The sequence below is a fragment of the Bacillus sp. UNC69MF genome (assembly GCF_000746035.1).
GTDB lineage: Bacteria > Bacillota > Bacilli > Bacillales > Bacillaceae > Bacillus > Bacillus velezensis.
Window position 1 is genome coordinate 281,909 of the sequence record NZ_JQKM01000004.1, and the last position, 57,671, is coordinate 339,579.

Genomic DNA, 57,671 nt, shown 5'->3' on the forward strand with positions numbered 1-57,671 from the left:
ACCGCTTTGAAAAAAATGTGGATTGGATTGCTGGCGGCGGCCGTTGTATTGTGCACAATACCGAAAATCAGCCTGGCCGATGCCGCAGTCGGAGATGTCATCGTCACACTGGGGGCGGATCTGTCAAACGAAAACCGTCAGAAAGTGCTTGACGAATTAAATGTCCCTGATAACGCGACAAAAGTGACGGTCACGAATAAAGAAGAACATGAATATCTGGGAAAATATATATCGAATGCCCAAATCGGCACAAGAGCCATCTCTTCATCATCCATCACGGTGGCAAAGAAAGGGGCCGGGCTTGACGTTAAGACCCATAATATCGATTCCATCACGGATGAAATGTACTTAAACGCCCTGATGACAGCAGGAGTGAAAGATGCGAAAGTATACGTGACGGCGCCGTTTGAGGTATCAGGCACCGCAGCATTAACGGGAATTATCAAGGCATATGAAGTCTCATCAGACAAAGCGATATCAGAAGATGTAAAACAGGTCGCCAACCAAGAGCTTGTCACCACTTCAAATCTCGGGGATAAAATCGGGGATAAAAACGCCTCCGCGCTCATCGCAAACATTAAAGATGATTTCGCGAAAAACGGTGTGCCCGATACAAAAGAAGGAATCGAGAAAAAGGTCGATGATGCGGCTTCAAACCTTAACATTACACTGACTGACGCTCAAAAAGACCAGCTCGTTTCATTGTTTAATAAAATGAAAAATGCCAAGATTGATTGGGGCCAAGTCGGCAGCCAGCTTGACAAGGCAAAAGACAAAATCACGAAGTTCATACAATCCGATGAAGGCAAAAGCTTTGTTCAAAAAGTCATTGATTTCTTCGCTTCGATTTGGAATGCGATCGTGTCTGTATTTACAGGAGACAGCGGATCAAGTTCTAACAGCTGAATGCAAAAAGAGACCGGACGCCATTGTTCCGGTCTCTTTTTTATTTATTGTTTGACCCCCGTCTTAAACGGCAGATCCAGTTTTACAATGTCTTCATAAGTTTCCCTTCTAATGACAAGATGCGCTTCGCCGTCTTCCACAAAAACGACGGCGGGACGCGGAATGCGGTTGTAGTTGTTAGCCATGCTGTATCCGTATGCTCCCGTGCAGAAAACGGCGAGAAGATCGCCTTCTTTCACTTCCGGAAGATCTATATCCCAAATGAGCATATCACCGCTTTCACAGCACTTACCCGCAATGGATACCGTTTTATCGTGGTGTTCTCCGATTCTGTTTGCCGATACGGCTTCATATTTCGCCTGATACAGGGCAGGACGGATATTATCGCTCATGCCCCCGTCAACCGCTGCATATTTACGGGTGCCGGGCACTTCTTTTTGCGAACCGATGGTATAAAGCGTCGTTCCGGCGTCTCCGACGAGCGAACGTCCCGGTTCAATCCAGATCTCCGGAATGTCAAAAGCGTGCAGCGCTGCGTTTTCTTTTACCGCTTCGATAATTTTTTCCACATAAACGGCGGGATGAAGGGGTTCATCCTCCTCCGTGTAGCGGATGCCAAAGCCGCCCCCTAAATTCAGCACTTCAGAGACAAAGCCGAATGATTCTCTCCATTCATTCAGTTTTGCGAAGATTTTTTCTGCGGCCAGCACAAAGCCCGCCGTATCAAAAATTTGCGATCCGATGTGGCAGTGAACGCCGAGAAGGCGGATATGGTCTGACTGTAATACTTGTTCAATCGCCTTTTCTATTTGCCCGTTATGCAGATCAAAACCGAATTTGGAATCTTCCTGTCCCGTTGTAATATAATCATGCGTATGCGCCTCTACCCCCGGAGTGATCCGCAGAAGCACATCCATTGTACGCCCTGATTTGCGGCACAGTTCCGCGAGTAAGGATATTTCATAAAAATTATCAACGACAATGCAGCCGATTTGATGATCGAGCGCCATTTTCAACTCTTCTTCGCTTTTGTTATTGCCGTGAAAGTGAATCCTGTCAGCCGGAAAACCAGCCGCAACCGCCGTAAACAGCTCTCCGCCGGATACAACGTCCAATGAGAGCCCCTCCTGCTCAGCGAGCTGTATCATCGCAACGGAAGAAAACGCCTTGCTCGCGTACGCGACCTGCGCCTTTAAATCCGCGTCAATGAATGCCTGTTTAAAGCTTTTAGCGCGCTCACGTATTAAAGCCACATCGTAAACATAAAGAGGCGTGCCGTAATGCTCCGCTAAATACAGCGCGTCCACACCTCCGATTTCCAAATGACCTAGTTTGTTTTGTCTGCTTGTGCCATGTAAGAACAATGCTCATTCCCTCTTTCTGATCCGCATATGGGTGAAAAGGACAGCTTCTTTTGAGCTGTCCTTATACAAGTCCCGTATAAGTTAAGACATACAATATCATAATCTTCTGTCGGTTTCAATGCGATTATGAACCGCTTGGCTGTCTTTGACGGTCTTTCGGGTGAACAATGCTCGGTCTGACTTTGGCTCCCGGCACTGTCGTCCGGACGAGCACCTGCCACAACGCCTTGCCGTTAAACGGTAAAAACGGCCATAAATACGGCGTGTGAAACGAGCGGATATTCGCCATTATGATCAGCAGCAATGTAAAACCTATCACAAAGCCTTTCACTTGGAAAATGGCCACGAGCACCATTAAGATGAGGCGTATCATTTTATTGGCGAGGCTGAGCTCATAGCTCGGCGTGGTAAATGATCCGATGGCGGCGATCGATACGTACAGAATCACTTCTGCTGAAAACAGCCCCACCGCTATGGCGATTTGACCGATCAGCACCGCCGCAATCAGACCCATGGCGGTGGATAAAGCGGTCGGCGTATGGATCGCGGCCATCCTGAGAAACTCAATCCCCAAATCGGCCAAAAAGATTTGCAGAATGATCGGGATGTGCGTATTTTTATTTAAACCGATAAAATCCAATCTTTCAGGCAGAAGAGACGGTTCGAGAACAAAGAGGAACCAAATCGGAAGCAGAACGGTTGAAGCAATAATACCGAAAAACCTGATCCATCTTAAAAATGTGCCCACTGAAGGCGCCTGCCTGTATTCTTCCGCATGCTGAACATGGTGAAATATCGTTGTCGGCGTTATGATCACGCTCGGTGACGTATCGACGACGATGATGACGTGCCCTTCTAAAATGTGATTGGCTGCTACATCCGGCCGCTCTGTGTATCTGACCATCGGAAACGGATTGTAACCCTGTTTGACGATGAATTCTTCCACCGTTTTATCAGCCATCGTCAATCCGTCAATGTCAATCGCATTCACTTCGTTTTCGACGATGCTGACAAGGTCCGGGTCCGCGATGTCTTCTATATACACAATCGCAAGATCGGTCTTAGAGCGCTCGCCGACTTTCGTAATTTTGACGCGGAGCCTTTCGTCCCTGATTCGTCTTCTGATCAATGCTGTATTAATGACGATATTTTCAATAAAACCGTCTCTTGCCCCGCGGACGACCTTTTCCGTATCCGGTTCTTCAGGTGTGCGTCCGGGATAACTTCTGACGTCAACGATAAAGGCGAAGCCCGCGTCTTCAACGATAACCGCCACAAGTCCGGAAAGCACTTGATCCGTTGCTTCGTCGAGCGTTTTGACTTTTTGAACCTGCTGATTGACAAGCCTGTTTTCAACAACGTCAATCGCTTCATCCGCATTCTCGTCATAATTATTGACGTCGACGAGCTGTTCCATTAAATGAATGATAAACAAAGTATCGGTTAATCCGTTGACAAAGTAAATCTGGACTTCCCGGTCTAATACTCGAACTTTGCGGACGCCGACATCATAGCTCGTTCCCATACCGACGCGGTCTTTAAAAAATTGTTCATTTTTTCTAGGATCCCGGTACACCTTGATCATGTTTTCCGGTTTTTCCGGCATGGCTTTCGCTCCTTTCTAAAATGAATTCGACCGCCTTCATCGTGATCGGCGAGCCTTTGGATATGTCATCTTTTCTTCCCATCTTACCTATGTCGCCGATGCCCACAATGAGGGGAACGTCCAATTTATCCAGACAATACACCGTATCTCCGTTCATTCTGTGCTCGTCCATTTCTCTCATTCCGGTTTTATCGACGCCAAACTCCGTCACTTCTCCATCACGGTCAATGGAGACATCGACTTTCGTCCATTCAGCCTGATGGGTTTTAGAAGCGACCGCAATCACCCCCAGCACTTCAATGTCCTGATGTGAGGCGACATATTTCAGCGCCGTTTCGCCCGGCCCTTCCCCTTGCAGGCCTGAATCGTCAAACATGACAAACACCGGGTCATTCGGCGCGGCTTTAATCAGCTGAACAAGTTCGGGGCCGCTTCTCGTTGACGGATTGCCTTTTGATTGGGAAATACACCGTCCGCCTGCTTTTTCCGCGGCATATTCAATTGTTTTGGCGGCGTATACGTCCCCGTCTGTCACAAGAATGACCTTCCGTTTCGTCATCAGGCATTATCCTTTCGGTTTAAAAATAACGGCTACAAGAAATGCGAATAAAATCGCTGAAGATATACCGGCGGAAGTAAGTTCAAAAATCCCCATGGCGATCCCGATAAATCCATGCTCGTGAGCTTGATGCATGGCGCCGTGCAATAAGCTGTGACCGAAGCTGACGATGGGAACCGTCGCGCCCGCGCCTGCGAATTCGATAAATTTGTCATAAATTCCGAACCCATCTAACAAGGCGCCGATAACGACAAAAGTTGTCATCACATGGGCGGGTGTCAGTTTAAAAATGTCAAGCAGCAGCTGACCGATAATGCAAATGATTCCCCCGCAAACAAAAGCCAACAGATATTCCATTTATGATGCACCTCCCGCCCGCTCAAATACCACACCGTGCGCGATGGTCGGAATGGTTTCCTTCTGCTGGATCATTGTCGGACTCAAAAGCGCTCCTGTCGCGACAACGAGTACCCTGTTTAGAGTCCCCGCTTTTAATTGATTAAAAATATGTGTGTACGTAACAAGCGCGGAGCAGGCGCAGCCGCTTCCGCCCGCAAACACCTGCTGGTCCGGCGTATAGATGAGAAGACCGCAGTCATCGTGTTTCGTTCCCACGGGATAGCCTTCTTCTTTGAGCAAATCTTTCACGATCGGCGAGCCGACGCCTGAAAGGTCTCCCGTTAAAATCAGATCATAATCATCCGCCGTACGGTTCAAGTCCTGCAGGTGCTGTTTGATTGTGTCGGCGGCAGCGGGCGCCATGGCGGATCCCATATCGAACGGATCTGTTATTCCGAGGTCGCTTACTTTTCCCACTGTTGCGCTTGTAATCTTGATATCAGAAGGGTTTTGGCTGATGATGACCGCCCCGCCCCCCGTGACCGTTGAAGTGGCGGTATCCGGTTTTTGCCCGCCATACTCCGTCGGATTGCGGAATTGCCGTTCTGCCGTCGCGTTATGGCTGCTCGTGGCTGCGATCGCCCGGTTCGCAAAACCGCCGTCAATGAGCGCGGATGCGACGGCAATCGTTTCCATTGATGTCGAACAGGCGCCGAACAGACAGAGGAACGGAATTTTCAGATGTCTGGCGACGTAGTTGGCGGTCACATTTTGATTTAAAAGATCCCCCGCGAGTAACAAATCAATATCGCTCTTTTTCAAATTCTGTTTTTGCAAAGCGGAGTTGATGGCATCTTCCATTAACTGACGTTCCGCCATTTCCCAGTTTTTCTGATTGCAATGCATTTCATCGTATGTCTTATCAAACAGCGAACCGAGCGGGCCGTCTTTTTCTTTCGGTCCGGCTGCCGTCCCCGCCGCATTTACAAATAACGGGTTTTCAAACACCCAGGTTTGCTTTCCGGTCAATTTCATTTTTTCTCCTCCTACGAAAACAGTTTTTCACAAGCAAACCGTATCAGGCCTACGATATAGGCTGCCACGACGCCGAATACAATGACGTTTCCCGCCAATTTAAACATGTTTGTCGCTACTCCGAGCACGAGTCCTTCACTTCTGTGTTCCAGAGCGGCGCTTGTCATACTGTTTGCAAAACCCGTCACCGGCACGGCTGAACCCGCTCCGGCAAACTGCCCGAGTCTGTCATAAATGCCGAATCCGGTCAAAAGGGCGGAAATTAAAATAAGAGTGGCGGCCGTCGGGTTGCCCGCTGTTTTTTCATTAAAATTAAAAAAGTGGATGTAAAAGTCTTGAAGAGCCTGCCCGATCAGACAGATCAAACCGCCGATCAGAAAGGCTTTGACGCAATTCCAAACATATGGCGGTTTCGGCTGATAGTCTTTCACTTTTGTTTTGTAATTTTCTTTTAAGTTTGTCATGTCGGTTCCTCCTTATGAATGATGGATAAAATACAGCCAATGAAATAAAGAGCCGGCTATTTTGCCGAACACAATGGCCATCAGCAATATGATGATTTTGCTGCCGAAGCCGATCCGTTTGGCAAGAATGGGAAGCACATTCAGCACTTCTGTAAGCGCGGCGGCCAGCATGCCGACAAACATGCCGGCCAAAAGCCCGACCGGAACGGCCAGCCATTCAGATAAAAAAAAATGATTCATATTTAAGGTTTCCCAGCCGCCGAACACAGCTCCTGAAATAACAGCTCCTTCGTAGGCCTGTACAAAGCGCATTGTTTTTGTCAGCTGCATAAGGCGGGGGATGATTCCCATAACGGTTAAAAAAGCCACAAAGCCCGCTCCCACGGTCAGCCCTCCGCCAAGCCCGACAAACATAACGAAAAGAATGCTAACGATCATGCAGATCTTTCATCGTCTCTTCATTTTCGTGCATTGCGACATAATGATCGAGATCAAGCTGATAATTAAACATCTCGACTTCCAGCGGGCTTGGCTCTTCATTCAGGCGTTTTTTGAAGATGTGATTAAAAAAGACGATCATACCGAGACCGAGGCCGATGCTGTATGGAATCTGAAGCAGATACGGATATTCATTCCGTTCGCCCGTTATGATTTCATATAAGGCGATATGAACTTCTCTCATACTGACATCTTCATGAAAATTCATAATGGCAAGACATGAACCGATAAAAAGCAGGAGCCAGACACCGACGAACAAAACGGCTGACAGCTGCTTTTTCTGGTAATGGATTTCCACTATCGTTTCAGCGCCGCCAACGGTCTGTACATCAAGAGCGGGAAAAGCGGTATGAATGGTTTTCAGCACTTTTATGATGTCCAGCACGACGATATTTTTGTCTTTTTTCGTGACCTTATACAGCGGCAGTGCCGACAGTTTTTTTTTCAGCTTTTGCTGTCCCGCGATCTGCGCGGCGTCGCCGATTGTGATGATATCTCCGGTATGAGCCTTCACGCGGTGGCGAAGTCTGAGAAATATTCGTCTTTCCATCTTGCATCACCATCTTTCGGGTGGTTATATATGTAGTATGCGGTTCACTTTTGTTCTCATTCATCAGCGGCAAAAGACCATAAATTACCACCGATGCACAAATAAAAAAAGCCGGCCCGTAAAAGGTCAGCTTTCCGTATGATCCATCTGCACTTTAATCTGCTTTAATATTTTTTTCTCCAGCCTCGATACCTGGACTTGGGAAATCCCGAGCCGTTCGGCTACTTCCGACTGTGTCTGATCTTTATAATATCTCAGATAGACAATGAGTTTTTCCCGTTCTTCCAAATCACTGATCGCTTCCTTGAGGGCGATTTTGTCAAACCACTTCTCTTCTGAATGATCGGCGATCTGATCAAGCAGGGTGATCGGGTCCCCGTCATTTTCATACACGGTCTCATGAATGGATGAAGGCGCCCGCACCGCTTCCTGCGCAAGCACCACATCCTCCGCATCAATTTCTAAATGGTCCGCGATTTCCTGGACGGTCGGCACTCTTCCGTATGTTTTTGACAGTTCATCTTTCGCCCGGCGTATTTTATTGCCGAGCTCTTTTAAAGATCTTGATACTTTGACGGTTCCGTCATCGCGGATGAAGCGCTGGATTTCTCCGATAATCATCGGCACGGCATAAGTTGAAAAACGGACATCATAGGACAAATCGAATTTATCAACGGATTTTAACAATCCGATACAGCCGATCTGAAACAGATCATCCGGCTCATAGCCTCTGTTTAAGAACCTTTGAACGACGGACCACACAAGACGCATGTTTTTTTCTATGAGGAGGTCTCTTGCCTGCTGGTCGCCCTCTTGGCTCTTTTTGATTAATTCTTTGACTTCATGGTCCTTGAGCTGCGCGTTTTTGCTGTTTTTCTTAACCTCCACATCCATAACAAATCTCCTTAATTACAAAGCGCTTTGCTTTTTGATAGGTGTTTTGTTAAGCGTATCGTCGTTCCCATCTCCGGCGAGGAATCAATCGTGACATCATCCATGAAGTTTTCCATAATGGTAAAGCCCATTCCGGAGCGTTCAAGCTCGGGTTTTGTCGTAAATAGCGGCTGGCGCGCTTCCTCAAGATCCGTGATCCCGAGGCCTTCGTCACGTATGGTCAGATAGACGACATGATCCTCCAGCGTAACGGAGATGTACACCTTTCCGTCGCAGTTTTCTTCATAGCCGTGGATGATCGCGTTTGTTACCGCTTCTGATACGACGGTCTTGATTTCCGTCAGCTCATCCATCGTCGGGTCGAGCTGTGCGATAAAAGAAGCAACTGTTACGCGCGCAAACGATTCGTTCTGACTGAGGGCTGAAAATTCAAGATGCATCTCGTTTTTCATGATGCCACCCCCAACGTTAAAAGCGCTTTTTGTTCTGATTGTTCGAACCTGATGATTTTAAACAGGCCGGACATGTCAAACAGACGTCTCACCGCGGGTGAAATCGCGCACACGACCATTTCTCCGCCGAGCTGTTTAATTTGTTTATAACGCCCTAAAATCACGCCGAGGCCGGAGCTGTCCATGAAGGTAAGATCTTCAAGGTTCAGCACGATGTGACGGATGCCGTCAGCCTCCAGCGATTCAGTAACCTTTTGTTTTAATGATTCTGCCGTATGATGGTCGAGTTCACCTGTTAATCGAATACAAAGCACGGATTCTTTGACATGAAAGTCAATTCCAAGGCTCATGCTCATTCCTCCTTGATATGATCGGATAATGAGTGTTTCGATTTTCGGGAAAGCAATTCCTTCACTATGACAAAACTAGTGCCCGTTCGCCACGATTATTTAAATTTAGTCCAATCTCCCATCGTCCGCTTCAGAAAAGTGAGAAAACCCGCTTTTTCCATGTCGTCTTTTGCCGTGACCGGGCTTTCAACGAGCACCTTTCCGTCTTTTTTCAGAACGAGGCTGCCGAGCACCTCTCCTTTTTTAACCGGAGCCGTTACATTGCCGTTGATTTTCACTTCTTTTTTTACTTTGTCCATGTTCTCTCCCTTTTTGGCCAGAAGAGAAATCGGCTCAGATGTGGTCAGCTTGATCAGTTTCTGTTTTCCTTTTTTTACTTTTACCGTTCCGACGATTTGATCCCGTTTGTACAGCGGGTGTGTTTTGAACTGGCTGAAGGCGTAATCAAGCATTTTGGTCACTTGGGCATTTCTTTCTTTCGGAGTGCTGGCTCCGAAAACAACAGCAATGACCCTCATATTTCCTTTTTTAGCGGTGGCGGTTAAACAATACTTCGCTTCGCCTGTAAAGCCCGTCTTCACGCCGTCTACGCCCGGATAAAATTTGATCAGCCGGTTTGTATTGACGAGCCAGAACTTTTTGTCTGTATTTTCTCTTAAATAATCCTCATACGTTCCCGTAAATTGAGTGATTTTATCATACTTCAATAATTCCTTCGCCATTTTCGCCATGTCATAAGCAGAGCTGTAATGGTCTTTTTCAGGCAGTCCCGTCGGGTTTTTGAAGGAGGTATCTTTCAATCCCAATTCTTTTGCTTTTTTGTTCATCCGGCTGACGAAATCCTCTTCTGAACCGGCAATATACTCCGCCATTGCGACGGATGCGTCATTTCCGGAAGCTATCGCAATTCCTTTGAGCATTTCTTTTACCGTCATTTCTTCTCCGGGTTCAAGGAAAATCTGTGATCCGCCCATGGACGCGGCATGTTCACTCGTCCTGACTTTATCGCTCATCTTTATTTTCCCTTTGTCAAGCGCTTCCATGATTAAAAGCATGGTCATAATTTTTGTCATGCTTGCCGGCGCCAGACGCTCCCGGCTGTTCTTGTTATAAAGAATGCTTCCCGTATCGCGTTCAATCAGCACGGCGCTTTTGGCTTCATGAGCGAGCTCCGATGTATGTTTTCCGTCCGGCTTTGCAAAAGCGGACGGTGCTGATGCCGTTAATAAAATGCCAATCAACAAAGTGGATATAAGACGTTTCATCTCCAAAGCCCTCCATTTCATAATCCTTTTTATTTTTTCCAAATCCGGTGGTTTTATACGCCTCATCTGGAAAATGTTTCGTGTTGAGGGCACAAAAAAACAGCTGCTTCCGAAGAAACAGCTGACTGATGCTGACTTATTTTTGAGATCGTGCGACTACGGCTTTTACAAGCTTCAAAAAGCCGCCTTTTACTTTTTCCGTCATTTCCATTACTTCTTCATGGGATAACGGCTGGTCAAGAATACCTGCCGCCGCGTTGGAAATGCATGAGATGCCGAGCACGCGCATCCCCGCGTGGTTGGCGACGATGACTTCCGGCACGGTCGACATGCCGACAGCGTCAGAACCCATCGTTCTTAAAAACCGAACCTCAGCAGGCGTTTCGTAAGACGGCCCCGTAACAGCTGTATACACCCCTTTTTGAACAGGAATGCCCAGCTCATCGGCCGTTTTTTCAGCCAAGCCTGACAGCTCTTTGTCATAGGCTTCTGACATGTCCGGGAATCTCGGTCCGAATTCAGCTTCGTTCGGCCCGATTAACGGGTTGGTGCCCGTAAAGTTGATGTGGTCTGTAATAATCATCAGATCGCCGGCGCGGAATTCAGTGTTGATACCGCCGGCTGCGTTCGTCACGACAAGAGATTCAACGCCGAGCGCCTTCATCACGCGGACGGGAAATGTGACCTGATCCATTGAGTAGCCTTCATAGTAATGAAAGCGGCCCTGCATCGCGATGACCTGCACGCCTTCAAGCGTTCCCATCACAAGCTGGCCGGCATGGCCTTCTACCGTTGAGACCGGAAAATCAGGGATCGTTTCATATGTAAGCTTGACAGCTCCTTCAATTTCATCGGCCAATACGCCGAGCCCTGACCCTAAAATCAGACCGATCTTTGGTGTTTCTTTCACGTGTTCTTTAATAAATGCAGCAGCACGTTCGATCTTTTGTTTCAAAAAAAGTCCCCCTACTGTAATCTTGATAAAAAGCTTTTTCCGTATTCCGGCTTTTCCGTTTTGAAATTATCCGCAATGGTTGCGCCGATATCGGCAAATGTATCCGCAAGCGGCAGCTGTTCAGTGTGTTTGTGCTTTTTGCTGTACACAAGAAGCGGCACATACTCCCTCGTGTGATCTGTGCCGTGATGGACAGGATCATTGCCGTGATCCGCAGTGATGATAAGCAGATCGTCTTCTTTCATTTTCTCAAACACTTCCGGAAGCCTCGCGTCGAATTCCTCGAGCGCTTTACCGTACCCTTCCGGATCGCGGCGGTGTCCGTACAGCGCGTCAAAATCAACGAGGTTGGCAAAGCTCAGACCCGTAAACTCTTCACCGAGCGTTTCAATCACTTTGTCCATGCCATCCATATTAGATACCGTGCGGCGGGAAGATGTAATGCCTTCTCCGTCATAAATATCAGAAATTTTGCCGATGGAAATGACGTCTAATCCGCTGTCTTTCATTCCGTTCATTACCGTGCGGCCGAACGGTTTGAGCGCATAATCATGACGGTTCGGCGTGCGTTTGAAGCTGCCCGGTTCTCCGACGAACGGTCTTGCGATAATCCGGCCGACCATGTATTTCGGATCAAGCGTCAGTTCTCTGGCCGTTTCACAGATGCTGTACAGCTCTTCCAGCGGAACGACATCTTCGTGAGCCGCAATCTGCAGTACGGAATCTGCTGATGTATAAACGATCAGCGCACCCGTTTCCATATGTTCTTTTCCGAGCTCGTCCAGAATCGCCGTGCCTGAAGCCGGCTTATTTCCGATGATTTTCCGTCCTGAACGCCGCTCAAGTTCCTGAAGAAGTTCATCCGGAAATCCTTCCGGGAACACTTTAAACGGTTTTTCAATGTAGAGGCCCATAATCTCCCAGTGCCCCGTCATCGTATCTTTCCCGTTTGACGCCTCCTGCATTTTTCCGTAGTACGCAAGAGGGTGCTCCGTTTTTTCCACGCCCTTAATGTCTCCGATCAGTCCGAGACCGAGCTGCGCCATATGGGGCATATGTAAGCCGTTCATGTGCTCTGCGATGTGTCCGAGCGTATTTGCGCCTATATCATTAAAATCGGCGGCGTCCGGCGCTTCACCGATTCCGACAGAATCCATTACAATCAAAAATACCCGGTTATATTTGTATTCAGACATCATAAAAACCTCCTTTTCTTCCATCTGTCCATTGTAGCTTACAGAGGTCAGACAACTCAAGTATAAACCGTTTACATTCTTGTTGACAATGCCGATTCAAATAATTAGAACCTTCTCTGTATTCCGCCAATCCGGCAAAAAAAGCCGCGGCCCCTCTGGCAGCGGCTCCTAAGCGCGCGGATGATACTGTTTGTACACGTCCTTCAGCCTTGTTTTCGTCACATGCGTATAAATTTGCGTCGTGGAAATATCGGCATGTCCGAGCATCTCCTGCACGGCGCGCAGATCCGCCCCGTTTTCGAGCAGGTGCGTTGCAAAGGAGTGCCGGAGCGTGTGCGGTGTCAGCTCTTTTTTAATCCCCGCTTCAAGTGCGATTTTTTTTAGGTTTTTCCAGAATCCCTGACGGCTGATCTGCCTGCCGTGATGATTCAGAAAAAGCGCTTCGGTTACATTTTTCTTTAATAATTTCCCTCTGGCTTTTTCAATGTATGCTTCTATCGCATGAGAAGCGGCTTCACCAATCGGCACAATCCGCTCTTTCCGCCCTTTCCCGAAGCAGCGGACAAATCCCATCGTCAAATGGACGTCGGATAATTTCAGCTCGATCATCTCGCTGACCCTGATGCCGGTCGCGTACAGCAGTTCAAGCATGGCTTTATCCCTGAGGCCGAACGGGCTGTCAAGCTTAGGCGTGTCCAATAACCGCTCAACTTCCTGAAGCGCCAATACTTTCGGAAGCGTCCGCTCTGTTTTTTGTGTTTCAATATGTACCGAAGGATCTTTATCCGCGGCTTTTTCCCTTAACAGAAATTGATGAAAAGACCGGATTGACGCCAAATGCCTCGCAGACGTCTTGCCGGATTTCCCGGAGTCCTTTATATGCTTTAAATATTGAATAATATGAAGACGGGTCACATCATTCCATGAAGTGATCTGAAGGGTTTCAGTTAAGAAGAGAGAATAACTTTTCAGATCACGCTCATAGGACATCATCGTATTTTGGGACAGCCCTCTTTCAACCCTCACATAATGGATGAAATCCTTAATTTGATCCTTCACTCTTGATCTACTCCCCGTTTTGGTAAAAAAAGATCAATCGGCCGAACCAGCCGTCTTTATCCTCTTGTTCCGTTTTGGCCACTTTGACGGCGGAGCCTTCCGGTTTATCGTACCGATGATAGTTTTCATACTCTGAATTCACCCATATCATAGCATAATAGAACAGCGCGGTAAAACCTGTGAACAGAATAAACACTTTGATCGTATCCGCGGCTGTTTTTATGAATCTGCCCATCTTTCGATCGACCCTTTCTTTTGGCGGCTGTTAGTACACCTTATGCCAATTTCAAAGGCTTTTATACATAAAAACAGCAAAAAACCCTTTCCTGGCAGAAAAGGTTCGTAGGCTTTTACTCTGTTTCATCCCCGCGGCAGCGGTGGCAGATTCCGTGAAAAGTCAATCTATGATCTTTAATTTTAAATTTCCAATCACGTTCAATCACTTCTTCAACGTCTTCAAGCAGATCTTCTTCAATTTCATCGACGGCTCCGCACTCCATGCACACCAAATGGTGATGAAAGTGAGCCGCGCCTTCTTTGCGAAGGTCGTAGCGGGATACGCCGTCCCCGAAGTTAATTTTATCAACGACTTTTAATTCTGTTAATAATTCTAATGTACGGTATACTGTAGCGAGACCAATTTCAGGAGATTTCTCTTTTACGAGGAGGTATACATCTTCTGCGCTTAAATGGTCTTCTTCGTTTTCAAGCAGCACTCTTACCGTTGCTTCCCGCTGTGGCGTAAGCTTGTAGCTTGACGAGTGCAGCTGCTTTTTAATTCGATCAATACGGTTTTCCATGTCTTTCCCTCCTACGCCGCATTCCATGACTCATTATAACAAAATACGCGCAGAGTTCCAACTATAATTATTATAAACTGATAAATAAAAGTATTATTTTGTGATAATCATTCTAAAATATGCGTGATGACAGCTTTTCCATAAACAGCGGAGACACGTACGCCTCGAGCAGCGAGGCGATGACCGAGAAGAAAACGATGAGAATCAGCACGAAGGCGTAGCGTCCGAACCATTGGATCGGTGCGTCATGAAGGCTGCGTTTGACAAACAGCTGCCGGATCAGTTTCAGTGAAAAAGCGATGGAGCATGTCCCCATGATAAGATACGCCGGAATGAGAACGATGTTTTGCGGCAGAACCGAAATAAATGACAGGAAAAACCCGTTCATCCCCATTTGATTCACTAAAAAACCGACCGTGAAGCCGACCACGATTCCTTTTAAGAACACCATAATGAAAATAACCGGAAGACCGATCACGGAAATACCGAGAATCCACATCAGCCCCAAATATTTCACATCATGAAAGACGGCCTGCCAAAACATTTCTGAAGCGCCGGCATGCTTTCCGTCAGACAGCTGTCCGAAAAACTTGCTTAAATAGTAATACAAATCTTCTTTCTGCGTGATGGTCATGCTGTTGACGATGATCGCCCCGAAAATGACCCCCATCAAAAACAAGACGAACACAAATATATAAAGTGACAGATGATCCTTTACATGGCGAAAAAACAGTTCTTTGTACGATTGTTTTCTCATACCGCTTTCCTCCCGCTAATCTATTGACTTGATTTAGTAGATTGTATGAAAGAAAAGAGAAAACATGACAGAGAAATCATAGAAAGGCGCGAGATTCGGGCATAAAAAAAGAACCCCCGTCATCACTCCGGTGATCATAGGGGTTCCTTTTTTTATGCTTTATTCTTTCAAGCCTGTCTTTTTTGGTTTTCGTTACTCTTTCATGGGTGCTGAAAGACGGCGCCGTCCCCCTTGACAGGACTGCGTCACGCATCCCGTTTCTTTTGAGATGCTCCCGCATTTTTTTCGTTTTGCTCTTCGCCATGTGCCAACCGCTCCTTTTTCCCTTTTCTTTATCATAACAAAAAAATTCAGATGTGTTCATGAATACGGCTCATGTTTCGACCGGTAAGCGCGCAGAGACGTTTTGGCAGATGAATAGCTCCCCATTGCGGCGTATCCGTAAAAAAACCCCATAAAAATCCCCGCATACACGTGTTCATGATGACCGAAAACGATAGACACAACATTTCCGGCAGCAAGGGCAATCGTGGGAACGAATATGCCCGGAACCCGGCAGAACACTTTGATCAGCTGTGTGACGCATAAGACGACCGGCACGCCGATCACAGCATCCCAAATATTTGTATGGATCAGCGGAAAATAATCCACATCGACACCTCTTTATTCCGTCTTTTGCTATCTGTTAGCCTGCCTAAGAATTCCGCTTCCTATTCATGATAAAAAAACAGCACCGGCACATGTCCGGTACTGTAAGAGTTGTTTATTTTCCTGCCGCAGCCCGTTCTACGGCTGCTGATACGGCTTGATGCACGTCCGCATCCAAAGGCTGAGGCACGAGATCGCCGTGTTTCGTGCAAGAGGCGATGGCTTCTGCGGCCGCCACAAGCATTTCATGGTCGATTTTCTTGCTTTTGGCGTTCAGCGCGCCGCGGAAAATCCCCGGGAAGCCGAGAACATTATTGACCGAACGGCCGTCAGCTGCATAAGCGGCTCCGGCTTGTAATGCCTCTTCCGGTTCAATCTCCGGTTTCGGATTAGATAAAGCCAGAATGACGTGTCCTTTTCTGACATCCTCTTTTTTAATGAGACCCGGAACTCCTGTGGTGCTGATCACAATGTCACACGTGTCCATTAATTCTTTGATGCTTCCAAGCGGCTGACCTCCGTACTGAGCGAGGCGGTTCATTGCGTCTTCTGACTTGTCCGTTCCGCAGACCGCTTTGACTCCGTATGCCATAAACATGCGGCAGATGGCGACGCCTGCCGCGCCGAGACCGATCTGACCGACCTTCGCTTCTTTTAAATCAAGACCGGCGCTTTTACAAGCGGAAATGGCGGCGGCGAGCGTGACGACCGCCGTGCCGTGCTGGTCATCGTGCATAACCGGAATGTCCAGTTCTTCTTTCAGGCGGTCTTCAATGTCAAAGCAGTGGGGCGAACCGATATCTTCAAGCAGAATTCCGCTGAACCCCGGGGAAATATGTTTTACCGTGCGAATGATTTCTTCCGGATCAGAGGTATCGAGCAAAATCGGAATTCCGCTGATACCCGCCAGCTGGTCAAAAAGCGCGGCTTTCCCTTCCATTACGGGCATTCCGGCGACAGAGCCGATATTGCCGAGGCCGAGAATCGCCGTTCCGTCGGTGACAATGGCGACAGAATTGCTGATTGTCGTATAGATGGACGCTTTTTCAGGCTCGTTTTCGATCAGTCTGCACACATCGGCGACACCCGGCGTATAAACACGCCCAAGCTCAGCCAGTGTCCGGATCGGCATTTTGCTTTTCATCTGAATTTTGCCGCCTTCATGAGCAGAGAGCACTTCATCTGAGACTGTATGAAGCCGGATGCCTTCACCGAGAGCTTCAATGGCTTGAATGATTTCCTGCAGCTGCTCTTCATTTTCGGCCTGCACCGTGATGTTGCGCATTGTGTAGTTCGGGCCGACTTTAACGGTTTCAACTTCCCCGATATCTCCGCCCATCACTCCGATGGCGGTTGCCACTTTTCCGAGATTTCCGGGAACAGTCGGCGTTTCAATCATTAACGTCCGAATCATATGCTTTGTAATCATGAAATGAACCTCCTAACCCAATTTTTGAGATTGCAAGGATTTTTCTTTCGTGTACCAAATGAATTTCCCCGTGTATCCGTACAATATTGCCAGTCCGATAGATACAAAACTGAGCCACATGAACGGCAGATAAGAAAATGTGGATACGCCGAGAATGCCGGCCATATAGATGCCGTTATCAGACCACGGCACCATCCCTGAAGTAAGCGTGCCGCCCACCTCTGCGTTCCGGGATAAAACTCTTCTGTCAAGTTTCAGTTTATCATAACTGTTCTCCATGATTTTCGGCGTCAGGATCAATGACACGTACATCGCACAGCCGAAAATGTTTCCTAAAAGGGCGACGATCAATGTCGAAAGCGTTACATTTCCCGGTGTGGTCAGCTTTTTCTCAAAAGTTGAGACAATCACTTTTAATACGCCGAGCTTCTCAAGAATTCCTCCAAAACCGAGACCGAACAGGATAACGACTAACGTATCCAGCATACCGGTAATGCCTCCGCGGTTTAACAGGCCGTTTAAAAATTCGACGTCCGTTTTAATAGAAAAACCATTATAAGCAGTCGCGATGGCACTGGCAAAATTCATTCCCTGAAAGACGGAAGCCCAGATTGCGCCAAGCAAAGCACCGATGATAATAACGGGCATAGACGGCTTTTTCAAAATCAGAAGGACAACGACGACAACAGCCGGAATGAGCATCCATATATGAATGTCAAACGTTTTCTGCAATGAAGATTTTAAAAATTCCACTTTGTCGAGATCAATATTTTTTCCGCCGTATATAAATCCCGTTACGGTAAACAGAATGGCCGTAATAATATAGGACGGAATTGACAGATACATCATCGCTCTGACGTGTGACAGCACATCCACCTTAGAAAGCGTGGAGGCAAGCACCGTACTGTCAGACAGCGGTGAAAGCTTGTCTCCGAAGTAAGCCCCGGACAAAACGGCTCCCGCTACGATCGGAAGCGGTATACCCATTCCCTCTCCGATGGCAATCATGGCGATCCCCGCGGTTCCCACGGTTCCCCACGACGTTCCGGTCGCAACGGACATAACGGAACAAATAACCAGTGTAGCCAGAAGGAAAATATGAGGATTAATAAACTCTAAACCATAATAAATTAACGTCGGCACAACGCCGCCGGCAATCCATGTCCCGATGAGCGCACCGACCGAAACGAGAATCAATACCGCTTCAAGACCGTTTGATATCCCGGTGACAATCGAAGCCTGCAAGTCTTTATATGAATATCCCAGCCTGACTCCGAGAATAATAGCGAAAAACCAGGATATTAATAGAGCTAGCTGGATCGGCAGGTCTAAAAACACTGTGAACGATAAGACAAGTGCTAAAAACCCGAATAATAAGATAATAATTTCCAATAAATTTGGCAATCTGACCTCTTTCACAAGAAAATCCCCCTAGAAGAAAAAAGCTAAAACGCTTTCATCAAATGATATAACAAATTATACTATACTGCCTCATCCCTTTGTATGGCAACCGCCTATTCACTAAAAAACGTGAAAAGGCGGCTGTTGTTGCTTTAAAATTTATTTTTCTAATAGATCTTTTCCGGCAATCCCCGGTTTTGTCATTTCATACGGATTCAAAATGATATCCAATTCTTCTTCTGTCAGTACATCATTTTGAAGGCAAAGATCTCTTACAGATTGCCCCGTCATGATTGCTTCACGGGCAATTCGCGCAGCCGCTTCATACCCGAGGTGCGGATTGACCGCTGTAATGACGCCGACGCTTTTTTCCACGTATTGCTTCAGACGTTTTTCGTTGGCTTCAATTCCCGCCAGACAATGGTCGGTAAATGAACGGAACCCGTTATTCATGATGCTGATGGATTGAAGCAGGTTAAATACGAGTACCGGCTCCATTACGTTAAGCTCCAGCTGGCCCGCTTCTGAAGCGAGGCAGATCGTATTGTCATTCCCGATGACCTGGAAGGCGATTTGGTTGATCAGCTCTGCCATTACAGGGTTGACTTTCCCAGGCATAATGGATGATCCCGGCTGACGGGCGGGCAATGAAATTTCCGCAAGTCCCGCGCGCGGACCTGAAGCCATTAAGCGCAGATCGTTGGCGATTTTCGACATGTTCATCATGCATACTTTCAACGCGGCTGAAACTTCCGTATACGCATCAGTGTTTTGTGTGGCGTCAACCAAATGGCCGGCGCCGACAAGCGGCAGTCCGCTGATGTCAGCCAGGTGCTTCACAACCTGTTCTATGTAGCGCGGATCGGCGTTAAGTCCCGTACCTACGGCCGTTGCCCCCATGTTTACTTCATACAGATGCTGGCGGGATTGTTTAATTCGCTTTATGTCACGCTCAAGCACGCGGCTGTATGCTTCAAATTCCTGTCCGAGACGGATCGGCACAGCGTCCTGAAGGTGTGTGCGCCCCATTTTAATGACAGAATCAAATTGTTTCGCTTTATCTTTAAAGACACTGAGCATATGCGCCATCGTATCAAGGAGCTTATCCAAAAGTTTCAAGGTTGAAATATGGATTGCCGTCGGGAACACGTCGTTCGTCGATTGTGACATGTTGACGTGTGTGTTCGGGCTGAGGTGAATGTATTCACCTTTTTTATGCCCCATGATTTCAAGAGCCCTGTTGCCGATTACTTCGTTGGCATTCATGTTCATGGACGTTCCGGCTCCCCCTTGGATCGGATCGACGATAAATTGGTCATGCCATTTTCCCTCAAGAATTTCATCTGCGGCCTGTACAATCGCATTTCCGATTCCTTCATACAGCCGTTTTACATCCATGTTGGCAAGCGCCGCCGCTTTTTTGACGATGGCGAGCGCATTAATCATTTCTTCGTGGATGCGGTAGCCGGTAATCGGAAAGTTTTCTTTCGCGCGCAGCGTTTGTATTCCGTAATACACATCAGCTTCAATTTGTTTTTCTCCGAGGAAATCTTTTTCCTGACGATATTCTTTTTGCGCGTTTGTCATGCTAAAACCCTACTTTCTCTTTGTGGTAGTCATGTTTTTACAGTACAACGTCGTCTGCGATCGGTGTCTCCATAATGTTTTTGACTTCAGCCAAGTTGTGAGACTGGCCGAGCGCCCACATTAATTTCGGCACGATGGCTTCCGTGTTCATATTTCTGGAGCGGATAATGAGATCTTGATTGACTCTTCGGCCGACTTCATAGACGCTCATGTCCTCTCCTTCTTCAAGACATTGTGTCGTAATGACGACGACAATGCCGCTTTCAATCATTTCATTGACTTTGGCGAGAATGTCTCTTCCTTCAAACGGCACGCCGCCGCTGCCGTAGCTTTCAATGACGATTCCTTTGTACATGCCCTTTAATGCGTCAAACATTTCCGGTTTCAGCCCCGGGTGTAGCTTGAGCAGGCACACGTCCGTGCAAAGTGAAGTATTGACCGTAAAAGCATCGTCTTTTGGCATGTGCACTTGTTTGTTGTATTCAATTCCGTTTTCGGTAATAAACGCGATATACGGATAGTTAATGCTCTCAAATGCATCATAGCTTTTCGTTCTTAATTTAATGGCGCGTGTGCCTTGAATGACTCTGCCGTCAAATACGACGTATACGCCGCCCACCCCTTCACATGCGAAGCGGATCGCGTCCGTGATATTTTTTTTGGCATCGGTTTTTTGAAATGTAATCGGGATTTGCGAACCCGTAATGACGATCGGTTTATCAGCATGCTGAAGCATATAAGACAGTGCCGCTGATGTATAGGCCATTGTGTCTGTTCCGTGCGTAATGACGAACCCGTCATATGCGTCATATTTTTCTTTGACAGCATTTGCGATTTCGGCCCAGTATTCAGGCTGCATATTTGTGCTGTCGATGTTCATTAACGAATGGGTTTCCATCGTGTAATCGTTATCAAGTTTTGATACGTAGGTTAACAATTCGTCTGCTTTCACCCCGGGTGCAAGCCCGTTTTCTCCTTCGACTGAGGCGATTGTTCCTCCGGTTGTTAACAGCAATAATTTTTTCATACCCTGCACCTCTTCATCCATTTCTCAAGATGTGTTAAGCATTCGCTTTTCGCATACTTTTAATCAAATTATAGACAGACGAATGAAATTAATCAAGTGATTATTATTCAATTCGCGTACACTTTTGCATATCGATATGATATAATTTGCTCAAGTGAAAAGGAGCGGTTTTGAATATGAATTTAGATCGTTTAACTGAACTGAGAAAAAAGAAAAATTGGTCTCTTCAATATACGGCTGACCGTCTCGGCATCGCCAAAAGCACGTACGCCGGGTATGAATCAGGATACCGGCGTCCGTCATTCGAGGCGCTGGGCACGCTTGCCGATCTGTTTGACACGACGTGCGACGATTTACTCGGGCGCACTGAAAAAAAGGCGGAGCCGTTTGCCCAGACCATCGAATTAACAAACGCCGCACAAGGCCGCGGCACACTGACCGTTGACGGACAGCCGCTGAATCAGGATGAAATCATCGAATTGATTGCGTTTGTCCGCACGAAAAAGAAGGTGCAGGAGGAGCTCCGTTAAAAACCGGCTTTTACGGCTTGATTCTGCCGTACGTCCCTCCGCCCCCGGCCTCAAGGACGAGCTGCCCGGTGCGCGCTTTATGAATGACAGCCGCTATTTTAGGCTGGACGACACGCGCCAATTCCTCTTCTTGCGCCTGATGAAGAATCGCCATCTCCGTCCCGAAGGCCCGCTTCAGTTTTTCTAACGTTTTCGGCCCGACCCCGGGAATGAACTGCAGCGGGATTTGATGAATATACGGCGGCCGCGGCATGCGGCTTTTTTTCGGTCCGCTCAGTTCCTCCAGCCGTTCACTGACCCCTTTTGTCATTGTTTCCCCCCCGCACTCCGGACATGCGGAAGCTCCTTTTTCAACCGGGCTGCCGCAGCGGTCGCAAGCCGTCCGGTAATACTTCCCGAGCTTCGGGTTCAGCCCGTAATTCGCCGTGATTTTTCTTCCGTCCTTCCCTTTTAAAGCCAGCGAAAATTCCGTGAAATTCGCTTCTTTAAGAAGCATTTCATTATATTCTCTGCCGATTTTTCCTAAGGAATGCGCATCAGAATTTGTTAAAAATGTATACGGATCAAGTTCTGTTACCCGCGAAGCCATGTCGGTGTCACAGCTTAATCCGAGTTCCGCCGCGTCAATGAGCGCCGGGTCGAAAACTTCTGTCAAAGAAGATATGACTCCTTTTCCGTACAGGCTTTTATGCGGGGTGAACATATGGGCGGGAATAAACAGCCCGCCCAATTCCTTTGTTTTCCTTTGAAGATTCAAACCGGTTTCATAAATGCGCTGGGAACTGAGATGGATATTTTTAAGCCTTTTTGCAAGCCACTCAGAAAACATCTTCATTTCGGCAAGAGACGGCATAAAGACGAGAACGTGAATCGGCCCGCGGCATGTGTGATCATAGATTTCAAGCTCACTGCCCAACAGAAGCGTCGTATTCCGATACCGGATGCCGCCTTCTTTCAGCTCACGGTATCTGCCTTCATCAATTCCGCGCTCGATTTCTTCTATGACTTCCGGGGAATGGCAGTCGATGATGCCCAATAGTTCAATTCCCTTCCCCTCACTGGCTTCTTCTAAAATCCGGTGCAGCGTCAACGTTTTGGCCCCGGTGATTTTGACCGGTTTTCCCGTATAGGTGCGGCCGATATGAATATGCAGATCCGCATAGATGGTTTTCATCATTTTTCCTTCAGCGCTTCTTTCAGCTGGAGATACTGAATCGCGTACGCCGTTTTTGCGTCATACACCCTGCGGGATTCAATCAGCTTCACGGCCTCTTCAAGCGTGACCTGCATGACTTCGACAAATTCATCCTCATCCAGCTCTCGTTTTTCTTCCAGCGGCGAAAGCCCTTCCGCAAGAAAGAGATGCACGATTTCATCAGCAAACCCGGGTGATGTATAAAAAGCGGTGATTTTCGTCAAGGTTTCCGCCGTATATCCCGTTTCTTCCTCGAGCTCTCTTAACGCCGTATGTTCCGGCTCTTCCCCCTTTTCAAGCTTCCCGGCCGGAATTTCAACGATTGTCCGTTCCAGCGGCTTTCTGAACTGGTTCACCAAAATGATTTTTCCTTCCTCGGTCACCGCAAGTACGGCCACTGCTCCCGGATGTTTGACGATTTCCCGCTTGCTTGTTTTTCCGTTCGGGAGCTCTACATCCTCTAAGTAAAGATCTATGACTTTCCCGTCATACAGCTTTTTTTTCGCAAGTGTTTTTTCTTCTAAATGTTTCATCATGTCATCTCCCGTTCTGTCTCTCTATTATGCCTCATATATTTTATCATACATGCATGAGAGGGAGGTGCTTTTCGATTGAAGGTGTACCGGAAGGATAAGAGTATCGTATTGGTCGGAAAGGCGTGGGAAGTGCGGGCTAAACTGAAAGAATACGGACGGACATTCCGCTATGTCGGAGATTGGATCACCGGGCCTTAACAGTTGAAAACTTCGCGCCTTTATATTACGGTCAATAAAAGACTATAAAAAGGAGCGAAACGATGAGAAAACGCACACTGGGACATTCTGATTTAGAAATAAGCGAAATCGGGCTCGGCTGTATGTCGCTGGGCACGGATAAAGCTAAAGCGCTGTCTATTTTGGATGAAGCGATCGAGCTTGGAATCAATTATTTAGATACCGCTGATCTTTATGATTTCGGCAGAAATGAGGAAATTGTCGGGGAGGCCGTCAAAAACCGCAGGCACGACATCATTTTAGCCACGAAAGCCGGAAACCGCTGGAATGATGATAAAGACGGCTGGCATTGGGACGCTTCCAAGGGCTACATAAAAGAAGCGGTCAAAAACAGCCTGCGCCGGCTGAAAACGGACTATATCGACCTTTATCAGCTGCATGGCGGCACGATGGAAGACCATATTGACGAAACGATCGAAGCATTTGAGGACTTAAAACAGGAAGGTGTCATCCGGTATTACGGCATTTCCTCGATTCGTCCGAATGTTATTAAAGAATATGTGAAAAAATCAAATATCACCAGCGTTATGATGCAATACAGCCTGCTGGACCGGCGTCCCGAGGAGTGGCTTCCCCTTTTAGAGGAGAACGGAATCAGCGTAGTCGCAAGAGGGCCTGTCGCTAAAGGGCTTCTTACGGAAAAACCGCTTGATCAAGCGGCCGCAAGCGTAAAAGAGAACGGCTATTTAACATATTCTTTTGCAGAACTGGCAGAAACCAAAAAAGCGATCAGCGCTGCCGCACCTGACTTGAGCATGACGGAGCTTTCTCTTCAATACTTACTGTCACAGCAGGCCGTCGCTTCTGTCATCACCGGAGCCAGCTCACTTGAGCAGCTGAGAGAAAACTGTTCGGCTGCAGAGGCCCGGCGTTTAAGCAGCCAGGAAATCAAAGCCCTGCAATACCATACAAAACCGGACGTATACGAAGCCCATCGTTCTTAAATAATAAAACCGGCACCTTTTCAGATGCCGGTTTATTTATATTTTTGCCAATCGAGACTGCTTTCATTCAGCAACTCTTCAAAGCTTTTATGTTTTTCTTTTTCTTTTCGTTTTCTGATTTGTTCCGCCTTTTGCTGCGCCTGTTTTTTCTCGTCTTCTTCCTTCAGCTCACTTTTCATTTGCAAAAGCCTGGCCTTCAGATCTTCCTCCAGATCGTCTTTTAAGCTGTGTTTTTCTTTAGGCAGCTGCTTTTTCATCATTACGCCCCCCGTATCTGAATATGGTGAAGCAAGTGTACCACGGAGCGCCGGAGGCCGGCAACGTTCACGGTCCTGAAAAGCCGGAGGAAGGATTTTTCATATGAAAGGAGGGTGCCTGTGTGAAAAAATGGCTGGCGGTGTTCGGCTCGGCTTGCGCAGTCTTTTTGGCTGCCGGATTCGCTTTTACGAATCTGATTATGTTTATGAAGAAAAAGACGGATGAAGATATCATGAAAAAAGAAACGGCGGACGGGCATGATAGATTTGATTCCTTTCAGGCCATGGAAAAAGAAGAAGCCGTCATCCTGTCACGCCACGGGTATGAGATCAAAGGCTTTTACGTCGCCCCGCATCATACGGCAAACACCATGATTATTTGTCACGGCGTTACCGTAAATTCGTTCAATTCATTGAAATACATGGATTTATTTTTAGATTTAGGATGGAATGTGCTCGTATATGACCACCGCGGGCACGGAAAAAGCGGCGGCAGAACGACGAGCTACGGCTATTTTGAAAAAGATGATTTGGAAGAAGCCGTGAATTGGGTGAGACACAAAACCGGAGACGGCGGTCGAATCGGCATCCACGGGGAATCGATGGGGGCGGTGACGGCCTTATTATACGCGGGCGGGCATCAGGATGAAAACGGCGCTGATTTTTATATTGCGGACTGTCCGTTCGCAAGCTTTCGCGATCAGCTCGCCTACAGGCTGAAGCGGGAGTTCCGGCTGCCTCCGTGGCCGCTTCTGCCTTTGGCTGATTTCTTTTTGCGGATGAGAGAAGGATACCGTATCCGTGATGTATCGCCTTTATCGGTTATCAGCCGCATCCGGCAGCCCGTGCTGTTTATTCACAGTAAGGAAGATGATTATATACCCTCCGCTTGTTCCGAATTGCTGCACCGCAGAAAACGCGGCCCTAAGATGCTCTATCTGGCCGAATCGGGCGGGCATGCCATGTCATACACCAAAAATCCGGAGAGCTACCGTAAAGCCGTTCAAACCTTTTTAGATACCATGACGCAAACGTAAAAAAGCGAAAGAACGTATGCTGGTTCTTTCGCTTTCCCGTCATAAAACGTCGGTAATCCCGTCCATATTTTCTCCGATCCAGTCAATGGCGAGGTCGATTGTCATAAACTCCTGCGCTTTGAAGGTCATCTCATCTTGAAGCAGCCAGACATCCTTCTGAACGGATTCAGCGCCTCCGATGGACCAGTGCAGCAGACTGTACGGGTGGTTGTTGTTCAGAAAGGATACCCACGTTTTATGCTGTGCCGTCTGTTTAATGGCTTTCAGCTTTTGATTCACTTTCCGTTTCTCCCTGCTTTACTAATATGCTCATTCTCGGGCTCAGCATCTCTGCCGGGCTTTTTAAGACGAGCGTTTTTGCCTTTTCATTGTAATCGATTGTCATTTCCTCGTCAAAAAACACTTTTTGTGAGGTCTGGATGTAAAGCGGAAGTCCGTTGGTTTCAATGGCTTCGCATTGTCCCGTTAATTCGTCCGCCAGCCAGATGGTCGGCACGCCGCTCACCGCGCACCCGCAGCCTTCTGCATCATAGCGGAGCTGCGCTTTTTTCCCCGGGTTGGCGTCCATCGCCTGCTGAAGTGTGTGTTTCGCCGCATCCGTCACATGTATTTGCATAGATGATCCTCCGTTTTTCATTTTCGCCATTGTAGCATACCGAGCCGCTGTATGCATTGTTTCTGCTTTCTTTACAGCAGCCCGCTCTCCTTAGTCCTTTGCCTCTTGTTCAGCCGCCTTGATCCAGTCATTTTTCCCTTCACTATACTTTGCCATATCGTATGGGTACGTCTTAGCGAGGTGCCGTTTCAGTTCCATGTATTGAGCCGCTTTTTCAGGCTTTGCGGTGAGGTAATCCCGGAACAGCAGATGACGCTTCACGTCCGGATGGCCTGTTTCGTATATGTGAACGTGGTGTGTGCGCTTGTTGCCGCCTTTTTGAAAGAAACGCCGGCCCTCTATCCCATTTTCCCCTTTCGCCTCATAGCCGAGTGCTTCCAGCTGCGGACTGAATCGGTCAGCGTCCGAAATATCTTTAACCTCCGCCAGTATATCGATGACGGGTTTGGCGGCCATCCCTGGGATAGAGGTGCTGCCGATGTGGCTGACAGAATGAAGTGCTGGGCCGAAGATTCGGATCAAGTCCGCCTTCTCTCTTTCAAACGTTTCTTTCCATTCCGGCTTGTACGGAACAACTTCCGCTTTCCTCTTCGGATAAAGATGAAAAAACGAGAGGGTCAGCCCTTCCGGCGTCTCTATCTGTCCGGCTTCTGTGAAACCTGTTTTTAAATAGAGAGAGACTGCCGGAACGTTTTGGCTGGCGGTAGCCGCCTCTATTTTTTGGGCGTCCCGGTTTTGATCTATCACAAATTGAATAAGCGCCCGTCCGATTCCTTTTCGAAAGCCGGACGGGTGCACCGTCAGCCTGCATATGACAAGGTCATATCCCTTTTTTTCATACGAAATGACGCCTGCAAGCTGATCTTTTTCCTTGAAACCGGCAAACGTCTCCCGTGACCGCTGTATATCATCGGGTGTTTCATGCAGGGCGGGAATGCCGAAAAAGCCGATCAGCTCGGCTTCTTTTTGATAAGCGCAGCGCTGAACCGCCGCAATTTCCCGCGCGGTCTGTTCTTGTGTATGCTGTAAAAATGTAATCAATCTTCCGCCCCTTTTGACGCAAACATCCGCTGTGACTCCGTCTTCGTAATGCGGACCGCGTACGCTTCATACCAGGCGCTTTTTCCTTTTTGTTTTGCCGCCTGGTGGTCAGTATGATCTTTCCACCTTTTAATCGCCTCCAGGCTGTCCCAGTAGGAAACCGTGATGCCGCAGCCGTTTTCCTCCCGAACGCTTTCCGCGCCTAAAAAGCCCGGCTGTCCGCCTGCCAAATTCATCATGCGCTCTGCCGTATGTTCATATTCCTCATCATATTTTCCCTTTATTGATGAAAAAATGACCGCATAATAAGGCAGTTTGGGCGTGTCAGCTAAAAAACCCATATTCATCCCCCCCTACATATATTTCACAAACAGAATCCGGTCTTCTCCCGGACCGTCATAATTCGCAAAAACAGGGATTCCGTTTACGGTTTTGGTTCCTTTTTCAGCTTCAAAGCCTAATTTTGTATGATAAGCGATTGATACTTTATTGACAGGTGCCGTCACGCAATTGACTTTTGTGCAGCCCCTTTTTTTCACCGTCTCCATAAATCGATCGTAGAGCTGTTTTCCAATTTGCATTTTTCTGAAATCCGGATGCACACCGGAAAAATGAATGTAGGCTGTCTCAGGGTCTGATTGTGACTGAAAACCGATTAAAAAACCGGTCATTCCCTCCGGCCCGTACGTGATAAAGCTTGTGTCCTGAAAATGTTCAAAAAACAAGCGCGGCAGTTTGTCTTTCATCTGCCTGCCGCCCCACCAATCATTCAAAACAGACGTAACCATTTCATAGTCTTCAGAGGTAATTGTTCGAATATCCATTATCGATTGACTCTCCTTTTCGTCCGGCAAAATGAATGTCAGCTCTTCTCATTGGAATATAAAAAATTATATGTGGGTTGTTTGCAATTGTAAATGATTTCTTTTCAAGCAAACGAATCAGCACGTCTTCCAGCCGGGGAATGATTTACCAGTATAAACGTGATCATTGTTCGGGTAAAATGAAAAACAGAACAAATGTTCCCGGAGGTTTTTTTATGGCTGATATTCTTCTTGTAGATATGCAATCGTTTTATGCGTCTGTGGAAAAAGCGGAAGCGCCTCATCTCAAAAGCCGGCCCGTGATTGTCTCGGGAGATCCCGAAAGACGCAGCGGCGTCGTGCTTGCGGCTTGTCCGCTCGCCAAACGATACGGCGTAAAAAATGCCGAACGGCTGTGGGAAGCGCAGGCCAAATGTCCCGACGCCGTTATTGTCCGTCCGCGGATGCAGCGGTATATTGATGTATCCGTCATGATTACCGAACTGTTTGAACGGTATACCGATCTTGTAGAACCCTACTCCATCGATGAGCAGTTTCTCGACGTGACCGGAAGCAGGCGGCTGTTCGGTGATCCTTTTACAATTGCCGAAAGCATTCAGCAAGCGATTATGCGTGAATTCGGAATTTATGCCCGTGTCGGCATCGGGCCGAATAAGGCGCTCGCGAAAATGGCTTGCGACCATTTTGCCAAAAAAAACGCATCCGGCATCCACAGATTGGATATGTCAAATATCAGGCAGGATCTGTGGCCGCTGCCGATCGGAAAATTATTCGGCATCGGAAAACGGATGGAGCATCATTTAAGACGGATGGGCATCAGCACAATCGGCGGGCTTGCCGGACACCCCGCCGAATTGCTGAAAAAACGCTGGGGCATTAACGGCGAATTGCTTCAGCGGACAGCCCGCGGCATCGATCCCTCTCCGGTCACCGTCAACACGCACAGCCGGCAAAAAGCGATCGGCCATAACATGACCCTCCCGAGAGACTACAGCCGCTTTGAGGATATCAAAGTCGTGCTGCTGGAGTTAAGCGAAGAAGTGGCCCGCCGCGCCCGTTTCAAACAATACATCGGCCATACGGTTTCGGTCAGCATCAGAGGCGCTGATTTTGAATTCCCTTCAGGTTTTCACAGACAGAGAAAGCTGGTGTCTCCGACTAATTTCGGAATGGATATTTTTAAAGCGGCGGTCAAGCTCTTCAAAGAGCATTGGAACGGTGAGCCCGTCCGCAGCGCCGGCGTCTCCCTTTCCCAGCTGGAGCCTTGTGATTATGTTCAGCTGAGCCTGTTCGATGCCCAGGAAAAAAAGATCAGTCTCGGCAAAGTATTGGATGATATTCATGAGCGGTACGGCCCTGCGTCGCTCCTCCATGCCGCTTCACTGACAGAGGCCGGCCAAGCCTTTCACCGGGCTGAAAAAATCGGCGGGCATTACAAATAATTTGAGGTGATATACATGAATCCGAACAAATTAACACCCGGGTATAATGTCATGTGGGAATCAAGCCGGATGATGCTGCCCGAACATCGGGAGCAGCTGCTTGCGAAAAAACGAAAAGAACGGGAATTCCGGCCTCCGGAACTGAGCGAAGAGCAACTGAACGACATGAACCGCATCATTGCGGCGTCGATTGAAGAAGACAGGGCCATTTCGGTCACCTACGCTTCCGCACACGGCCCCCGCCGCTTTTGGGGCTGGGTAAAACAAGTGAGGCATGACGAAAAGCGTTTAAAAATCATAAACGATGAAGATGCGTTAACGCTGCCGTTTCATCGTATTCTCTCAGCTGAATTGGAATAAAAATCCTAACCCGGCCCTGACAGAAAATATGATAGAAGAGTGGGAGGATCACATGATATTTAGTAGAATAAAGATGAATGACAAGAATAGGAGAATATATGATGGATCAATTTATAGAAAAAATGCTGGGACAAGCCCTCCGCCAGTATGGACGGAATGTGTCGACAGATCCGCTGAGCCCCTATGAAAAACAGAGTTTAAAAAAAGCTTTAGAAGAAAGAAGGAATGAAGAACCCGATGAGGATCTCCATGCCCATGTAGAAGATATTATCTACGATTACGTCACCAATCAAGGGCAGTTTTCCTGACACGGACGTTTATGCACCGGGCGATAAGGGAAATGTCCGAGAGTAAACCCTTAAAGATTGCGTGGTGCAGGATATGCCTGTCGGGCCTTATTTCAGGATCGGCTATGCCGTTCTTCTGTTATTTCTCATCATTTATCTCGGAACATTAATAGACTTTTTGTTCCAGCCTGTTGTGATTACGGTTAAAACCTTGTTTCCGCCCATTGTATTATCGGGCGTCCTTTACTATTTGTGCCGCCCGCTCGTCAGACTGCTGCATGCGAAATTAAAGCTGCCCGAAGGAATCGCGATTTTAGCGATTTATGCGGGAACAGCCGGCCTTTTTGTCCTCTTCCTTTATACGGCGGGCCCTGCCGTTCAAAAACAGTTTACAGCCTTCACAGATCATATTCCGGAGCTTTCCGCAAAAGCTGAAAATTGGATCGGGCATCTTCAGGACAGCAAATGGTTTTCCCGGCTTCAGCATGGGGATTCCTTTAAAAAATTAGCGGACAAAGCCGCAAATTATTCCGGTTCAATCGCTGATTCTCTCAGCAGCCTGGCCGGTACGGCTGCCAATGCCGCCATCACCGCAGCCATTATTCCGTTTGCGCTGTATTACATGTTAAAAGAAGGAAACAAAGCCCCCCGGCGACTGCTGCGGCTTCTTCCGGAAAAACATAAAAAAGAAGGAAAACAAATCCTTCAGGACATGGATGAAGCTCTCAGTTCATACATACAAGGACAGCTGCTCGTCAGTTTTTGTGTCGGCGTACTCGTCACAATCGGCTATTTTATAATCGGGCTCGATTATCCGCTCGTTCTGGGCGCGTTCGCCATGGTGACAAACCTGATTCCGTTTATCGGGCCTTGGATCGGCACATTTCCCGGAGTCATTGTCGGATTGTTCGATTCACCGACCGAGGCGGTGCTGGTGATTACGGTCGTCGTCATTGTACAGCAGCTTGAAAGCCAGCTGATTTCCCCGCAAATTATGGGACGGAAGCTGGACATTCACCCGCTGACCATTATTTTTCTTCTGCTTGCCGCCGGCAAATTCTCAGGAATTGCCGGGATGCTTCTGGCCATTCCGGGATATGCGGCCGCAAAAGTGGTCATAAGCCACATGCAGAAACTATTCATTCTCAGAAAAAAAACAAAGCTAGGAGAGAAATGATTCATCCCCCATGTCTTCACATCGGTCAAAATGAAAAAACGGCGGGCTGAAGAAACCCGCCGCACACGGAGGTAAAAAAGATGAACATCGGTGATGTCATTTTTCAATTGATTTCATTTATTGCAGCCGCATTTTTCCTGTTTGCCGTGATATACGTATTCAGAAGCTTGAACAAGCGCCGCATACAATTGGACAGAATCGAAAAGAAACTCGACGCGCTGCGCGAAGAAAAAAACGAAAAGTTATAGTTCATTCAGAAGCAGGCGCAACGAGCTCCACTTTTATCCGATCCGGGTCCTCCGTGTATACGGCGTAATGCGTGCTTCCGCCTGCATATGGATGGCGGTCCCTGTAAAGCACGGGGCATCCTCTGGCAAGCAGCTTTTCTGTCATCTCGTCAACCTGCTCTCTTGATGCAGCATGAAAAGCCAGATGGTTCAGCCCGACCCGGCATCTGTGGTACTCCGGTGTTAAAAAACGCTCCTCTGTCTGTACAAGCACAACATAAAATCCTGCGTTTTTCCAGCTGATGCCGGAGTCCCAATTTTGAAATTCTCTATAACCGAGCTCACCTAAAAACCATCCCCAAAACCGGGCGGAGGCTTTCAAGTCAGATACATACAACTCAATATGATGCATCATAATATTCGCTTCCTCCTCCCATCACACCCGCCTTACCAGCACCTCTTCAACTTTATGGCCATCACCTTTTCTCAAAATCAAATCCGATCTGAATTTTGTCGGCAGGATATTTTCATACAGATTCGGACGGTTGACGCTCTCCCAAATGGAGGCGGCCATGGTATCCGCTTCTGCATCAGACAAATCCTTAAATTTATGAAAATAAGAAGCCGGATCCTGAAAAGCGGTTTCTCTTAAGAGGCGGAAACGCTCCAAATACCACGTGAAAATCCGGCTTTCTTCGGCATCCACATAGATCGAAAAATCAAAGAAATCCGATACAAAAATCCGCGGATCTTCCCTGTCGTCCTCTAAGGTCGGCGACTGCAGGACATTGATTCCTTCGATAATAACGATATCCGCACCTTCGACAACCTCGACGGCGCCCTCTTCCCTGTCATACGTAAGATGGGAATATACGGGCGCCTCCACTCTCTCTTTCCCCGACTTTATATCGTTCAGAAATTCAAGCAGCGCTTTCACGTCGTAGCTTTCCGGGAATCCCTTTCTGGACAGAAGGTTTTTCCTTTTTAATTCCGCCGTCGGATACAAGAAACCGTCGGTTGTCACCAGGCTCACCTTCGGCCTGTCCGGCAGACGGGAAAGAAGCTTTTGCAAAATTCTCGCCGTCGTGCTTTTGCCGACGGCGACGCTGCCCGCGATTCCGATGATAAACGGGATTTTCGCTGAATGCGGATGCTTCAGAAACACATTGACATGCTGATTCCGTCTTGCGGCAGACGTGACATGAAGATGGAGCAGGCGCACAAGCGGAATGTAAATCGTTTCTACTTCTTCCACCGACAGGTAGTCATTCAGCCCCTCTACGGCCTTGGCTTCTTCCTCTGAAACGGCAATGGAAAGATGGCCGCCGAATCCGGCCCACGACTCGCGGCTGTGCTGCGTATACAATGTATGTAAGTTCAATTCTTTACTTTTCACAATTCACACCAATCTCTCTGTATGGCTTTCCGATAAAAAAACAAACGCTTACAAAGATTGTAACGGAAAACCGCTTCACTGTCTGCCCATTTTTTTCAAAAATGAGGAACCGATTCGGCTGTACTCTTCCATTTCCTCCTCCGGAACCATGCTTCCGCCGGTGCTCCACACAAGGTGCACGGCATTTTCCATCTCAAGCCCCCGCTCTTTTATATAACGGTTTCCGGCTTCGGTCTGAACGACCTGGACGGCCCCGGCCAGTCCGGCGAGTGCAGAGGGTTCAAGGCTCTTATTCTCGGCCGCCCTTAATTGATAAAGCAGCGAAAAAAGCGTACCGTCATCGGCGGTATAACAGCCGCTGATTATAGGCTCCATCAGAGGGCCGGCCAGTCCGGACGGCCTTCCCACCGCGAGTCCGTCGGCGGCCGTTTGATTATCAAGACCGATATCCTGCACGCTGATTCCGTCATGCAAGCCGGAAAACAGTCCTAACAGCATACACGGTGAATGTGTCGGCTCACCGAAAAAAATATGGACATGCTCGCCATAGATCAGCTTTAGCGCAAGCGCGACGCCGCCCGGGCCTCCTCCGACCCCGCACGGCAAATAAACGAAAAGCGGTTCATCTGCATCAGGCTTTATGTTCATTTGATCGAGCTGCTTTTTCACACGGCTTCCCGCAACGGCATACCCCAAAAACAGATCCCGGGAATGCTCATCATCAATAAAATAACAATAAGGGTCCTGCTTCGCCTGCATGCGCCCCTCTTTGACAGCCAGACTGTAGTCTGCTTCATATTCGATGACGCGAACCCCCTTTTCCCGGAGCAGCTCCTTTTTCCACTGCTTTGCGTCACTGGACATATGAACGGTCACACAAAAGCCGAGCTTCGCGCCGATTATGCCGATACTCAGACCTAAATTGCCCGTAGAGCCGACGGCTATAGAGTATTTTGAGAAAAAAGCGGTAAACCGTTCTTCAGTCAATATGCTGTAATCGTCGTCTGCTGAGAGCATTCCCGCTTTTACCGCGAGATCTTCGGCATGCTTCAGCACTTCGTAAATCCCGCCGCGCGCTTTAATGGAACCGGAAATCGGAAGTTCGTCGTCGCATTTCAAAAGCAGACGCCCGGGGAAAGCCTGAGCGGCGCTGTGTTCCAGATGCTTCTTCATTTCATTAATCAAGACAAGCGGAGATTCAATGAGGCCTCCCTCCGCTTCCGTCTCCGGAAAAGCCGACGCGATATAAGGCGCAAACCGGCGCAGCCTTTCTTCCGCTTCGGCAATCTCCTTTTTCCATTCAGCGCCATGCTTTACTGGATCATCGGTTTTATGCGGATTGATCCAAAATACTTCACGCGCCTCCGCCATTTGCCTGACTAGAGGCTCTGCCATCAATGCCTTGTGTATATCCCGGTCGGACATTCCTTTTTCCCCCTTGTTACTTTTTCTTTAACGCGCGGCCGGCCAGTTTTTCTGTAAACGATGGGAAAAGCTGATACAGCTTCGTCCCGAGGCTCATCCATCGCGGAAGATTCATTTCCCGTTTATCCGTCAGAATCACGGATGTAATGCGCTCTGCCACATGGTCGGCATCAAGCATCCATCTGCCGACGCTTTTCACATAACCGCCCTCTTTATCTGCAATTGTAAAGAAGTCTGTTTTGATCGGACCGGGATTAACCGTTGTCACGGCTACACCCGTACCGGCCAGCTCAAGCCGCAGCGCATTGGAATACCCTAACACGGCGTGCTTCGTTGCAGAATAAAGGCTTGATTTCGGCGTCGCCAATTTGCCGGCCTGTGAGGCGATATTGATAATATGGCCGCTTTTCGCATGAAGCATCACAGGAAGACAGGCCTTCGTACAGGCGATTAATCCGAAGACGTTGACTTCAAACATTGCCTTCATATCATCCAAAGATGAATCAGCGGCAGTTTCAAAAATGCCGAAGCCGGCGTTGTTGATTAATACGTCAACATGACCGATCAAACGCCTTACGTTTTCAGCCTCTTCTGCATGCCGGACGTCAAACGGAACGACATCACACTGTCCGCCGCGCGCGGTAATCGTCTTTTTCACTTCCTGCAAGCGGTCCTCCCGCCTGGCGGATAAAAAAACATGAGCCCCTTCTGCCGCGCAAGAATATGCAAGCCGTTCTCCGAGTCCGCCGGATGCTCCGGTGATCCAAATCCGCTTATCCGTTAATCTGCTCATTTCCTTCACCCCTTCACAGCTTTAAACTTCAGAGTGTTCCCCGACTGAAAGGATACAGCCTTCCCTTCGGCGGCCAGCACGTCAAGATGGCCGATCGTTTCTGACATCGTTAAAAACAATTCATTTTCATACACAGCCGGAAACAGCCGCCGGCATACCTGGAAAGCCGTCAGCGTTTCCTCTGACAACAGGCGCAGCACATATTCCGACCGATTTCTCTGTTTTTCAAGCCGCCTGTCAAAAGCAGGCTTTACGTCTGTCAGCAGATCGCCGTGTCCCGGATATAAAAAGGACGGGTTTACGTCATACAGCCGCTTCATTGAGTTCAAGTAGTCGAGCATCGGGGCCGCGCGCACGCCCCCCTTTTCCGGAGCTTCCAGAATCGGATTGGTGGAGCTGTTGGACAAAAGCAGATCGCCGCTGAACATTTCACCGCTTTTTTCATGGTAGAGTGCAATGTGAGAAGCGGCATGACCCGGGATTTCGAGCACCGTCCAGCCGTTAAGCCCGTCAATTTTTCCGCCTTCCCTCACTGTTTTCGTTAACGGACGGTTTGCAGAAAATAAGTATGACAGCTTAACTGTTTTATGTATGTCTTCAGGCGTCAGGGGAACGTCCATTTCAGTCATAAGCGACAGAAAAAAGTCCTCCTGCCGGGCGATATACGACTGATCCTGAGTAATGTACCTGTCATTCAGCGGATGCCCTATTACTTCCGCATCGTCGGAAAAAAGGTGCAGCAGACCTGAATGATCTGCGTGATGATGAGTGAGCACCACCTGTTCTATATCCGCCGCAGAAACCCCGTGTTCCTTAAGCTGCAATGAGAGCGATTCAGCCGCTTCCTTTGTATTCGGGCCGCAATCAATAAGGGTTAAGGCTTCATCTTTTACTAAATAAACGATAACGTCGCCGACTGCAAACGGAGTCGGCACACGTATCGGAATGATCTTTCTCGCTGCCATGTTTACGCTCCTTCGTTCTTTTCATTCCTGAATAATCATATTTTAGCGTTTTCTTTTCACTGTGTCATTATTGCCGCATATCGGAAAAAAAGATTGACATCCCGCTCTTGCGCATAGCATAATGAACAACAAACTAGAAAACACGGAACGCGATGACGAGGAACTAGTATATAAACAACGGCAGCAGAGAGCAATGTCCCCGGCTGAAAGACATTGCGGCCCTCTTGTTTACAGAACCTGCCCTCAGAGCGGTTAGGAAAACCTAAACGTATCCCCTCGTTACGGGATTTGAGCTGAGCACGGCTGATTCGTGCTAATGTAAGGTGGTACCGCGAAACCTTTTCGTCCTTTTTGACGGGAAGGTTTTTTTGTGTTTTGAGAAGAAGGAGGATTTATATGAAGAAAATCGGTTTTATCGGGGCCGGATCAATGGCGGAAGCAATGGTGAACGGACTGCTGCAAAGCGGAATGACAGCCCCCGGACATATATATATGACAAACCGGTCAAATGACAGCCGGCTTGAAGAGCTCCAAAAAACGTACGGAGTAAAACCGTGCCGGGATAAAGAAGAGTTTTTCAGCAATACCGACATTCTCGTTCTCGCCTTTAAACCGAAAGATGCGGCAGAAAGCATTGAGAACATTCGCGAATACGTGAAAGATCAGCTTGTGATTTCTGTCATCGCAGGGCTGACGATTCACACGATTCAGCAATATTTCGGCAGAAAGCTCACCATCATCCGGGCGATGCCGAATACATCCGCGGCCATTCAGCAATCGGCGACCGGTTTTTCCGCAAGCTCCGAGGCGAGTGAAGCTGAAATCCGGACGGCAAAAGAGCTTCTGGAAACAATCGGAGAAGCGACGCGCTTTGAAGAAAAACACCTTGACGCCGTCACAGCCATTGCCGGAAGCGGTCCCGCCTATGTGTACCGGTATGTCGAAGCAATGGAAAAGGCCGCCCTTCAAGCCGGCCTGCCGGAAGAAACGGCAAAAGAGCTGATTTTACAAACCATGGCCGGGGCGACGGAAATGCTCAGAACAAGCAGCAAACGGCCTGAACGCCTGCGCAAGGAAATCACAAGCCCGGGCGGCACGACTGAAGCAGGCCTTCGCGCATTAGAAGAGCGCCGCTTTGAAGAAGCCATCATGCACTGCATCGCAGAAACCGCAGCCCGGAGCGCCGAAATTAAAGAACAATTCGCAGGCTCCGTTCTGCAAAAGACGGACCAGTGATAAAGCATGGGGCTTCCCATGCTTTTTTCATTCTATTTAACTGCCGTATAAGCGGCTGATTCTCTCTTTTACTTCAGGAAGATGGAATGTGGCTTCGTGCATGTTCACCTCTTCCTCAACCGCTTTTGTCAGCTCTCTTTTGATCCGTGCGGTCACATTGGTTTTCAGCGCAACCAGTGAGGCTCTCGGTTTATCCGCCAGCAGCCGGGCTAATTCGCGGCCTCTTTGAAGGACGTCTTTTTTCGGCAGCACTTCAAACGGAACTCCCCGTTTTTCCAGAGCGGCGCCGCTGAAATTCGCGGCAGTAAACAGCATTTCTTCCCCGAGGACAATTCCCAGTTTTTCAGGCACAATATACGTCGCGCCCATTCCCGGTGTAAATCCGTACTTCATATAATTACAAGAATAAAAACTCTCTCTGCTTAAAATCACGAAATCCGAGCTCAGACCGATCGTAAAGCCGGCTCCGATCGCATGCCCCTGCATGGCGGAAATCACAGGGATCCTGCAATCCAATAAAAGACTGTGAAGCTTTAAATCTGTAAATTGGAGCTTTCCGCTCTGAATGGTCAAAAGCCCCTCCTGCGTTCCTCCCGTGCAGAAATAATTTCCGTAACCCGTCAGAAGGACGGTTTTATAGGACGGATGGGCATTGATGTCTTGGAATACCCGGTGCAGCTCTCTGACAAACTCTTCTGACAGCCCGTTTTTCCCGGCCGTATCCTGCATTGTGACCTGCACAATGCCCGGTTCTGTTTCCTGTACATCAATCATTGGATTCATGTTTATTCTCCGTTTCTTTAAAAATACTCAAGCCTTTCCGGCTCTGAGTGTTCCTGATACTAGGTCGTCCATTCATACTTTCTGTGAAACTCTTTTATTTCAGTCAGCACCAATCGCGTTTTTCCTTGATGCGCATTCGGGATGTCTGCTGCGGGCGCGGCATTTCTAGTGCCGAATTTTACGATACCACTGTCTTGGAGCAGCCGGTCGTAATCAGCCATCGATAAACGGACGCGTTCATCCAAATGCCGGCTGATCTGAAATTGATTCTGCCGCGTACGGCTTTGCGGCAAAACGACACCGCTGTAAAATTCAGAGCAGCAGCCCGAACCGTATGAAAAACAGCCGACGCGTTTCGGCGTTTCAAAAGAGCCGTTATCAATCGTGCTGGCAAGAGATAAAAATACGGTGGCCCCCATGATGTTGCCGACGCGCTGACAGTATTGAATCCCAGGCAGCACGCGTTGCTGAAAATCCGCTTCAATGTCTTGCGGCTTAGCCTTTGCCAATTTTCTCATCATCGTCCGATGCGCTCCTTTTACCATTCCGCCAAACGGAGTATGAAAAGAAAGGTATTGAAATGTATTCTTATAATCCGCCCCGCTCACACGCTTTCTGTATTCCTGAAATGATTTTTCACAGCAGTCCAAATAAGACATGAGCGACAGATCAGCATCCCCCGCTTCACTATCCGGGATCGGGCGGCACGTATCCATGACTTCATACCCGTAATACCCGCTTGCGCCTTGATCAAGCAAAAAGACATGAGGGGTGCTGCTGACTAAAAGCGCCACAGCTCCCGCCCCCGCACTCGGTTCGGCATAGGACCATTCCTCCGTCAACGCGTCACCGCCTTCAGCCACTAAAAAGCGGGAAATATCCGTTCCGATGATGAGCGCTTTCGCTCCCGGCGATGTTTGCGATAAGATGAAATTCACGCCCATTTGAAACCCGGCCGTTAAAGAATAGCAAGCCTGTTTCACCTCAAATAACCGGCAATTCCGCTTCAGCTGCAAATAATCATGGACGTATGTACTGATGGATTTGCCAAAATCAATCCCGGATTCCGTACAGGTGATGACCATTTCAATCTGATTCCGTTCCTCTTCTGACAGAGAGTCGATAATTGGTTTTGCGGCATTTACGGCGAACGTAATCGGATCTTCAAACGGAAGCGCCACCACTTTTTCTTTCATCAGCAGGTTCTCAAACCTTTTTTTATCCAGGTTCCGATGTTCCGCAAGCTCCATGACGTCTACATACGCGGTTCCGCCAAACACGTTCATTGCTTCGATTCCTACATTCATTTCTCCAAGCCCCCAGAGTAAAGAGGCTTCCTGTGGAAGCCTCTTTTATTTTTTCGCTCAAAACTCAACAAGCAGCCTGTCAACGCCGTGAAATACAGGGCTCGGAACCAGATTCGGCTCTTGATCCTCAGTAAAACGCCATGCGGGCACCTGTTCAAAAAAGTGGGAAAGCGCGATTTTCGCTTCAAGCCGGGCCAGCGGCGCTCCTAAACAATAATGGCTGCCCTGACCGAATGACAGATGCTGATTCGGCTTTCGTCCCAAGTCAATTTGATCGGCATTTTCAAACTTCTTTTCATCTCTGTTCGCCGATCCAATCCACGCATACACTTTTTCTCCGGCCGGAATCGTTTTTCCGCCAATCTCGCTCTCAACCGCGGTGTAGCGGGTTACCCGCTGAATGGAAGGTCTGAGGCGGATGACTTCCTCAATAAAGTCAGGAAGGAGCGCCTTGTTTTCAAGCAGCCGGGGCAGAATGTGCGGGAACTCCTTGAGACTGAGAAATGAATTTCCGATCACATTTTCCGTCGTTACGTGCCCCGCGACGATCAACAAGCCGCAAAAACCGATTAATTGCTTGTCTGACAGCGGCTCTCCGTCTAAATCAGCTGAAATTAAATGGCTGATTAAATCATTTTGCGGCTGTTTTCTCCGCTGTAAAATAAACTGCATGAAGTATCCGATCATCTGCTTTTGCACTTCGCTCATTTTCTTTTCATCTTTTACATTCTGGCTTTGGTCGACCCAGCTTTTAAAGATATCTCTGTCTTTCGGAGGAAATCCTAGAAGCTCTGCGATCACGATAATCGGAAGCGGAAATGCGTAATCTTCAATAATGTCCATCCTGTCTTTTGAACGGACGGTCTGAAGCAGGTCATCAGCGATAGCGGCTATACGCGGTGCAAGAGTCTCAACCGATTTCGGCATGAACGGCTGATTGACCAATTTTCTGAAGACGGTGTGTTCAGGCGGGTCCATTTTCAAAAGGCTGTCTTTGTTAATATGCCGAATCATTTTTTCCTGTTTGTCCGCACTTAAGTATTTATGATCGGAAGAAAAATGACTGTAGTCAGAAATCACCCGCTTCACTTCATCATAGGTGAAGATTTCCCAGCAATCTTCCTTTTCATTGTAATGAACGGGAGAGGTTTCTCTCATCGTTTGGTACCACTTGTACGGCTGCTGCTGTCTGATTTTTGTTAAACTGGTCATTTTCATTCCTCCAAGATGTGATCAAGATTTGAAATGACCCGCCGAAGCTTACGAGTAACCCGGCGGGCGGATATGTGAAATTAAGGTCTTGTTTTGGCGGGCTTCTTCAGCATCTCACCATGCACGTTCAGTATCTTTTCCTGCAGCTGCAGAAAGCTGTGTTCTGTCATTCCGTCTGCCGAATATAAAACGCCGCAAAATTCAGAAATTGTTTCGGCTGCGCTGTCTTCAGCCAATAACGTCATATGGTTGGATACCGCCACATCCATGATGGCAATGTTTGTCATATGCTCTTCCCACTGGCTCCAATAGTTGACGAAATCAGCGGATAAAATATCAGCCCTGATTGTAAAATACGGATCAAGCTCACCCAAGAAAATACCGTTTTTATTTCGGAAATAATAGCATGTCACCCCGTTCGGATCCGGAAGCGGCAGGAGTTCGTAATCAGTGATTTCGTAAGCGTCCTGAACGTTTATATTCTGCCTGATCAGATTTTTCACCAACGCGTCCGTCTTCGTTAACCCCCGCTGTTTGGCTTTTGCGATTAATTGCTCTAAAAATATGTCTTCATGAAGAGCGGCATTCAGTTCATCACGATGAATCAAGGTTTCAGAAATGCGTTCCGGATGTTGATAGATTGGTGCAAATAAAGCCATGTTCACCGTCTGCAGCATCATATTTTTATCAAATAATTCATCAGGAATGTTTATTTCCCGCGCACCCGCTGAGTCAAAGGAGTCGAGCATGACGATTGACTCAACGGTTTCTCCAGCCAGCTGCAATTGCCGGGTGACTTCATAAGCGAGCATGCCCCCTAATGAATAGCCGCCCACATCGTAAGGACCCCGGGACTGCACGGTACGTATGAGCTTAACGTAATATTCCGCCATTTTTTTAATGCCGCGGATCGGTTCCCGGTCTGTCATCCACCCTCTTGCCTGAATTCCGTAAAAAGGACGCCCGGTCCGTTCGGCAACAGGCTGGTACAGCTCCACTGCCCCCAGCGCGGAATGAAACCAGAAAATCGGTCTTTCCTTTCCACCCGGGTTAAGACAGATCAGCTCGGGCGGTTCTTGATCATCTGTCTCTTCTGATATATCGTTTTGTTTCGTATGTTCCCCATGTACTTCCTCGGTGTCTTTTTGGACAGAACCGGTCAGATACCCGGCTAATGTTGCGATTGTCGGATATTCATAGACCAGATTTGCCGTAATAGACGCTTGATAGGTTTTATTAATGGACTGAACCCATTCCACACCGATAATAGAATCCAGCCCCATCTCAATGAATGCCTCATGCTCATCAATATCTTCCGGCTTCAGAAACAGGATGTCCGCAAGGCTTTCTTTGAGCTCTTTGCGCAAAGTGCCGTCAGAGATGCCGGCAAGGGGAGTTTCTGCTTCCGGGATTTGCGGACGTACCGCTGTTTCCTCCGCTTCAGCATACTCGGATTTCTTTATTTGTCCCGCTATATATTCCGCCAGCTCTTCAAGCGTCGGGTGTTCATACACCTTATTGGCAGTAATCTCAGTGTGGTACGTTTTATTTACTGATTGTATCCATTCAACCCCGATAATGGAGTCAAGCCCCATGTCGATGAAAGGCTCATCAGCATCAATATCTTCCGGTGACAAAAATAAAATATCTGCCAGGCTTATCCTCAATTCTTCAAGCAATGTTCTATTGTCTTCGGAAACGGCTTTTTCTGGCTGTTGGACAGAAACAGTACAATCCAAAGGCTGTAACACGATTGGCTTTTGCAATGTCTCCGGTTCAAACGCTGTCATTTCGATCTCAGTTAAAGGACTCAGAGAAATCAGCCCTTCATGTTCAGGCGGCGAAGACGGGGGAACGGTTTGCGTTTCAGACTTTTTCATGGCCTGTCCTGGTAAAGAACTGTTTACATCAGCCGCCCAATACCTTTCTTTTAAAAACGGGTAGGCAGGAAGCGGCGTTTTATAATATTGCCCTCCGTCAAAAAGCCGTGTAAAAGGAAGATCATACCCTCTGCAAAAAAGGTCAGCGATATGTGCCAGGCTTTCTCTGTACTGCGCGGGCGAAGCTGCCGAGCGGCACTGTTCAATGCATTCCATTCCGAATGTTTTCATTCCGGCTTCTTCTGCCGGCTTCTGATCCTTCAAATTGGACACAAACACACCCGGAAGCTCTCGTTTTACAAGCCACTCCAATAATACCCGCTTCAGTTCGTCCGCACTGCTTACGATACAGGCAAACCGGTGATGTAAATGCTTTCTGCCGAGCAGGAGCGTATAACTTATATTTCCCAGATCGCTGTCTTTGTTCTTGCTGAGTGAATCCAGCAGGCGTTCTGCCTGAATTTCCAGCTGACGCTCCGTCCGCGCAGATAAAGGAATGAAGCAGGCCGGTTTTGCCGGCGACCGGCGCACGGTTTGCGGCGCCTCTTCAATCACAAGATGGGCATTTGTTCCGCTGAATCCGAATGAACTGATAGCGGCTCTGCGCGGTGCATCCGGATTCCGTTTCCACGGTATCAGCTTTTCATTCACAAAAAACGGGCTGTCCGCAAATTGAATATGCTGATTGGCTTGGTGAAAATGCAGGGAAGCCGGAATCTGCCGATGCTTCAGCGACAGCAGGATTTTAAACAGTCCGGCCATCCCCGCGGCCGCAGCGGCATGTCCGAGATTGGTTTTCACAGAGCCGATGGCGCAATATCCTTTTTTATCCGTATAGCGGCGGAAAGCGCGCGTTAAGGCGCCGAATTCGATCGGGTCGCCCAGTGCAGTGCCCGTTCCGTGAGCTTCCACCATTTGAATGGTTTCCGGATCAATGTGGAAAGTATCATAGACATGACGTTCCAATCGTTCTTGAGAAAGCGCGCTTGGAGCGGTGATTCCGTTTGTAGCGCCGTCCTGATTCATTGCAGATCCTTTTATGACGCCGTACACATGATCTCCGTCACTAACGGCGTCGCTAAGACGTTTCAGCACCACCGCTCCCACGCCTTCACCAGGCACGAACCCGTCCGCGCTTTGATCAAACGTATGGCAGCGTCCGGTCGGTGACAGCATATTCGCCTTATTTGACGACTGATAAAAAGCGGGAGTGGATTGAATGAAAACCCCGCCCGCAACCGCCATTTCCGTTTCTTTCGTCCAAAGCCCCTGACATGCCAAATGAATGGCTGTCAGCGAACTGGAACATGCCGTATCAACAGTGATCGCCGGACCTTGTAAATTAAGGTGATAGGCGATCCTTGCCGGAGTGACGGAATTATGATTGCCCCAAAAAGCCTGCGCGGGCCCCTGCTGTTTAAAAATGGCCTGGTAATCTCCGCCGCAGGAGCCGGCATACACGCCGCATTCCCGGCCTCTTACCGAGTCTCCCGCATATCCCGCATCTTCAAGCGCTTTCCATGATTCTTCCAAAAACAGCCGCTGCTGAGGGTCCATATAGGTCGCTTCACGTCCCGATATATGAAAGAAAACGGGGTCAAAACATTCAATGTCCTCTATAAAACTGCCATACTGGCATTGGCTGTCAGAGACATCCCATCTGTCTGCTTTTTTAATCAGATCCCGCCCGGCGGCTAAGTGTTCCCAAAACTCATGGACATTCTCCGATTCAGCAAACCGCCCGCTCATCCCGATAATCGCGATCGGTTCTTTTTCATGTAACACAGCTGCTGATTTTACTGTTTCGGCCGGATCCTTTTGTTCGGGGCGGTACGTCATTTGATACGGTTCAGAAACGCTGATGACGATTTTCCCGATATTTCCGCGGTCATCAAGACAGTGATACGCTTCTTTTATGTCTTCAAAGGAAAAGATTTTTGAGATGACAGGCTGAATGACTCCCTCTTCCGCCAGCCGCTGCAGTTCCAATTGATAGTCCTTGACCTGGTCCGGATTTTGAAGGGACAGCTTCCGCAAATCCACGCTGTGAAACGATTGATTGTTATGAAGGACGGACAAGTCGACTGATTTAGCGGATTTCAGCGCAGTCATGGCAATTTCGATATATCTTCCGCCCGGCGCCAGGCAATTCATTCCTTTTTGCATGGCATCACCGGCCAGGGTATTAATGACAACATCCACCCCCCGGCCGCCGGTCATTCGCATGATTTCCGTTTCAAAGTCTTCTTCTAAATAGCAAATGGTATTGCGGACCCCGAGCGAATGCAAATACTCAATTTTTTTCTGTGATCCGGCCGTGGCATATATTTCCGCGCCGATATACCGGGCCATTTGCACCGCGATCAGCCCCGTTCCTCCCGTCGCGGTCTGAATTAATATTTTTTCGCCTTTTTTAAGTCCGGCTTTCCGGAAGGCGTCTATCATGGTCACCGCCACGGTGGGAAGAGCGCATGCTTCTTCAAAGGTCAGCCGGGCCGGTTTATGATAGACTTGATGTTCTTTACATGTGATGAGATTCGCCTGAGATCCAAATTCCTCTCCCATGCCGACAATCACTTCATCACCCGGAATGACGGATGTTACATGCCTCCCTGTCTTGATCACGACGCCGCTTGCTTCAAATCCCGGAGTGAACGGATAAGGCGGCATCGTCGGGTACAGCCCTCTGACACAAAGCAAGTCTCCGAAGTTTAAAGAAAAGGCGCGGACGGCTATTTGAACCTCGTCATCTTTTGTCTCGGGCACTTCACTGCGGGCAATCGTCAGATCTTCAATGCCGCCCGGACGGTCAATCACAACCCGGAACATTCCCGAGTCATCGGACTTTGCGAAAGAAGGCGGCATACGTTCTTGTTTCGGTTTCTGATAACCGTTTTCCTTTCTTTCCGTCTGCAGAGGTTTTTCAGCAGGCCGTTCTTCCTGAAGCGTCGGGCGGATTTTCGCTCTTTCGGTCTCCAGAGAAGAGGCTATGATGGTTTCGTATTCTTCCGAGATATAACCGGTCAGCAGTTTCACATGATAGTAATCAAATAAAATCGTTGTCTGCAGTGTAAGATTCAAACGCTTATTAATCTCGTTAATCACATTGACGGCCAGAATGGAATCAATGCCGTAATCAGAGAAATTCAGTTCTTCCTGAATATCCTCTTCTTTCATTTTTAATACATCGGCAATACTTGTTTTGATGACTGAGCGGACATGGGAAGCGACCGATTCCCCATCAGCCTTAACAGCTTGATGCTCCTCTGGCGCGCGGCTGCGGGAAACAGGCTGCGCGGGCTTTCGGAAAACTTCGGCCGGGGCGGCGTATGGCTTTCTGCCGTCTCTGATCCCTTGCATCCGGACGAGTCCGTCACTCTCAGCTGCGATAATCTGCTGACCTAAATCATGAGCCGTTTCAGCAGGGAAACAAACCGCTCTGTATCCTTCCGAATGCAGCACACGCTCCCACGATTTTGGATATAAGCCGGGACTTCCCGGAATCCGAAGCTCAGCATCCTCATAGGACCACCAGCCGTCAAGCAGCCCGAAGGTTAAATGGGTAAAAACAGAACAATCGCTGATTTCGTTTATCAGAATCATCCCGTTGTATTTCAGGAGCGCTTTCAGACGGCGCAGTGTCAAACCGATATTTTTTGTGGCGTGAAGCACATTGGCGGCGATGACAATATCGTAAACACCCGTTTTGATATTTTGTGATTCGCAAGGCTCCTCCGCATTAAACAAGGCTGTTGTCAAATACGGCACATCAGGTCCGTATTCCTGTTCGGCATGCATTAAAAAAGCTTTAGAAACGTCCGTATAACAATATTCCGCAATCTGTTTTGCAAATGGTTTCAGTTTTGTAAACAGCATGGCGCTCGTTCCGCCCGTCCCGGCCCCTACTTCTATCAGCCTGATACGGGCATCGGGGTGTTCTGTAAGATAGGCTTTCAGGTAAGCGGCCGCAGAATCTGCTAACACTTCATTAAAATAATCCGCAACGGGATTATGCTTATAAACACCTTCAACGAGCCGCATTGATGAATCGGGAAATACGATATCCGTAGCCGGACGTTCTCCTTTTAAAATTAAAGGCATCGCTTTTATCGTCGCCTCGGCCAATTCAGCTTGCGCCTGCTCCCCATTGGGAAGCAGGCGTTTATGGGCATTCCACTCATTCCAGACTGTGCGGCCGTCCGGGCGCTGATCCGTGAGGAGGGTGATCGTGTATCCGTCATACGCGATATATCCGTTTTCTTTTAATAGATTCAGGCTTTCTTCCAGCCATCTGCCGTATGTGCCGATCACGCCGGCGCTCCGCATGGATGCTGCAGGTGTGGTGACAGGCTCGCTGAAAAACCCGATTGACTGTAATTGGTAAAAGAGCAGTTTGCAAAGAAGGCTGTTCATATGCGCAACTCCATTTCTCGTTTTAAAGTCTCAAGCCGTTCATTCCGATCCGGATTTTGCCGCTTGACGCTTTCCATAAATGAAGGCTTCGGGCCGGATACAACCGATATTGCATCTTGATCCGTCAGCGCGGCTAAGCCGTGCGGAGCAGCTTTGATGAATGCCGCTTGGCTGAACGGTTCTGATAGTAAGACTTCCAGCGCCTCCATTGCTTCATCGGGTTCAATAGAACCGATCCCTGACGCCTCCATCCGTTTTCTGTAAGACGGGTCTGATACAACACCCAGACTGCCCCAATATCCCCAATTCATGACTTTCACTTCACAATCAAGCAAGGAAGCGATATGGCGGGCAAAGGCGTCTTGAAATGTACACCCTGCCGCATAGTTGCTTTGCCCGGCATTTTTTGTGAAAGAATTTACGGATGAGAAAAACAGCACAAAATCAAGCGGTTCTTCCTTAAAAGCTTCGATCATTCGGACGCTCGTATTCACCTTAGCTGAATAAGCGTTTCTGAAAGAAGCTTCATCCATATTCGCTATACTTTTGTCGGCAAGCGTTATCGCGGAATGGATGACTCCCGTTATATTGCCGTATTGCTCTCTTACGGAACGGACGGCCGCTTTAAGCGCTGCGGCATCTTGAGCATCAGCCTGTATATAATGCGGCGCGGGGCCTGATAGCGCCAGCCTGTCTATTTTGCTCTGAATCTCCTGATCCTTCGGCCGCCTGCCGATCCATATCATCCGTGCCTTGTAACGGGTGATCATGTATTTGCTCCATGCTTCTCCGATGCCGCCCGCTCCGCCGATGACAGCATAAACGCCGCCTTCTCTGTACGACATACGCGGAGCGGAACTTGTCAGCACCCGGACTGTTTTTTGCTTGTGCCAAGCTCCGTTACGGTACGCGGCAGCATTTCCGTCCGGATCTGGAGGAAGGCGCCAGATGTTTTTCATCTCAGACGAATCACTGCCTTCTTCTGCATCAATCAGCCTGATGTCCCAGTTCGGATATTCTTTTGCCAATGAACCGATCAAACCGTGTACGCCTGCATGCTCAGGCTGCGGCAGATCACCCGGATACACGGACTGTGTCTGCCGGGTCACCGCCGTAAAGCTGATGTTTCGGTTTCCATACCCGAGTGACAGCAGCGCTTTGATGAAACGGAAACATTGAATCACCCCATTCTCCTGCTCATCAAGCATTTCCTGACTGACGGATGCGGGTGCGAAACGATCCGGCGCAATCCATAAGAAATGGCGGATATCCTGATACCCGGCTGTCAATTCACGTAATGTTTGCTCGCTTGAATGATCCGGCGTCTCCGCCAGATGGGCGCGGGGCCACATTTTTGCCGCAGCCTTTATTGTATTTCCCGGCTTTCCGATGATCAGCAATTGTTCCTGATCAACCGCTCGATTTTCTTCCAGAGAAAAGAAAGTTTTGTCCCAAACAGGGGCAAGCATCGCCGTCTGAACTTCCTGCCGTTTGCTTTCGATTTGGTTTGTCTGCCGGACAGCCCGGCAGGAGAAGCCTGTTAATCTCATACAAACAGCGCCGTTTTCATCACATAAATCAATATCCAGCGTCAGCGCTCCGTTATCTGACCGATCGCTCTGTTTGCGGACAAGCGCCCACATCGTTTTCTGAGTCGGCTGAAATATTTCTGCCTGCCGCAGGGAAAACGGCAGCATCGGAGTGTCTTCGGCAGTATCTGAACCGGCACCCAGTGACGCCTGAAACGCGGCATCTAGAAGACTCGGATGGATGACAAACTGATCGGCGGTACTGTCTGCCGTTTCCGGCAGCGACAGCCGGGCTGCAGCACCCCTCTCTCCGATCATCAGCTGATCAATTCCTTGATGGCTCGGCCCGTATATCATACCCGCATGCCGGAAAGCCTGATAAACCTCATCAGACGGCATAACCGATTGGCTGCAGCCGGACAGCCAGCCCTCTAAGTGAACTGACGGAACCGCTGCTATCTCTCCTGATACCGCGGTGCCTTTACTGTATATAATCCGTTCTCCCCCGGGTTCTTCCGATAGGCTGTAAATCGTAAATTCAATGTCTTCATTTCCCTTAAGGATAAGGCTGATATGGACTTCTACATCCGTCCCCTTATGAACGACAGGCCTCATCCATATGAGATCTTTCAAATACAGTCCTTTACGTCCGTCCGGCACAGCGTATGCGGCACGCTCAACGGCCGCCCTGGCCATTTCGATCACGGCGGCTCCCGGGAGCACCTTCTCCCCATTGACTGTGTGGTCAGTGAAAAAGAATTCCCGTCCGGTAAAAACGGATGTGAATTTCAGCTCCCACAGATCGGATGTATTTTCATGAAGCAGCGGATGGATCACCGTTTTGCCGTCATTCCGTTTTGAAACCGCCTCGGCTTCATCTTGAATCCAGCATCTGACCTTTGCAAACGGATAGGCGGGAAGGCTGATTCTCCGGGGTTTTTGTCCCGAATATAACAAGTTCCAGTCCACATCGACTCCCTGCACCCACATGTTCAGCAAATGACCGTACTTTCTCTTTTTCAGCCATTTGACCATGGCTTCCTGCAAATCTTCATCAGATTCAAACACAGCCACTGTCTCATGATTTCGCTTCGCCCGCCCTCTGTAAAGATGCGGTACGTTTTCATTTTCCAAGTACGATCTGAGCTTGTCCTCCAGCTCCTTAAGAGAGTCCGCAATGAAAGCCAGCCGCTCATCCATCGCTTCCCGCCCCGCTTGTAAAGTGTACGCGACATCAAATAAGTCCGGCTTATCCGTATGCTTCTTTTGAAGAAAAGCAAGAAGGCGCTCCGCATATTCTGTCAGACGCTCCCCATTTTTCGCAGACAGCAGAATGACAGCCGGCTCTTGGCTGCTGATTGCTTGTTTGACAGGAGCCTCATATTCTTCAATAATGATATGCGCGTTAGAACCGCCCGCACCAAAGCTGCTGACCCCCGCCCTGAGCGGCTGTTCTGCTCCGTCTGCTGCAATCCGTTTCCAATCTGTTAATTCCCGGCAGACGGAAAACGGTCCTTCATCAAATTGGATATTCGGATTTAAAACATCTGCATGCAAAGATGGGGCGATTTGTTTGTGCTTCATCTGCAGCAGCACTTTTGTGACAGCGGCGATGCCTGCTGCAGATTCCCCATGTCCGATATTTGATTTGACAGACCCGATGAGACATGTTTCAGGAACATCACCGAATGCATCGGTTAAAGCCCGGATTTCAATCGGATCGCCTAATTTCGTCCCTGTCCCGTGCGCTTCCACATAGCTGATCTGGCCCGGAGATACCCCCGCCTCCTGTAAAGCTTGAGAAATGACTTCGCTTTGCGCCTTGGGGTTCGGTACGGTGTAACCGCTCGCTCTTCCGCCGTGATTAATGGCAGCTCCCTTAATGACGCCGTAAATCCGATCTCCGTCTTGTACGGCGTCTTCTAAACGTTTAAGAAGCAGCACCCCGACCCCTTCTGCCGGAATATAGCCGTCACCCCCGGCGCCGAAACTCCCGCAGTGTCCTTTAGATGAGATGAACTGCCCCTGGCTCAGCATGAAGTACTTGTTAGGATGAACGGTGAGATTCACTCCGCCGGCAAGCGCCGCGCGAATCCGATGATCCCGCAGATCCCGGCACGCCATGTACAATGAAGTCAGCGAACCCGAACACATCGTATCGACCGAAATGCTCGGCCCTTGAAAATCACAAAAATAGGAGACACGGTTAGCAATGGATGAAATCCCGCCGGGGAGCCCGATATGCCGTCCTTTCACTCCCGCTTCAGCCGCGAATAGCGGGTATTCCTGATACATGACACCGGCATACACACCTACCTGACGGCCCAGTTCAGGTGATATCCTCGTATATCCCGCATCCTCCATGGCCATCCACGCATGCATTAAAAACAGCCGTTCCTGAGGATCAAGGTGTTCCGCTTCACGGGGGGAAATCTTAAAGAACTCAGGATCAAAATCGGCGATCCCGTCAATGAATCCGCCCCATTTGCTGTAGATCGCTCCCGGCGCCGTCCGGTCCTCGGAAAAGTAATGTTCCCATTTCCAGCGGTCTTTCGGAATTTCGGTAATACAATCCTTTCCTTGTTTGAGATTTTCCCAAAACGCATTGATATCATCGGCCTGCGGATACTTGCCGGAAATCCCGACAATGGCAATATCCAGCGGTTTTCCTTTCGTTTTCTGACGGCTTTGATTCCCGGACGGGGCAAAAGACGCATTTTCAAGCCGATTTGGCTGAAGCACTTCTTTCACAGACGCGTTTTTCAATTCCGCCAGCTGTTCCCCGGTATGACTGAGGACTGCGGCATCAAATGAGAGAAACCCGTCTTTTTTATGTTTGATTGTATTCACCACATAGGCGGTATCAGACATGACTGGTCCGTAAAGCGTCAGCCTCTCAATCATGAGCGGGACGTGAATCCGCTTTTTCAGCTGCAATTCTTCTTCACCGAGCGACATATAACAAGAATTCAATATAAGCGGGTCAAATGCAAAGTGACGCAGATCGCCTTTTTCTTTTTTTCCTGATAAGTCCAGCTGCAATAAAAAGGAGCTCTCACTCATTTTGTATCCCGCCGTTACCGTTTTCAGCATCGGGCCTATCGTGAAGCCGGCAACCGAATCGTACAGACGGGAAATAACATCCGGTGCTACCTTTTGTGCATGCGCCTTCATTTGTTCAACGTCATACGATTTTTTTACGGGTGTCTCTATACCTCTGCTTATTTCTCCTTCGGCACACGTCTTCCGGCTTTCTTTACCGGAAACAGTGCAGCTTGCGGTAAAGCGTTCGGCATTCTTTTCTGCCGCAAATGAAATGTCAATCTGTGCGGCCTCTCCCGGCTCCAGCGTGACGGGCCCGCCCGTAAAGCGGATATCTTTCAGCTCGGCGGGATACGTGCCGGAATGAGACGCTCCGGACGCTTCAAGCACCAGACACGGATACACTACACCCATCAGTGCCGGTTTGCCGAAAACCAGATGATCCTGAAGGAATGCTTCATGTTCATAGAAAGTAAATGTCTGACTGACTGATTGCGTTTCAGAGACCGGTGCTGCATCCGCGACAAGGCCGGAAGATTCTTCTGTTCCTTTTGTTTTTATGTCTTCAAGCAGTTCGGATATGCTGCTGCACTCAAATAAAAGAGTCGGATTCAGCCGCAGATCAAACGCCCCTTCGATGTCTTTAATAATGGCCAGAAGCTGTGACGATTCAAGGCCTAATTCAAAAAATACGGTGTGCGCATCATTTCTTGTGACAGGACGGCCTACGTATGTTGAGAAAATGCGGTATAAGGTTTCCTCCATCTGCTGAACGCCTGGTATCAGCTGCCGGTCTGTCCGCACCTTTTTGGCTGTCAGGCCGAGCAGTGAAGCAATATGCGCACCGCTGAGGTTGTAAAAGTCAATATCCATTTTCACCATTTCAGAAGGCATGCCGGATTTTTTCGAAATCACCGCGTAACAGCGCTCCGTAACGGTTTCAGCGGCACTAAACGAATCATAATAAATCGGTAAAAACAAACCGGCGCCTGCAGCTGTCTGCAATACGCCGGAGGCCATGGCGGCACCGTCCATCAGCGCGGGATGAAAGAGAGCGCCGGGGAGATTTTCCTGGCATGAATCAGACTGCCGAATATCAAGGAAACATTCCTCTTCATTTGCATAGATCTCTCCCTCCGGCTTCATCAGCCCGTCATGCGACAGTCCGCGGCTTCTCGCGTCTTCGTAAACCGTATGCAAGGAGACTGATGGAAGCGCAACTTGTTTTTTCTCTTCCGCGTCAAGGCGCTTATCTGATGAGAAAACCCCTTCATGCACCTCCGCTGATAAGAAAACCGTCCCGGAATCCGCCCCGCAAATCGAGGCAGTCCAGAACTCCTTTTCTTTACTGAACATGACACTCACATCAAGCCGCTCTGACCGTTTCACTGATAAAGGATGATAAATGGTCACCCGTTTCAGACAGATGGAACGGAATGAAAGATCAAGGCTTTGCTTTGCCAGCTGATACAGCATATCAATATAGGCCAGACCGGGCATGACAGATTCTCCGTGAACAAGATGGTGTTTCATAATGGGATGTTCTGCCGTCAGGCGCAGATTCACTGTTTTTTTCATGGTTCGTCCCCTTTTAAAAACGTCACGTTGTCACCTGCCAAAACGAGTCTGCAGGTGCAGTGCTTGTCTCTGCTTTTTTCTCATATTTCTTTAAAAGATCCGCAATGTCTGTTTTTTCATTACTTGTTTTTTCCGCTTCATTCTCCGTGCTGTTCCAGCCGCCCAAAAGCGGGTAGTGTTTTTTTCTGAATTCCGGCGGCTGAGGCGCCAGGTGATGTTCCCGCTGCCTTTCACCTCTGTATTCTTCAACGAGGATATGAGCATTTGTCCCGCCGTCAGGAAATGAACTCTGAGCTGCGACGCGGGGTTTCTTCTCTGAATGCCAATCAACGGGTTCACGATTAAAATGAATACGCGACGCTTTAAAGTCATAATGTTCAAATGGCTCACGCGCTGATAAGAAAGGCGGAATCCGCTTGTGATAGACGCTCAGCACACAACGGATGAAGCCCGCAAGACCTGAAGACAGAAGCAAATGCCCTACATTCGGTTTCACCGATCCGATCCGGCAGGGCAGAAGCGTTTTCCGGTTCAGCTGATAGACATCTGAGAGCGCCTTGATTTCCACCGAATCAACGATTGGGGAACCGCCTCCGTTCACTTCTATATATCCAATGTCTTCGGGCGACTTTTCCGCCATGTCAAGCGCAGTTTGAATGGCGTCTCTCTGCGCTCTTATATTCGGTGAACCGGGACCGAGCGTCCGGCCGTCATTGTTTACCGAGACGGCTTTTATGACGCCGTAAATACGGTCTCCGTCCCGCACCGCATCGCTCAATCGTTTGATAAAAACCGCCCCCGCTCCTTCTCCGAGCACTTCTCCCGCTGATTCACGGTCGAATATATGAAACACGCCGTTCTCATTTAAAATATGGCGCGCTCCGAATAACCGGTGCGCGGACGGAGATAAGAGCAGACTCACCGAACCGACTAAGGCCGCGTCAATCCTTCCGGCCAAAAGGGCGTCTTTTGCAAAGGACAGCCCGATCAGCCCTGAGGAACATGCTGTATCCACGACAAGGCTCGGCCCTGTGACATTCAAAAATCGTGAAATGTTGGCCGCCAAATAGTTTTGCCCCGCCCCCAAAATCGGGTTAGGCGCCTGCAGGATATGTTCCATACCGGCTGAAGGCTGCGCCCTGCCGCCGATGTACACGCCGACTTTCCGGCCCGATAAATCCTTTTGGCCGTACCCGGCATCATAAACGGAATGAACCGCTTCTTCTAATATGATCCGCGCCTGCGGGTCCATAATTGCCGCGTCTTTTTCAGAGATGCCGAAAAATCCCGCATCAAACATGTCGATATCATCAATCCACCCCGCATAATCCTTTGCATTTGCTGTTGCATGCCAGCGCGATGCGGGGACAGGCCGGATGGCGGTGTTTCCTTTCATCAGCAGCTCCCAAAAAGCATCCGTTCCACCCGCCCCCGGAAAACTGCAGGACATGCCGACGACGGCAATATCGTCTTCGGTATCCGCTTTCGGCTTCGTGGATGTTCTCTCTTCAGCGGCGGCGGTTAAATCAGGCTCTACGTCCCTGTCTTGAACGAAACCATTTTCTTTTGTCACAAAATCGGCTTCATGATGCGCTGCGAAATAGTCAACCATTTCTGTAATCGTTTGATATTGAAGCATTAAGGACGGTGTTAACTTAATGCTGATCCGTTTTTGCAATGATTGAACCAATTCCGCAAAGAGTATTGAGTCAATCCCGTATTCATCAAACGGCATATCATCTTTTATCTGCTCATCCGTCATTTTCAGTTCTTCGCTGAAAACGGTGCGCACCCATTGACGAATCATATCCTTCACCTTTTGGTCACCGGCAGTGCTTTTTTTCATGGGAGCTTCAGATTTCTTCACCTTCAGAAGATCACCAAAATCAGCCTCACTGTCTTCGGGAACACAAGGAATTCCGCAGCTTTGTCCGTTTAAAATGATGTAATCTAAAAACTTCAGTCCGTCTTCGGCAGACAGCCTGGAAAGTCCTGATTTTTGATAAGCAGGTGTTTCCGGCAGGCCTTCAGCCATGCCGGTTTCTTTCCAGACGGGCCATTGAACGGCTTTAACAAACACGTTTCCTTTACCTGCTTGATGATTTGCAAAAGAGTCCATAAATGAATTAGCCATCGCGTAGTCACTTTGCCCCGCAGCAAGCGAAGGGATCAGGCTCGAAACGGATGAGAACAAAATAAAAAACGACAGCGGCTCATTCTGAACGGCTTCAAAGAGACCGCGAAGCCCTGTTACTTTCGGCGTGCAAACGCTTTCGATTTCAGTTTCGGTTTTGTTATAAAAAGCGGGGTGTTCTCCCATTGCACCCGCGCAATGAAAAACGCCGGTAATCGGCCCCATCGTGCCGCGGATGCCGTCCGTCATGTTCCGGAGCCCCTTTTGATCCGTAAGAGAAACGCTGTAATAACGGATCTCCGCGCCCCGCTCGGCTAACCTCTGCATCCGCTCGGCTTTTTCCGGGAGAATGCCGTCCTTTTTCATGTCTGCCCACTCTGAGGAATCAGGAAGCGGCTCCCGACCCATGATGACCAGTTTCCTGCAGCCGCGTGAAACGGCATGCTCCGCCGCAATTGCGCCGATTCCGCGCGATCCGCCCGTTATTAACAGCACATCATCAGACGAATAGGAAAGCTCAGGCGCCGCCGAAACATTCATACCCTGCTTCAGAAACGGCACATAACGGCGATTCAGCCTGTAGCAGCATTCACTGCCGCTTTTGGCCCGCGGCTGTAAAAATTCAGTCTCAATCTGTCTGCTTAATTCTTCTGTATGCTCAATCGCACAATCGCTATCTATCGTAAAAGAATGAATGTTGGCATACTCAGCGCCCAGCATCCGGTACAGCCCCGCCGTTTTCGCCCCTTGCATCAGAGGTTTACTTTCCTTGAAAGGCTGGAGGCGGTGTGTCACTTGGCTGAACACAGCGCCGCTATGACGGAATGATTCAAGAGCCTGCTGTAAAAAGGCAAGCTTTCCGTGTTCTATCTCTTCCTGCCGTTCATATTCCGCGTCATATGCGGTTATGTCGACGACCCCGAGTATCTGTTTGTTTTGAAGAGACTCCCGCACTCTGCCGTAAAGGTTTCGCCCCGATGCGGCGGCGTAATAATCGGCGCCGTCTTTTGCCTGATGGATGAAGCAGATCGTTTCAATATGGCCGTTTCCTTTAAAAAGAGCATCGGCCAATCGGCTCGTCTTATCAGTTGCAAGTATCATTACTGTTCCTGATAATGCTTCAGACTCCGCCGGATCTTGCTGCTTCCAGTCTTTTTGAAGAATGATCTTTTGGTTTTCCGCCGGTTCGTCTGTCTGTTTCTGGATATCCGCAGGCACAGGCACCCAATACCGCTCCTTCGCGAACGGATATACAGGAAGGCTGACCCGTTTCGCCTTCTCTCCTTCATATAACAGGCTCCAGTCAACGGCGGCTCCTTTTGCCCACTCAGTGAGCAATCTGGAATATTGCTTGTTTTTCAGCAGCTCGGCCATTCCACTTGATGAAATATCATTTTGAGCATGTCCGCGGAAACACCCTTCAATTTCTGTTTTCCGTTCAAGCACATCCTTCAGTTTCGCTTGCAGGCCGCAAACGGATGTAACGATAAATGCCAGCCGTTCAGGCATCGCTTCTCTGCCAGCTTGAAGCGTGTAGGCCAGGTCTTTAAGGTTGACTTCTTTTTCCCGTAAAAAGCGGTCATACCGTTTGACATATTCCAATAGCCGTTCTTCATTTTTTGCCGAAAGCAGAAACAGAACAGGCTCGTCTTCCCGTATACTCACCGGTTTCTTTTCAGCCTGCGGCGGCAGATATTCTTCTATGACAAAATGGGCATTGCTCCCGCTTGCGCCAAAAGAACTTAAACCCGCTCTTCTCGGCTGGTCAGGATGTGACGGCCGTTCCCATTCTACCAGCCGGTCCGCCACATAAAACGGCGTGTCCGGAAACGGAATATGGGGATTCAGCGTGTCCGTGTGCAATGACGGAAAGATTTCTCCATGCTTCAGCTGCAAAAGCACCTTTGTTAATCCGGCGATCCCGGCTGCTCCTTCTAAATGGCCGATATTTGATTTGGCAGAGCCGATGGCGCAAAACCGCTTCTTGTTTGTCCATTTGCGGAAAGCGCGGCTCAGCCCTTCAATTTCAATCGGATCACCCAGAGACGTGCCTGTTCCGTGGGCTTCAATATAGCTCAGTGTCTCCGGATCAATGCCGGCACCCTGAAAAGAATCTGTAATGACTTC

Annotated in this window: 54 protein-coding genes (1 of these 54 cut by a window edge); 11 read left to right on the forward strand and 43 right to left on the reverse strand. The window is 48.7% G+C overall.

Annotated features, from left to right (window positions below):
* Positions 1-6: 6 nt before the first annotated feature.
* Positions 7-906: a DUF1002 domain-containing protein gene (locus BR62_RS0106225; RefSeq protein ID WP_032870110.1), complete on the forward strand. Its 900-nt coding sequence runs from the start codon at positions 7-9 to the stop codon at positions 904-906.
* Positions 907-950: 44 nt separating this feature from the next.
* Here the strand turns inward: BR62_RS0106225 and lysA are convergent, their stop codons facing one another.
* The 24 genes from lysA to BR62_RS0106345 all read right to left on the reverse strand — a co-directional run bounded on the left by lysA (position 951) and on the right by BR62_RS0106345 (position 21,141).
* Entirely contained in the window at positions 951-2,270 is a 1,320-nt protein-coding gene (gene lysA / locus BR62_RS0106230; RefSeq protein ID WP_012117893.1) for a diaminopimelate decarboxylase, read from the reverse strand.
* A gap of 124 nt (positions 2,271-2,394) precedes the next feature.
* Entirely contained in the window at positions 2,395-3,876 is a 1,482-nt protein-coding gene (locus tag BR62_RS0106235; protein ID WP_007409417.1) for a spore germination protein, read from the reverse strand.
* Positions 3,830-4,438: a stage V sporulation protein SpoVABEA gene (locus BR62_RS0106240; RefSeq protein ID WP_025284950.1), complete on the reverse strand. Its 609-nt coding sequence runs from the start codon at positions 4,436-4,438 to the stop codon at positions 3,830-3,832. Before BR62_RS0106240 ends, BR62_RS0106235 begins: the two co-directional genes overlap by 47 nt.
* Before the next feature lie 3 nt (positions 4,439-4,441).
* The gene (gene spoVAE, locus BR62_RS0106245) at positions 4,442-4,792 is read right to left on the reverse strand and encodes a stage V sporulation protein AE (protein WP_007409415.1); all 351 of its coding nucleotides are present in this window, start codon (positions 4,790-4,792) and stop codon (positions 4,442-4,444) included.
* The gene (spoVAD, locus tag BR62_RS0106250) at positions 4,793-5,809 is read right to left on the reverse strand and encodes a stage V sporulation protein AD (RefSeq protein WP_015240132.1); all 1,017 of its coding nucleotides are present in this window, start codon (positions 5,807-5,809) and stop codon (positions 4,793-4,795) included.
* A gap of 11 nt (positions 5,810-5,820) precedes the next feature.
* Positions 5,821-6,273: a stage V sporulation protein AC gene (spoVAC, locus tag BR62_RS0106255; RefSeq protein ID WP_003153353.1), complete on the reverse strand. Its 453-nt coding sequence runs from the start codon at positions 6,271-6,273 to the stop codon at positions 5,821-5,823.
* Between the two features lie 12 nt (positions 6,274-6,285).
* Entirely contained in the window at positions 6,286-6,711 is a 426-nt protein-coding gene (locus BR62_RS0106260) for a stage V sporulation protein AB (protein ID WP_007409413.1), read from the reverse strand.
* A complete protein-coding gene (locus tag BR62_RS0106265) occupies positions 6,701-7,321 on the reverse strand; it encodes a stage V sporulation protein AA (RefSeq protein WP_007409412.1) in 621 nt (206 codons plus the stop codon). The genes BR62_RS0106260 and BR62_RS0106265 overlap by 11 nt, the downstream gene beginning before the upstream one ends.
* 126 nt (positions 7,322-7,447) lie before the next feature.
* A complete protein-coding gene (sigF, locus tag BR62_RS0106270) occupies positions 7,448-8,215 on the reverse strand; it encodes an RNA polymerase sporulation sigma factor SigF (protein WP_003153348.1) in 768 nt (255 codons plus the stop codon).
* A gap of 11 nt (positions 8,216-8,226) precedes the next feature.
* Positions 8,227-8,667, reverse strand: coding sequence for an anti-sigma F factor (gene spoIIAB, locus BR62_RS0106275; RefSeq protein WP_003153347.1), 441 nt, complete (start codon positions 8,665-8,667; stop codon positions 8,227-8,229).
* Complete coding sequence (gene spoIIAA, locus BR62_RS0106280; protein ID WP_007409411.1) at positions 8,664-9,017, reverse strand: anti-sigma F factor antagonist; 354 nt, start codon at positions 9,015-9,017, stop codon at positions 8,664-8,666. The genes spoIIAB and spoIIAA overlap by 4 nt, the downstream gene beginning before the upstream one ends.
* A gap of 95 nt (positions 9,018-9,112) precedes the next feature.
* On the reverse strand, positions 9,113-10,282 hold the full coding sequence (locus tag BR62_RS0106285; protein ID WP_007409410.1) for a D-alanyl-D-alanine carboxypeptidase family protein: 1,170 nt from the start codon (positions 10,280-10,282) through the stop codon (positions 9,113-9,115).
* 136 nt (positions 10,283-10,418) lie between these two features.
* On the reverse strand, positions 10,419-11,237 hold the full coding sequence (locus tag BR62_RS0106290; RefSeq protein ID WP_007409407.1) for a purine-nucleoside phosphorylase: 819 nt from the start codon (positions 11,235-11,237) through the stop codon (positions 10,419-10,421).
* 11 nt (positions 11,238-11,248) lie between these two features.
* Positions 11,249-12,433 carry a phosphopentomutase gene (deoB, locus tag BR62_RS0106295; RefSeq protein WP_003153338.1) on the reverse strand — a complete coding sequence of 395 codons (1,185 nt, stop codon included), beginning with the start codon at positions 12,431-12,433 and terminating at the stop codon, positions 11,249-11,251.
* Positions 12,434-12,601: 168 nt separating this feature from the next.
* Entirely contained in the window at positions 12,602-13,492 is an 891-nt protein-coding gene (gene xerD, locus BR62_RS0106300) for a site-specific tyrosine recombinase XerD (protein ID WP_020956024.1), read from the reverse strand.
* Positions 13,493-13,499: 7 nt separating this feature from the next.
* Positions 13,500-13,727, reverse strand: coding sequence for a YqzK family protein (locus tag BR62_RS0106305; RefSeq protein WP_007409405.1), 228 nt, complete (start codon positions 13,725-13,727; stop codon positions 13,500-13,502).
* Between the two features lie 115 nt (positions 13,728-13,842).
* A complete protein-coding gene (gene fur, locus BR62_RS0106310; RefSeq protein WP_003153330.1) occupies positions 13,843-14,292 on the reverse strand; it encodes a ferric iron uptake transcriptional regulator in 450 nt (149 codons plus the stop codon).
* A gap of 112 nt (positions 14,293-14,404) precedes the next feature.
* Positions 14,405-15,049, reverse strand: a complete 645-nt coding sequence (gene spoIIM, locus BR62_RS0106315) for a stage II sporulation protein M (protein WP_007409404.1) — start codon at positions 15,047-15,049, stop codon at positions 14,405-14,407.
* Between the two features lie 76 nt (positions 15,050-15,125).
* Complete coding sequence (locus BR62_RS0106320) at positions 15,126-15,353, reverse strand: hypothetical protein (protein WP_012117898.1); 228 nt, start codon at positions 15,351-15,353, stop codon at positions 15,126-15,128.
* Between the two features lie 56 nt (positions 15,354-15,409).
* Positions 15,410-15,700, reverse strand: coding sequence for a hypothetical protein (locus tag BR62_RS0106325; RefSeq protein WP_003153325.1), 291 nt, complete (start codon positions 15,698-15,700; stop codon positions 15,410-15,412).
* Between the two features lie 112 nt (positions 15,701-15,812).
* Entirely contained in the window at positions 15,813-17,126 is a 1,314-nt protein-coding gene (locus tag BR62_RS0106330; RefSeq protein WP_007409402.1) for an NAD-dependent malic enzyme, read from the reverse strand.
* Between the two features lie 12 nt (positions 17,127-17,138).
* A complete protein-coding gene (gene nhaC, locus BR62_RS0106335) occupies positions 17,139-18,545 on the reverse strand; it encodes a Na+/H+ antiporter NhaC (protein WP_020956027.1) in 1,407 nt (468 codons plus the stop codon).
* Between the two features lie 141 nt (positions 18,546-18,686).
* Positions 18,687-20,114: an aspartate ammonia-lyase gene (gene aspA, locus BR62_RS0106340; RefSeq protein WP_003153322.1), complete on the reverse strand. Its 1,428-nt coding sequence runs from the start codon at positions 20,112-20,114 to the stop codon at positions 18,687-18,689.
* Between the two features lie 37 nt (positions 20,115-20,151).
* On the reverse strand, positions 20,152-21,141 hold the full coding sequence (locus BR62_RS0106345; RefSeq protein WP_003153321.1) for a type I asparaginase: 990 nt from the start codon (positions 21,139-21,141) through the stop codon (positions 20,152-20,154).
* Between the two features lie 176 nt (positions 21,142-21,317).
* Here BR62_RS0106345 and BR62_RS0106350 point away from each other — a divergent pair, with 176 nt between their 5' ends.
* Entirely contained in the window at positions 21,318-21,671 is a 354-nt protein-coding gene (locus tag BR62_RS0106350) for a helix-turn-helix domain-containing protein (RefSeq protein ID WP_007409399.1), read from the forward strand.
* 10 nt (positions 21,672-21,681) lie between these two features.
* On the opposite strand, the gene BR62_RS0106355 is transcribed toward BR62_RS0106350, so the two are convergent.
* Positions 21,682-22,845: a TIGR00375 family protein gene (locus tag BR62_RS0106355; protein WP_032870112.1), complete on the reverse strand. Its 1,164-nt coding sequence runs from the start codon at positions 22,843-22,845 to the stop codon at positions 21,682-21,684.
* Complete coding sequence (locus BR62_RS0106360; protein WP_003153317.1) at positions 22,845-23,399, reverse strand: NUDIX hydrolase; 555 nt, start codon at positions 23,397-23,399, stop codon at positions 22,845-22,847. The genes BR62_RS0106355 and BR62_RS0106360 overlap by 1 nt, the downstream gene beginning before the upstream one ends.
* Before the next feature lie 78 nt (positions 23,400-23,477).
* Here BR62_RS0106360 and mciZ point away from each other — a divergent pair, with 78 nt between their 5' ends.
* Positions 23,478-23,600, forward strand: a complete 123-nt coding sequence (mciZ, locus tag BR62_RS0106365; RefSeq protein WP_003153315.1) for a Z-ring formation inhibitor MciZ — start codon at positions 23,478-23,480, stop codon at positions 23,598-23,600.
* A 62-nt stretch (positions 23,601-23,662) separates the two neighbouring features.
* Complete coding sequence (locus BR62_RS0106370; protein WP_032870114.1) at positions 23,663-24,583, forward strand: aldo/keto reductase; 921 nt, start codon at positions 23,663-23,665, stop codon at positions 24,581-24,583.
* A 32-nt stretch (positions 24,584-24,615) separates the two neighbouring features.
* Here the strand turns inward: BR62_RS0106370 and BR62_RS0106375 are convergent, their stop codons facing one another.
* Positions 24,616-24,840, reverse strand: coding sequence for a YqkE family protein (locus tag BR62_RS0106375; protein ID WP_032870116.1), 225 nt, complete (start codon positions 24,838-24,840; stop codon positions 24,616-24,618).
* Positions 24,841-24,962: 122 nt separating this feature from the next.
* Here BR62_RS0106375 and BR62_RS0106380 point away from each other — a divergent pair, with 122 nt between their 5' ends.
* Positions 24,963-25,877, forward strand: a complete 915-nt coding sequence (locus BR62_RS0106380) for an alpha/beta hydrolase (protein WP_020956031.1) — start codon at positions 24,963-24,965, stop codon at positions 25,875-25,877.
* A gap of 39 nt (positions 25,878-25,916) precedes the next feature.
* On the opposite strand, the gene BR62_RS0106385 is transcribed toward BR62_RS0106380, so the two are convergent.
* From BR62_RS0106385 to BR62_RS0106405, 5 genes are all read right to left on the reverse strand, one after another.
* Complete coding sequence (locus BR62_RS0106385; RefSeq protein ID WP_020956032.1) at positions 25,917-26,156, reverse strand: DUF2552 family protein; 240 nt, start codon at positions 26,154-26,156, stop codon at positions 25,917-25,919.
* Complete coding sequence (locus BR62_RS0106390; RefSeq protein WP_014305346.1) at positions 26,131-26,493, reverse strand: iron-sulfur cluster biosynthesis family protein; 363 nt, start codon at positions 26,491-26,493, stop codon at positions 26,131-26,133. Before BR62_RS0106390 ends, BR62_RS0106385 begins: the two co-directional genes overlap by 26 nt.
* Positions 26,494-26,583: 90 nt before the next feature.
* Positions 26,584-27,534: a GNAT family N-acetyltransferase gene (locus tag BR62_RS0106395; RefSeq protein WP_020954223.1), complete on the reverse strand. Its 951-nt coding sequence runs from the start codon at positions 27,532-27,534 to the stop codon at positions 26,584-26,586.
* Positions 27,531-27,875 (reverse strand): antibiotic biosynthesis monooxygenase family protein, encoded by a 345-nt coding sequence (locus tag BR62_RS0106400; protein WP_032870119.1) that lies wholly within the window; start codon positions 27,873-27,875, stop codon positions 27,531-27,533. The genes BR62_RS0106395 and BR62_RS0106400 overlap by 4 nt, the downstream gene beginning before the upstream one ends.
* 12 nt (positions 27,876-27,887) lie before the next feature.
* The gene (locus BR62_RS0106405; protein ID WP_007409392.1) at positions 27,888-28,358 is read right to left on the reverse strand and encodes a GNAT family N-acetyltransferase; all 471 of its coding nucleotides are present in this window, start codon (positions 28,356-28,358) and stop codon (positions 27,888-27,890) included.
* A 215-nt stretch (positions 28,359-28,573) separates the two neighbouring features.
* Here BR62_RS0106405 and BR62_RS0106410 point away from each other — a divergent pair, with 215 nt between their 5' ends.
* From BR62_RS0106410 to BR62_RS19515, 5 genes are all read left to right on the forward strand, one after another.
* Complete coding sequence (locus BR62_RS0106410; protein WP_032870123.1) at positions 28,574-29,800, forward strand: DNA polymerase IV; 1,227 nt, start codon at positions 28,574-28,576, stop codon at positions 29,798-29,800.
* Between the two features lie 15 nt (positions 29,801-29,815).
* Positions 29,816-30,160: a YolD-like family protein gene (locus BR62_RS0106415; protein ID WP_007409390.1), complete on the forward strand. Its 345-nt coding sequence runs from the start codon at positions 29,816-29,818 to the stop codon at positions 30,158-30,160.
* A gap of 101 nt (positions 30,161-30,261) precedes the next feature.
* Positions 30,262-30,468, forward strand: a complete 207-nt coding sequence (locus BR62_RS0106420; protein WP_003153294.1) for a YqzH family protein — start codon at positions 30,262-30,264, stop codon at positions 30,466-30,468.
* A gap of 73 nt (positions 30,469-30,541) precedes the next feature.
* On the forward strand, positions 30,542-31,624 hold the full coding sequence (locus BR62_RS0106425) for an AI-2E family transporter (RefSeq protein ID WP_032870125.1): 1,083 nt from the start codon (positions 30,542-30,544) through the stop codon (positions 31,622-31,624).
* An 80-nt stretch (positions 31,625-31,704) separates the two neighbouring features.
* Complete coding sequence (locus BR62_RS19515) at positions 31,705-31,872, forward strand: DUF4083 family protein (protein ID WP_007409388.1); 168 nt, start codon at positions 31,705-31,707, stop codon at positions 31,870-31,872.
* A 1-nt stretch (position 31,873) separates the two neighbouring features.
* Here BR62_RS19515 and BR62_RS0106430 read toward each other — a convergent pair whose 3' ends face one another.
* The 5 genes from BR62_RS0106430 to BR62_RS0106450 all read right to left on the reverse strand — a co-directional run bounded on the left by BR62_RS0106430 (position 31,874) and on the right by BR62_RS0106450 (position 36,430).
* Complete coding sequence (locus tag BR62_RS0106430) at positions 31,874-32,263, reverse strand: VOC family protein (RefSeq protein WP_029973629.1); 390 nt, start codon at positions 32,261-32,263, stop codon at positions 31,874-31,876.
* 24 nt (positions 32,264-32,287) lie between these two features.
* A complete protein-coding gene (gene coaA / locus BR62_RS0106435) occupies positions 32,288-33,247 on the reverse strand; it encodes a type I pantothenate kinase (protein ID WP_003153290.1) in 960 nt (319 codons plus the stop codon).
* A gap of 75 nt (positions 33,248-33,322) precedes the next feature.
* Complete coding sequence (gene dsdA / locus BR62_RS0106440; protein ID WP_032870127.1) at positions 33,323-34,672, reverse strand: D-serine ammonia-lyase; 1,350 nt, start codon at positions 34,670-34,672, stop codon at positions 33,323-33,325.
* 16 nt (positions 34,673-34,688) lie between these two features.
* On the reverse strand, positions 34,689-35,465 hold the full coding sequence (locus BR62_RS0106445) for an SDR family NAD(P)-dependent oxidoreductase (protein ID WP_032870129.1): 777 nt from the start codon (positions 35,463-35,465) through the stop codon (positions 34,689-34,691).
* Between the two features lie 5 nt (positions 35,466-35,470).
* A complete protein-coding gene (locus BR62_RS0106450; RefSeq protein WP_015417764.1) occupies positions 35,471-36,430 on the reverse strand; it encodes an MBL fold metallo-hydrolase in 960 nt (319 codons plus the stop codon).
* A 396-nt stretch (positions 36,431-36,826) separates the two neighbouring features.
* Here BR62_RS0106450 and proC point away from each other — a divergent pair, with 396 nt between their 5' ends.
* Entirely contained in the window at positions 36,827-37,666 is an 840-nt protein-coding gene (gene proC / locus BR62_RS0106455) for a pyrroline-5-carboxylate reductase (protein ID WP_007409383.1), read from the forward strand.
* Between the two features lie 36 nt (positions 37,667-37,702).
* Here proC and BR62_RS0106460 read toward each other — a convergent pair whose 3' ends face one another.
* The 6 genes from BR62_RS0106460 to BR62_RS0106485 all read right to left on the reverse strand — a co-directional run.
* Positions 37,703-38,449 carry a polyketide synthase gene (locus BR62_RS0106460; RefSeq protein WP_015240152.1) on the reverse strand — a complete coding sequence of 249 codons (747 nt, stop codon included), beginning with the start codon at positions 38,447-38,449 and terminating at the stop codon, positions 37,703-37,705.
* 59 nt (positions 38,450-38,508) lie between these two features.
* A complete protein-coding gene (locus BR62_RS0106465) occupies positions 38,509-39,756 on the reverse strand; it encodes a hydroxymethylglutaryl-CoA synthase family protein (protein ID WP_015240153.1) in 1,248 nt (415 codons plus the stop codon).
* 57 nt (positions 39,757-39,813) lie between these two features.
* Positions 39,814-40,968: a cytochrome P450 gene (locus tag BR62_RS0106470; RefSeq protein ID WP_032870131.1), complete on the reverse strand. Its 1,155-nt coding sequence runs from the start codon at positions 40,966-40,968 to the stop codon at positions 39,814-39,816.
* Between the two features lie 80 nt (positions 40,969-41,048).
* On the reverse strand, positions 41,049-47,261 hold the full coding sequence (locus BR62_RS0106475; RefSeq protein WP_032870133.1) for a beta-ketoacyl synthase N-terminal-like domain-containing protein: 6,213 nt from the start codon (positions 47,259-47,261) through the stop codon (positions 41,049-41,051).
* Positions 47,258-53,410: a type I polyketide synthase gene (locus BR62_RS0106480; RefSeq protein ID WP_032870135.1), complete on the reverse strand. Its 6,153-nt coding sequence runs from the start codon at positions 53,408-53,410 to the stop codon at positions 47,258-47,260. The genes BR62_RS0106475 and BR62_RS0106480 overlap by 4 nt, the downstream gene beginning before the upstream one ends.
* A gap of 22 nt (positions 53,411-53,432) precedes the next feature.
* Positions 53,433-57,671 carry the 3' portion of an SDR family NAD(P)-dependent oxidoreductase gene (locus tag BR62_RS0106485; protein WP_032870136.1) on the reverse strand. The gene runs 3,480 nt beyond the window's last position, so the window shows 4,239 of its 7,719 coding nt (coding positions 3,481-7,719); its start codon lies beyond the right edge, outside the window; the stop codon is at positions 53,433-53,435.

Excerpts from the sequence above, each read along its gene's own strand:
- BR62_RS0106235 (WP_007409417.1), bottom strand. The coding sequence starts at position 3,876 with ATGCCGGAAAAACCGGAAAACATGATCAAGGTGTACCGGGATCCTAGA.
- spoVAE (WP_007409415.1), bottom strand. The coding sequence starts at position 4,792 with ATGGAATATCTGTTGGCTTTTGTTTGCGGGGGAATCATTTGCATTATC.
- spoVAD (WP_015240132.1), bottom strand. The coding sequence starts at position 5,809 with ATGAAATTGACCGGAAAGCAAACCTGGGTGTTTGAAAACCCGTTATTT.
- spoVAC (WP_003153353.1), bottom strand. The coding sequence starts at position 6,273 with ATGACAAACTTAAAAGAAAATTACAAAACAAAAGTGAAAGACTATCAG.
- BR62_RS0106260 (WP_007409413.1), bottom strand. The coding sequence starts at position 6,711 with ATGATCGTTAGCATTCTTTTCGTTATGTTTGTCGGGCTTGGCGGAGGG.
- BR62_RS0106265 (WP_007409412.1), bottom strand. The coding sequence starts at position 7,321 with ATGGAAAGACGAATATTTCTCAGACTTCGCCACCGCGTGAAGGCTCAT.
- sigF (WP_003153348.1), bottom strand. The coding sequence starts at position 8,215 with ATGGATGTGGAGGTTAAGAAAAACAGCAAAAACGCGCAGCTCAAGGAC.
- spoIIAB (WP_003153347.1), bottom strand. The coding sequence starts at position 8,667 with ATGAAAAACGAGATGCATCTTGAATTTTCAGCCCTCAGTCAGAACGAA.
- spoIIAA (WP_007409411.1), bottom strand. The coding sequence starts at position 9,017 with ATGAGCCTTGGAATTGACTTTCATGTCAAAGAATCCGTGCTTTGTATT.
- BR62_RS0106285 (WP_007409410.1), bottom strand. The coding sequence starts at position 10,282 with ATGAAACGTCTTATATCCACTTTGTTGATTGGCATTTTATTAACGGCA.
- deoB (WP_003153338.1), bottom strand. The coding sequence starts at position 12,433 with ATGTCTGAATACAAATATAACCGGGTATTTTTGATTGTAATGGATTCT.
- BR62_RS0106305 (WP_007409405.1), bottom strand. The coding sequence starts at position 13,727 with ATGGGCAGATTCATAAAAACAGCCGCGGATACGATCAAAGTGTTTATT.
- fur (WP_003153330.1), bottom strand. The coding sequence starts at position 14,292 with ATGGAAAACCGTATTGATCGAATTAAAAAGCAGCTGCACTCGTCAAGC.
- spoIIM (WP_007409404.1), bottom strand. The coding sequence starts at position 15,049 with ATGAGAAAACAATCGTACAAAGAACTGTTTTTTCGCCATGTAAAGGAT.
- BR62_RS0106320 (WP_012117898.1), bottom strand. The coding sequence starts at position 15,353 with ATGGCGAAGAGCAAAACGAAAAAAATGCGGGAGCATCTCAAAAGAAAC.
- BR62_RS0106330 (WP_007409402.1), bottom strand. The coding sequence starts at position 17,126 with ATGATTACAAAGCATATGATTCGGACGTTAATGATTGAAACGCCGACT.
- aspA (WP_003153322.1), bottom strand. The coding sequence starts at position 20,114 with ATGACAAACGCGCAAAAAGAATATCGTCAGGAAAAAGATTTCCTCGGA.
- BR62_RS0106345 (WP_003153321.1), bottom strand. The coding sequence starts at position 21,141 with ATGAAAAAATTATTGCTGTTAACAACCGGAGGAACAATCGCCTCAGTC.
- BR62_RS0106350 (WP_007409399.1), top strand. The coding sequence starts at position 21,318 with ATGAATTTAGATCGTTTAACTGAACTGAGAAAAAAGAAAAATTGGTCT.
- BR62_RS0106355 (WP_032870112.1), bottom strand. The coding sequence starts at position 22,845 with ATGAAAACCATCTATGCGGATCTGCATATTCATATCGGCCGCACCTAT.
- BR62_RS0106360 (WP_003153317.1), bottom strand. The coding sequence starts at position 23,399 with ATGAAACATTTAGAAGAAAAAACACTTGCGAAAAAAAAGCTGTATGAC.
- BR62_RS0106370 (WP_032870114.1), top strand. The coding sequence starts at position 23,663 with ATGAGAAAACGCACACTGGGACATTCTGATTTAGAAATAAGCGAAATC.
- BR62_RS0106375 (WP_032870116.1), bottom strand. The coding sequence starts at position 24,840 with ATGAAAAAGCAGCTGCCTAAAGAAAAACACAGCTTAAAAGACGATCTG.
- BR62_RS0106390 (WP_014305346.1), bottom strand. The coding sequence starts at position 26,493 with ATGCAAATACATGTGACGGATGCGGCGAAACACACACTTCAGCAGGCG.
- BR62_RS0106400 (WP_032870119.1), bottom strand. The coding sequence starts at position 27,875 with ATGGGTTTTTTAGCTGACACGCCCAAACTGCCTTATTATGCGGTCATT.
- BR62_RS0106405 (WP_007409392.1), bottom strand. The coding sequence starts at position 28,358 with ATGGATATTCGAACAATTACCTCTGAAGACTATGAAATGGTTACGTCT.
- BR62_RS0106410 (WP_032870123.1), top strand. The coding sequence starts at position 28,574 with ATGGCTGATATTCTTCTTGTAGATATGCAATCGTTTTATGCGTCTGTG.
- BR62_RS0106415 (WP_007409390.1), top strand. The coding sequence starts at position 29,816 with ATGAATCCGAACAAATTAACACCCGGGTATAATGTCATGTGGGAATCA.
- BR62_RS0106420 (WP_003153294.1), top strand. The coding sequence starts at position 30,262 with ATGGATCAATTTATAGAAAAAATGCTGGGACAAGCCCTCCGCCAGTAT.
- BR62_RS0106425 (WP_032870125.1), top strand. The coding sequence starts at position 30,542 with ATGCCTGTCGGGCCTTATTTCAGGATCGGCTATGCCGTTCTTCTGTTA.
- BR62_RS19515 (WP_007409388.1), top strand. The coding sequence starts at position 31,705 with ATGAACATCGGTGATGTCATTTTTCAATTGATTTCATTTATTGCAGCC.
- BR62_RS0106430 (WP_029973629.1), bottom strand. The coding sequence starts at position 32,263 with ATGCATCATATTGAGTTGTATGTATCTGACTTGAAAGCCTCCGCCCGG.
- dsdA (WP_032870127.1), bottom strand. The coding sequence starts at position 34,672 with ATGTCCGACCGGGATATACACAAGGCATTGATGGCAGAGCCTCTAGTC.
- BR62_RS0106445 (WP_032870129.1), bottom strand. The coding sequence starts at position 35,465 with ATGAGCAGATTAACGGATAAGCGGATTTGGATCACCGGAGCATCCGGC.
- BR62_RS0106450 (WP_015417764.1), bottom strand. The coding sequence starts at position 36,430 with ATGGCAGCGAGAAAGATCATTCCGATACGTGTGCCGACTCCGTTTGCA.
- proC (WP_007409383.1), top strand. The coding sequence starts at position 36,827 with ATGAAGAAAATCGGTTTTATCGGGGCCGGATCAATGGCGGAAGCAATG.
- BR62_RS0106460 (WP_015240152.1), bottom strand. The coding sequence starts at position 38,449 with ATGAATCCAATGATTGATGTACAGGAAACAGAACCGGGCATTGTGCAG.
- BR62_RS0106465 (WP_015240153.1), bottom strand. The coding sequence starts at position 39,756 with ATGAATGTAGGAATCGAAGCAATGAACGTGTTTGGCGGAACCGCGTAT.
- BR62_RS0106470 (WP_032870131.1), bottom strand. The coding sequence starts at position 40,968 with ATGACCAGTTTAACAAAAATCAGACAGCAGCAGCCGTACAAGTGGTAC.
- BR62_RS0106475 (WP_032870133.1), bottom strand. The coding sequence starts at position 47,261 with ATGAACAGCCTTCTTTGCAAACTGCTCTTTTACCAATTACAGTCAATC.
- BR62_RS0106480 (WP_032870135.1), bottom strand. The coding sequence starts at position 53,410 with ATGAAAAAAACAGTGAATCTGCGCCTGACGGCAGAACATCCCATTATG.